We start from the raw sequence: 57240 nt of genomic DNA, 5'->3' as shown, positions 1-57240 counted from the left end.
TGCGTCGTCGCGTCTGGGCCTGGCCGGTCGGCATCGTCGGCAACCTCCTGCTCCTGACGGTCTTCCTCGGCTCCGTCTTCGGTGCCGCGAGTGCGGCCAACCTGCTCGGGCAGGCCGCCCGCCAAGTGATGTTCATCGCCGTCTCGGTGTACGGCTGGCGCCAATGGCAGGCGAGCCGCCACCGCGGCGGCCAGGCCGTGACACCGCAGTGGGCCGGTACCAGGGCCCGCTTCGGCATGGTGGCCTTCCTGGTCGTGGGTACCTTCGCGCTCACTCCGCTCTTCCGCGTCCTGGGGTCCTACGAGCCCGTCTGGGCGGATGCCTGGACCTTCGTCGGATCCTTGCTGGCCACCTACGGCATGGCCAAGGGCTGGGTCGAGTTCTGGCTCGTCTGGGTCGCCGTCGACATCGTCGGCGTTCCCCTGCTCTTCAGCGCCGGCTACTACGCCAGCGCCTTCATGTACGTGTTCTACGGCGCATTCACGCTGGTGGGTTTCTTCGTCTGGGCACGGGCGCAGCGATCGGCCAAGCCGAGCATCGAGACACTCCTGCCGGATCCCACCCTCCGATGAGCACCACGACCGAAGCCACCCCCGCGGAGTCCGCGGCCATGCAGCGCGCCCTCCTGCTCGCAGCTCGGGGCGTCCGGGGCGCGAATCCACTCGTCGGCGCCGTTGTCCTCGGGGTCGATGGGAGAGTCCTCGGTGAGGGCTACCATCGGGGCGCGGGAACGCCGCACGCCGAACCCGCCGCCCTCGCCGATGCCCGTGAGCGCGGGAACGACCCCCGCGGTGCCACCATGGTCGTGACGCTGGAGCCCTGCAACCACACCGGACGCACCGGCCCGTGCAGCGAAGCCCTGATCGAGGCCGGAATGGCCCGCGTGGTCCACGCTGCCGACGACGTCAACGGTGCCGCAGCCGGCGGTGCACAGCGGTTACGCGCCGCTGGTATCGACTGCGTCGGCGGGCTGGGGGCGGCCGCGTCACTCGAACTCAACGAGCGCTGGAGCACGGCCCTCGCCGCCGGGCGTCCCTTCGTCACGCTGAAGTCCGCCCAATCCCTCGACGGGCGAGTGGCGGCGGTGGACGGCACCAGCCAGTGGATCACCGGGCCGGAGGCCCGAGCCGACGGGCACCGGCTCCGCGGCCTCGCCGACGCGGTCCTGGTCGGCAGCGGTACTGTCCGGGCCGACGATCCGCGCCTCACCGCGCGGGATGCCGACGGCGTCGGGGTTACGGCGGCACCGGGCCTGCGCGCAGTCATGGGCCGGACGCCGGTGCCCGACGACGCCGCGGTCCGGGGTGAGGGCTTTCTCCACCTGCCCACGCACGAGGTGGGCGAGGCGCTCGACGAGCTGTACGGCAGGGGAGTGCGCCACCTCCTGGTGGAGGGCGGACCGCGTATCGCCTCCGCTTTCCTCCGAGCCGGCGTCGTCGATGAGCTCTTCAGCTACGTGGCCCCCCTCATGCTCGGCGACGGGGCCCCCGCCTACCCCGACCTCGGTGTCGGATCCCTTGCCGATGCCGCCCGCTGGATGCTCGACGACGCCGGCGGTCCCGGCGTCCGCCAGTTCGGCGCGGACGTGCGCCTGCACCTGCGTCCTCCGAGCGCAGCCCAGACCTGACCGTCCACCCACCCATCGCGCTCCCGCCCCCACCGGGAGCAAGCCCCACCCGAAGGAAGTATCCGTGTTCACAGGAATCGTGTCCGAGCAGGGCAGCGTGGTCTCACTCGACGTCACGCCCGACGGCGAAAGCGCCCTCCTCGTCTTCGAGGCGCCGGAGACGGGCAGGGACCTCGCCCCCGGAGCGTCGATCGCCGTCAACGGTGTCTGCCTGACGGCGGTCACGCTCGACGGCGGGCGCGTCGGCGTCGACGTCATGGGCGAGACGCTCCGCCGCACCACCACGGGCGCCCTGCAGGCCGGCGCGCCCGTCAACCTCGAGCGGTGCGTCCCGGCCGGCGGGCGCCTCGACGGACACGTCGTCCAGGGGCATGTGGACGGGCTAGGCGTGCTGCTCGAGCGCGAGGACCTCGGCGCGTGGCACCGCCTCCGCTTCGGCCTGCCGGCGAAGCTCGGCCGCTATGCCGCGGAGAAGGGCTCCGTCGCGATCGACGGCGTCTCCCTGACGGTCACCGCGGTCAGCGCCCCTGAGGAGAAGGATCAGTGGTTCGAGGTAGGCCTCATCCCGACGACGCTGAAGGAGACCGGACTCGGCGCGAAAGCCCTCGGCGATCCGGTCAACCTCGAGATGGACGTCCTCGCGAAATACGCCGAGCGCCTCCTCGGCTTCGCCGCCGCGGATGCACGACGCCAGGACGCCACCGGAGACACCGGAGTCACCGGAGCCACCACTGGAGGAGCGCAGTGACCGAGATCCCGGGTGCCACCCCGCGCGTTCCCGCCGGGCCAATCCGCCTCGACCCCATCGCCGACGCGGTGTCGGCCATCGCCGCGGGGCGCGCGGTCGTCGTCGTGGATGACGAGGACCGCGAGAACGAGGGGGACATCGTCTTCGCCGCCGAGGACGCGACGAGGGAACTCGTCGGCTGGACCGTGCGCTGGTCCTCCGGCGTGCTGTGCGTGCCGCTGCAGTCCGACGACGCCGACCGGCTCCTCCTCCCGCCCATGACCGCGGTGAACGAGGACTCGAAAGGCACGGCCTACACGGTGTCCTGCGACGCAGCCGTAGGCGTCAGCACGGGTATCAGCGCCGCGGACCGTGCGCGGACGGCCCGCGTCCTGGCTGATGCCTCCAGCGTGCCCGCGGACCTCACACGGCCCGGTCATGTCTTCCCGCTGCGCGCTGCGCCCGGCGGGGTCCGCCAGCGCCCCGGCCACACCGAGGCCGGTGTCGAACTGAGCGTCCTGGCGGGCAAGCGGCCCGCGGCCGTGATCGCGGAACTCGTGCACGACGACGGCGACATGATGCGCCTGCCCGCACTCCGGCGTTTCGCCGACAACCACCGGATTCCCCTCGTCTCCATCGAGGACCTCGTCGTCTTCCTGCGGGCCCGTGACGCGGAATCCGCTGCCACCGACCAGCAGGACCGGCTGGAGGCCTGAGACCGGCAATGAGCACTTCCCACCACCCAGCAGCATCTTCAGAAGGAGAACCATGAGCGGCCACGGAGCACCCACCATCGACATCAGCGGACTCACCACCGAGGCAGGCGCGCCCCTCCGCCTTGCGATCATCGCCGCGAGCTGGCACACGCAGATCATGGACGGCCTGCTGGACGGCGCCCGGCGGGCGGCAGCGGAAGCCGGCGCCGAGGTGACCGAGATCCGTGTTCCCGGCAGCTTCGAACTCCCCGTCGCCGCCGCGCGCGTGGCACCGCGGTTCGACGCCGTCGCGGCCCTCGGCGTCGTCATCCGCGGAGGTACGCCACACTTCGAGTACGTCTGCCAGGCGGCGACATCCGGCCTCACCGACGTGAGTGTCCGCACGGGTGTCCCCGTCGGCTTCGGCGTGCTGACCTGCGACACCGAGCAGCAGGGGCTCGACCGTGCCGGCCTGCCCGGCTCCTCGGAGGACAAGGGGCACGAGGCCGTGTCGGCGGCGCTGGCCACGGCTGCCGTCCTCCGGTCGTGGCAGCAGTGAGCACCGAGCTGGACGCCACAGGGGTCTCCGTGCGTGCCGGGACGACTCCACGAGCCGATAGCCTAGGGAGTGTGAAAACCTTTGATTCCCTCTTCGAGGAACTCAGCGCCAAGGCTGCCGAGCGCCCAGCGGGTTCGCGGACCGTCGCGGAGCTCGACTCAGGAGTGCACGGCATCGGCAAGAAAGTCGTCGAGGAGGCCGCGGAAGTCTGGATGGCCGCAGAGTACGAGTCCACGGAGGAGGCCGCCGAGGAGATCTCGCAGCTGCTCTATCACCTGCAGGTGCTCATGATCGCCAAGGGACTCACCCTGGAGGACGTCTACAGGCATCTGTAGCCGCGCCGGCGCTCCCGCCTGCGGCCCCTGCCCGTTCCAACCCTCCTCCAGCGAAAGTCTCCCTTCCATGCTCCGTGTCGCAGTCCCGAACAAGGGCGCCCTCTCCGAGGCCGCCTCATCCATGCTCGGCGAGGCCGGCTACCGCCAGCGCCGTGACCCCCGCGAACTCGTCCTCGTCGATCCGGAGAACGAGATCGAGTTCTTCTTCCTGCGTCCCCGCGACATCGCCGTGTACGTCGGGTCGGGAACGCTCGACGTCGGCATCACCGGCCGTGATCTCTTCCTCGACGCGCAGGTGAAAGCCGCGGAACTCATGCAGCTCGGCTTCGGCGCCTCCACCTTCCGCTTCGCCGGGCCCGTCGGTGACTTCTCGACCCTGGAGCAGCTCGAGGGCAAGCGCCTCGCCACGAGCTACGAGGGTCTGCTGAACGACTACCTGTCCGAGCGCGGCATCACGGCCGCCGTCGTCAGGCTCGACGGTGCCGTCGAGTCCTCGGTGCGCCTCGGGGTCGCGGATGCGATCGCCGACGTCGTCGAGACCGGCAACACGCTGCGTGCAGCCGGCATGGAGATCTTCGGCGAGCCCATCCTGCAGAGCGAGGCCGTCCTGATCGGACGCGCCGGCGTGGAGGCGCCCGCCGGCCTCGACGTCCTGCTGCGCCGCCTTCAGGGAGTCCTGGTGGCACGCCAGTACGTGATGATGGACTACGACGTCCGCAAGGACCTCATCGACGCCGCTGCAGCCCTGACGCCCGGGCTCGAATCCCCGACCGTGTCACCGCTGCGCGATTCCGACTGGGTCGCCGTCCGGTCCATGGTCAAGCGCAACCAGACCAACCGCATCATGGACGAGCTGTACGAGCTCGGCGCACGCGCCATCCTCGTCAGCACCATCCACGCCTGCCGGATCTAGGGGACTGACAGCCATGACCGTCGCAGTCCGCGTCATCCCCTGCCTCGACGTCGACGCCGGCCGCGTGGTCAAGGGAGTCAACTTCGAGGATCTGCGCGACGCCGGTGACCCGGTGGAGCTCGCGCACCGCTACGACCGCGCAGGTGCCGACGAGCTCACGTTCCTCGACGTCACGGCGTCGTCCGGCAACCGCGAGACCACCTTCGACGTCGTCTCGCGCACGGCGGAGGAAGTCTTCATCCCGCTGACCGTGGGCGGTGGAGTCCGCGAGATCTCCGACGTCGACCGCCTCCTGCGCTTCGGTGCGGACAAGGCCTCGATCAACACGGCGGCCGTAGCGCGCCCATCGGTCATCGACGAGATCACGCGGCACTTCGGCGCCCAGGTGCTCGTGCTGTCCCTCGATGCGCGCCGCACGCGGGACGCCAGTACGCCGTCGGGTTTCGAGGTGACCACCTATGGTGGCCGCAAGGGGACCGGGATCGACGCCGTCGCGTGGGCGAGGGAGGCTGCTGACCGCGGCGTGGGGGAGATCCTGCTGAATTCCATCGACGCGGACGGCACGAAGGAGGGGTTCGACCTCGAGCTCATCCGCGCCGTGCGAGCTGCTGTGGGAGTGCCGCTGATCGCCTCGGGAGGTGCCGGCAAGCCGGAGCACTTCCCTCCCGCGGTCGAGGCCGGAGCGGATGCCGTACTCGCGGCGTCCGTGTTCCACTTCGGACCGGTGGACGCGATCGCCCAGGTGAAGGCCGCGATCCGCGCGGCCGGTTTTCCCGTCCGCTGATACGAGGACCGGGCTCAGAGTCCGACGTCGGCGCTCTCGAGCAGGGCGACGGCGTCCGGCTGGCCCTCGAAGGTCACCAGGGCCTGCCGGCGTCGGCCATGAGCGTGCATGAGCAGTTCGCCGGGATCACCGACGATGGCGACGGAGACCGGCGCCCGTTTGGCGACGTGCCTCGGCCCGTCCGGCCGCACGAGCACGATGCCGAGATCCACCCCGCGGTAGAGGATCGCCGCGCGCTTGACCAGTTCCTTCCACAGGGCGTTCGCGTAGTCCTCGTCGAGCGCACGGGGGGCCCAGCGCGTCGTCGCCCGTCGTACGTCCTCCGTGTGGACGAAGTACTCGATGAGGTTGGCGCTCTTGTCGATGGAGTTGACACGCATCGGGGAGAGTGCGGGAGGTCCCGCCAGGAACCGGTTGACCAGGGCTTCGTATCCAGCGGGCGAGGCTGCGCGTTCCCCGGTCTCCTTCGTCGCCCGTTCGGTCACCTGCGCGAACTTCTTGAACACCATGCCGAGGCCGAGGGCCTGCTTGTGCTCCCGGAGGTAGAGATGCGCGGCGAGGTCGCGGCTCTGCCACCCCTCACACAGGGTGGGGGCGTCAGGGCCGGCTGCCAGGAGCGTCTCGGCCAGGACCTCGCGGGACGGGGTTACGTAGTGCATCACAGCTGAAAGTAGCATGTCGCGCCCGGGCGGAGGCAGGCGCGCCGCGCTACCGGGGGACGCCACTAGAATCAGGGTGATGCCTTCCACCACGTCCTCCCCCCACACAGCCGCGGCCCCAGCTGCGGACAGCCCTGCGAGCGCCGCCGTGGACAGCCCTGCGAGCGCCGCCGCGGACAGCCCTGCGAGCACCGCCGCGGACAGCCCTCTTGCGGCGGTAGGCGAGGGTCGGGCAGCTCCGCACGCCGCCCTCGACCCGGACATCGCCGCGGCCCTCAAGAAGGACGACGCCGGTCTCGTGGCCGCCGTCGTGCAGCAGTACGACACCCTCGAGGTGCTCATGCTCGGCTGGATGGACGAGGAAGCGCTGCGACGCACCCTCAGCACCGGACGCGTCACGTTCTACTCCCGGTCGCGCTCGGAGTACTGGCGCAAGGGCGATACCTCCGGCCACCGGCAGTGGGTCAGGGCCGTGGCCCTCGACTGTGACGGCGACGCCCTGCTCGTCACGGTGGACCAGGAAGGCCCGGCCTGCCATACGGGCACACGCACGTGCTTCGACGGACGCGCCCTGCCCGCCGTGACAGCCGGCCGTTCCGACGCAGAAGGACTCTGACCCCATGCAGCAGCTCGGCACCATCAGCCCCACCCTCGAGGACTTCCGTGAGCTGGCCAAGGCCCGCCGCGTGGTGCCCGTGCACCTGAAAGTCCTCGCCGACGCCCATACGCCGATCGGGATCTACCGCAAGCTCGCGGCCGGTCAGCCCGGGACGTTCCTGATGGAGTCCGCGGCCGTCGGCGGCGTCTGGTCCCGCTACTCCTTCATCGGCTCCCGCTCGCGGGCCACCCTGACCACGCGCAACGGCGAGGCGCACTGGCTCGGTGAGCCTCCCGCCGGCGTCCCCCTCACCGGTAACCCCGTGGAGGCGCTGCGCCTCACCGTCGAGGCGCTGCGCACCGAGAGATTCGCGGAACTGCCGCCCTTCACCTCCGGCATGGTCGGATTCGTGGGCTGGGAAGCGGTGAGGCACTGGGAGCGGCTCACGAGTCCGCCCGAGGACGATCTCCAGCTTCCCGAACTCGCGATGTGCCTCGTTTCGGACCTGGCGATCCACGACAACTCGGAGGGCTCGCTCACGCTCGTAGCCAACGCCATCAATTTCGACGGCACCGACGAGCGGGTCGACGAGGCATGGCACGACGCCGTCGCCCGCGTCAGGGCGATGCTCGCGAAGCTCGTGGCACCGGCTGAACTGGCCGTGTCGGTCATGGCGGACGGCGCACCGACGGCGGACGAGTCGATGGACCGGGTCCGTGAGTCCTGGTTCGAACCCGACTACCTGAGGGCGATCGAGCGCGGCAAGCGGGCGATCGTCGACGGCGACGTCTTCCAGGTCGTCATCAGCCGCCGCTTCGAGATCGAGTGTGACGCCTCCGCCCTCGACGTCTACCGCATCCTGCGGACCACGAACCCGAGCCCCTACATGTACCTGTTCAGCCTCGAGGACGCCGACGGACGCGGCTACTCGATCGTCGGCAGCTCACCCGAAGCCCTCGTGACCGTCACGGGTGACGAGGTCATCACGCACCCGATCGCCGGGTCCCGACCCCGCGGCAGGACGACCGAGGAGGACCGGGACCTCGCCGTCGAGCTCCGGGCGGATACCAAGGAGAAGGCGGAGCACCTCATGCTCGTCGACCTCGCCCGGAACGACCTCTCCAAGGTCTGCGTCCCGGGAAGCGTCGACGTCACCCAGTTCATGGAGGTGGAGAAGTTCAGCCACATCATGCACCTCGTCTCCACCGTCGTCGGACGTCTCGCCGCCTCGAAGAGCGCCTACGACGTCCTCGCCGCCACGTTCCCTGCCGGTACGCTGTCCGGTGCGCCGAAACCCCGGGCGCTGCGCATCATCGACGAGGTGGAACCGCACCGCCGCGGCATCTACGGCGGAGTGGTCGGCTACCTCGACTTCGCGGGAGACATGGACATGGCGATCGCCATCCGGTCCGCGCTGCTCCGTGACGGCAAGGCCTACGTGCAGTCCGGCGGAGGTATCGTCGCGGACTCGGTCCTCGAGACCGAGGCCCTAGAGACCGTCAACAAGGCGGCGGCCCCCCTTCGGGCGGCGCTGACGGCGGCCGGACTCAGGCCGGCGACGGCGGACGCCCTATGAGCCCCGCAGAGCACCCCGCACGGGGCCGCTACACGCGGCGCGGCGTCGTCGTGATGGGCATCGTCATCCTGGCGCTCATCGCGTTCGGAACGACGACGCAGACCTGGCTCACCGTGCGCCTGCCGCAGGAGGCCGTCCAGACACCCGACCTCACGATCGCGGGGAGCGATGCGTCCACTCCGGTGACGGCCTTCGCGCTGGTCGCACTCGCTGCCGCCCTCGCGGTCTCGATCGCCGGACGCGTGGCCCGGTGGATCATCGCGTTCATCCTCGTGCTGTCGGGGGTGGGCATCGCCCTGTCCAGCGCCTCGGTCGCGCTCGATCCCGCCGGTGCCGCCGAACCCGCCATCGGTGAGGCGATCGGCGTCAGCGGCCTCGCCGGCGCGGACGCGACTGCCAGCGCCCTCCCGTGGCTCGCCGTGGTCGCCGGAGTGCTGCTCGTCCTTGCGGCCGCCTGGGTCGTCCTCGCCGGCCGAACCTGGGGCGTGAACCGGCGGTACGACGCCGGAGCGTCCCGAGCGGTGCCCGCCGCCGCCGGTGATCCGCAGCCCGGCGCTCCGTCGCCCTCTACCGGTGATGTCGCTCCCGGTGTCGTGCCGACAGGAGCCGACGAGGACACCGACGCCGCCGCAGAGCCGACCGGAACGGCCGACACGGACACCGGCGCCACGTCGACGCCGCCGTCGGGCTCCGGCAGGAACCGGACGAGCGCGCACGCCGACGAGATCGACAGCTGGGACGAGCTCTCACGCGGCAACGACCCGACGCGCTGAACCATTCAGTCGGGCCGCCCCATCAATGGCAGAATGGAACAAGACCCATTCGAAGGAGATTTCCCATGGCATCCGAGACCCGCGCCTCCGCGACCCGCAACACGCCCGCGACCCACGCCCAGATGGGTGACGAGACGATCGGGCACGGCAACAGCCCCGCGGCGTGGACCTGCGTCCTGATCATGCTGGCCGGTGCCGCCGTCGCCTCCTTCGCCTACGTCTTCGCCAGCACCGAGGGTAATCACGACTTCGGTACCCTGCTCTTCTGGATCGGGATCGCCGTGATGTTCGTCGGGCTGGCTGTCGGGTTCGTCCTCCGGAAGATCGGCTACGGCGTCGGCGGCTCCAAGCTCAAGAACAACGGCCACTAGGTGACCGTCCTCGACGACATCATCGAGGGCGTCCGCGAGGACCTCGCGGAGCGTCGACGTGCACTGCCCCTCGAGAAGGTCCGGACGGCCGCCTCCAGCGCACCTACCCCGAAGGATGCCTTCGCGGCCCTCGGCGGAGGTCGGGGTGGTGACCTCGCCGTCATCGCCGAGGTGAAGAGGAGCAGTCCCTCGAAGGGGGCGCTGGCCGATATCGCCGATCCGGCGGCCCTCGCCGCCGCCTACGAACGCGGGGGCGCTGCGGTCATCTCCGTCCTGACCGAGGAGAGGCGCTTCGGCGGATCGCTCTCCGATCTCGACGCCGTCCGTGCGGCGGTGGCCCTGCCCGTGCTCCGCAAGGACTTCACGGTGGACGAGTACCAGATCTGGGAAGCCCGCGCGCACGGCGCCGACGTCGTCCTGCTGATCGTCGCAGCACTCTCCGACGCGGACCTGACCTCCTTCCTCGCCCTGACCCACGAGCTCGGGATGAAGGCGATCGTCGAGACCCACACTGAGGAGGAAGTGCGGCGCGCGGTAGCAGCCGAGGCCTCCATCATCGGCGTCAATGTGCGGAACCTGAAGACCCTCGACATCGACCGCGATGTCTTCGCCGGCCTTGCCCACCTGATCCCCGCAGGTACGGTCATCATCGCCGAATCGGGCGTGCGTGACGCGGCCGACGTCGCGGACTACGCGGGAAGCGGCGCGCACGCCGTCCTCGTCGGCGAGGCCCTCGTCCGCCACAGCGACCCCGCAGCGACGATCGACGAGTTCAGGCGCGCGGGCCGCACGGCCTGGCAGGAGTCGGGCATGTCGGCGCGCAGCTGACGCGCCGCGACGTCGGCCCCACGGCCGAAGCCTCGAGACCGGCACCGACCCACCTGGTCGGCACCAGAAGCACCAGAAGCAGGACACGGACCGGTCGACCCCGGACCGCCAGGAACCCGGACGGCACGCCCGCCCGGGCAAGGACCAACAGGACAGGAACGCTGAAGTCATGACTGATATGCACCAGGACTCGGGCCTCCAGGGCGCGGACGCAGGAGCAGCCGACGCCATCGACGCCGGAACGGCAGAGGCCTTCCTCAGCCACGACCAGACCCTGCGCCACGCCCCGGGTCCCTACTTCGGCGCATACGGTGGGCGATGGATGCCGGAATCCCTGATCGCAGCGCTGGACGAATTGCAGGACACGTTCGAGAAGGCCAAGGCGGATCCCGAGTTCACGGCGCAGGTCGCCGAGCTGAACAAGAACTATGCCGGTCGGCCGTCCCTCCTCACCGAGGCCCAGCGCTTCGCCGAGCACTGCGGCGGCGTCCGCGTCTTCCTCAAGCGCGAGGACCTGAACCACACGGGGTCCCACAAGATCAACAACGTGCTGGGTCAGGCGCTGATCGCCAAGCGCATGGGCAAGACCCGCGTCATCGCCGAGACGGGTGCCGGGCAGCATGGCGTCGCCAGCGCGACGGCGGCGGCCCTCCTCGGACTCGAGTGCGTCGTCTACATGGGTGCGGAGGACACGCGCCGCCAGGCCCTCAATGTCGCGCGCATGCAGCTCCTCGGTGCCACGGTCATCCCGGTCACCAACGGTTCTCAGACGCTGAAGGACGCCATCAACGACGCCCTGCGGGACTGGGTCGCCAACGTCGAGACCACGCACTACCTCCTCGGGACGGCGGCCGGAGCGCACCCGTTCCCGTCGATGGTGCGCTACTTCCACGAGGTCATCGGTGACGAGGCCCGCGAGCAGATCCTCGAGCAGACGGGCAAGCTCCCCGATGCGGTCTGTGCCTGCGTCGGCGGCGGGTCGAACGCGATCGGTATGTTCCATGGCTTCCTGGACGACCGCGATGTCGCCCTGTACGGTTTCGAAGCCGGCGGCGAGGGAGTCGAGACCGGTCGTCACGCGGCCACCATCACGCTCGGTCGGCCCGGCGTTCTGCACGGTGCCCGGTCCTACCTCATGCAGGACGAGGACGGACAGACGATGGAGTCGCACTCCATCTCCGCCGGTCTGGACTACCCCGGCGTCGGACCGGAGCACGCCTACCTCGCGGACATCGGACGGGCGAAGTACGAGCCCATCACGGATGCGGAGGCCATGGAGGCCTTCAAGATCCTCAGCCGGACCGAGGGGATCATCCCCGCTATCGAGACCGCACACGCCCTCGCGGGAGCCATGAAGGTCGGCCAGCGCCTCGCAGCCGACCTCGCCCCGGGGGAGCAGGCGTCGGACAAGATCATCGTCGTCAACCTGTCCGGGCGCGGCGACAAGGACGTGGCGACCGCCGCGGGCTACTTCGACCTGCTTCCGGACGACAGCGCCGAGCAGGAGATCGCCCAGGAGGGTGAGCAGCTATGACGACACATTCGACCGATCGACAGTCTCCAGGAGCAGGTGCCGCAGGGTCCAAGGCCGCTGCCGCCATCGAGAAGGCCCGGGCCGAGGGTCGCGCAGCGCTCATCGGATACCTGCCGGCAGGCTTCCCCGACGTCCAGACCACTATCGACGCCGGCATTGCCATGGCGGAGAACGGCGTGGACCTCATCGAGATCGGCATCCCCTACTCGGATCCGGTGATGGACGGCCACGTCATCCAGGAAGCCACCGTCGAGGCCCTCGCCAACGGCTTCACCGTGCCCCGCATCTTCGACGTCGTCGAGGGCATCACCCGTGCAACGGATGCCGCAGTCCTCGTGATGACCTACTGGAACCCCGTCATGCGAATGGGCGTGCGAACGTTCTCCGAGCGCCTCGCCGCGGCCGGCGGAGCCGGTCTGATCACCCCGGACCTCATTCCCGACGAGGCAGCCGAATGGCTCGAGGTGTCCGAAGAGCTCGGTCTCGACCGCGTCTTCCTCGTGGCCCCGTCCACCTCACCGCAGCGCATGCAGGCCACAGTCGATGCGAGCAGGGGATTCGTGTACGCGGTGTCCGTCATGGGCGTCACCGGTGCCAGGACATCCGTGGGTGCAGCTGCGCAGGCCGTCGTCGACGCCGCCCACCGCGCCGGCGCCGAGCGCGTCTGCGTCGGCCTCGGCGTCTCCTCGTCCGCCCAGGTGCGGGAGATCGGAGCGTACGCCGACGGCGTGATCGTCGGGACTGCCCTGGTCGCCGCCCTGCGCGACGGCGGAGTCGAAGCGGTCGCCGAACTCACCCGTGAACTCAGCACCGGCACGGCCAAGGTACCCGCAGGAGGGGCGGCGTGATCGGCGGCAGCCTCGCGGCCTCGATCCCGAGCCCACCCGCCGAATGGGCGAGCTTCGGCCTCGGCCCGGTGACCATCCACGCCTATGCCCTCTGCATCCTGGCCGGCATCATCCTGGCGCTCCTCCTCACGCAGAAGCGGTTCGTCTCCTTCGGGGGCCACGCGGACGCCGTGTGGGACATAGCGATCTGGGCCGTTCCCTTCGGCATCATCGGCGGGCGGCTCTACCACGTCATCTCCTCCCCGGACGCCTACTTCGGCCCGCAGGGCGATCTCGCCCGCATCCCCCAGATCTGGCAGGGCGGCCTCGGCATTTGGGGGGCCATCGCCCTCGGCGCCCTCGGGGCCTGGATCGGTGCGCGGCGGGCGGGCGTGAAGCTCTCCGCTTTCGCCGACGCCGCTGCTCCCGGCGTGCTGCTCGCGCAGGCCGTCGGCCGTCTTGGCAACTGGTTCAACCAGGAGCTCTTCGGTGCGCCGACCACGCTGCCGTGGGGCCTCGAGATCGACGCCGACAACGTGAACTTCCCGGTGAACGAGGCACCCGGCACCCTGTTCCACCCCACCTTCCTCTACGAACTCCTGTGGAACCTCGCCGGGGTTGCGATCCTGCTGCTGCTCGCTCGGAAGTTCCGCCTGCGCGGCGGGCGGATGTTCTGGCTCTACGCGGCGTACTACACGCTCGGACGCGTCTGGATCGAGACGCTCCGCATCGACGACGCCGAGATGGTGACGCTCTTCGGGATCACGCAGAGACTGAATGTCTGGACCAGTATCGCGGTCTTCCTGGTGTCGCTGGCTGTCCTCGTCTACCTCGCCGTGAAGCGCCGTCCTGTGGACGCACCGTCCGTGTACCTCCCGGGTCGGGAGCCGAAGGATGCCCTCGAGGGCCCGGACCCGGCGGCTGTAGCCCGGCACGACGGCGACACGGGGATCGATGGGGACGGCAGGGCCGGCTCCGGTGCAGCCGATACGAGCGCACCCAGCACGACGAAGGCTTCGGAGGATGCGCCGGGTAGCGCCGCCTCGGACACCGGTTCGGACGGGACAGGAACCACGACGCGGGGCGGAACCGCGGCCGACGAGCTCACCGAGGCCGGGTCGCGACAGCGTTCCCGTAACGCTTCGGCCACGGGTAGCCACGTGGCGGACACGGAGCCGATCGGCCGGAATGATCGTGGTAACCTTTCCGAAACAAACGGCTCCTGAGGAACGATCTCTGTTCGATGGACCCCGCGAGAGCGGAGCCGCGGGATTCGGTCCCCGACAGCAGTCCCCGGGCCACCGCCCCTAAAGGACGCAACACCACACAGTTGTGGACTCCAGGTGCAACGGCCGGATCACCTTCCTGCCCGCACCGACACCGCCCCGACCGGCGCGCAGGACGACCAGAGTGATTGCCCGCCAAGAGCGCCGGGCAGCGCCGGCGCAGGCGGTGTGCATGAGACCGACAGACGGTGCCCGTTCCCAGAGCGGTGCCCCCGGGGCCAAGGCTGTCCCCTCCCGACGCTCCATCATGGGGGAAGGAACCTTTCTATGACTGCTTTGATGCCAGGAAAGCCGCTACAGACAGAACCGGGGACGACGACCGCGGAGAACGCCGTCGTGTCTCCCTTCAAACGCTTCGCCTCCGTGCCGGAAGCGACCGGACTGTACAACCCGGAGAACGAGAAGGATGCCTGCGGCCTCGCCGTCATCGCGACCCTTCGCGGTGAGCCGGGGCATGACATCGTCGACGCGGCACTGACCGCCCTCCGAAACCTCGAGCACCGCGGTGCCGTCGGAGCGGACGAGGGCACCGGCGACGGTGCCGGCCTGCTGACGCAGGTGCCCGACGAGTTCTTCCGGGCCGTCGTCGACTTCCCGCTGCCCGCAGCCGGTTCATACGTCGTCGGTACGGCATTCCTCCCTGCCGAGGCGAAGGAGGAGGAGACGGCGCGTGCCGGCCTCGAGTCCATCGCCGAGTCCGAGGGTCTGGATGTGCTCGGCTGGCGCGTGGTTCCGGTCGTCGCAGACCTCGTCGGCGCCATGGCGCGGGCCTGCATGCCCCACTTCGTCCAGCTCTTTCTGGCCCCGACGGACGGCAACTCGTCCGACCTCGACGCGAAGGCCTTCCGGGTCCGGAAGCGGGCTCAGAACAAGTACGGGGTGTATTTCCCGTCGCTGTCCTCGAAGACCATCGTCTACAAGGGCATGCTGACCACGGCGCAGCTCGAGCCGTTCTACCCGGACCTCTCGGACGCGCGCTTCAAGACACGCCTCGGCATCGTCCACTCACGCTTCTCCACGAACACCTTCCCGTCCTGGCCTCTGGCGCAGCCGTTCCGCACCATCGCCCACAACGGGGAGATCAACACGGTCAAGGGCAACCGCAACTGGATGCGTGCACGCCAGTCGCAGCTGTCCAACCCGTTGCTGGGGGACGCACCCGAGGAGCTGTACCCGATCTGCACCCCGGGCGCCTCGGACTCGGCGTCCTTCGACGAGGTGGCAGAACTGCTGACCCTGTCCGGTCGCCCCATCACGCATTCGATCATGATGATGATCCCGGAGGCGTGGGAGAACCACGCCACCATGGATCCCGCCCGCCGGGCCTTCTACCAGTACCACTCCATGCTCATGGAGCCCTGGGACGGTCCCGCCGCAGTGTCCTTCACGGACGGCCGACTCGTCGGCGCCGTCCTCGACCGCAACGGCCTGCGTCCGGCGCGCTACTGGGTCACGGAGGACGGCCTCGTCATCCTCGCCTCCGAGGTGGGCGTGGTCGACGTCGAGCCCTCCCGCGTGGTCCGCAAGGGTCGCGTCTCGCCCGGCAAGATGTTCCTCGTCGACACCGAGGAAGGCCGGCTCATCGAGGACCAGGAGATCAAGGCGGAGATCGCCGCCGCCAATCCGTGGGGGGAGTGGGTCAAGGAGAACCTGATCCAGCTCGAGGACCTGCCGGAGCGCGAGCACGTGATCCACACCAAGGCCTCCATCAACCGTCGCCAGCGCACCTTCGGCTACACGCAGGAGGAGCTGCGCATCCTGCTCGGCCCGATGGCCAAGAACGGTGCCGAGCCGCTCGGCGCCATGGGCTCGGATACCCCGATCGCCGTTCTGTCCAAGCGCCCGCGGCTGCTCTTCGACTACTTCGTGCAGTCCTTCGCGCAGGTGACCAACCCCCCGCTGGATTCCATCCGCGAGGAGCTCGTCACTTCGATGGGCGTCACGATCGGTCCCGACGGCAACCTGCTGTCCATGGGACAGGTGCGCTCCAAGCAGATCGCCCTGAAGTTCCCGGTCATCACCAATGACGAGCTGGCGAAGATCGCCAACCTCGAGACCGAGGACGGCGACCGCCTGACGGTGCGCGTCCGCGGACTGTACCGGCACGACGGCGGCGAGCCGGCCCTCAGGGCGCGCCTCGCGGAGATCTGCGAGCAGGTCTCCAGCGCCCTCAACCGGGGTGTCGAGTACGTGGTCCTGTCCGATCGCGACTCGAACGCGCAGTGGGCTCCCATCCCGTCGCTCCTGCTGACGAGCGCCGTGCACCACCACCTCCTCAAGAGCGCCAACCGCACCAAGACGTCCCTCGTCGTCGAGGCCGGTGACGTGCGCGAGGTGCACCACGTTGCCGTGCTCATCGGCTACGGCGCGTCCGCCGTCAACCCGTACCTCGCCATGGAGAGCTGCGAGGAACTGGTGCGCAACGGCGATATCACCGGCGTCACCTCCGAAGCCGCCGTCACCAACCTCATCAAGGGCCTCGGCAAGGGCGTCCTGAAGATCATGTCCAAGATGGGCATCTCGACGGTCAGCTCCTACTGCGGGGCGCAGACCTTCGAAGCACTCGGACTGTCCCAGGAGCTCGTGGACGAATACTTCCACGGTACCCAGACCCAGCTCGGCGGCGTCGGCCTCGACGTCGTCGCGGCAGAGACGGCAGCCCGCCACGACACCGCGTACCCGCAGGACGGCATCGAGGATCCGCATCGCGGGCTCGATAACGGCGGCGAGTACCAGTGGCGCCGCGAAGGCCCCCCGCACCTCTTCAACCCGGAGACCGTGTTCCGGCTGCAGCACGCCACCCGCGAGCGCCGCTACGACATCTTCAAGGCATACACGAAGGGCGTGGACGACCAGTCGCGTGAGCTCATGACCCTTCGCGGGCTGCTCCGGCTCCGCGACGACGCCCGCGAGCCCATCAGCATCGACGAGGTGGAACCCGTCTCGTCCATCGTCAAGCGCTTCTCCACCGGCGCCATGAGCTACGGGTCCATCTCGAAGGAAGCGCACGAGACGCTCGCCATCGCGATGAACCGGCTCGGCGCGAAGTCGAACACGGGCGAGGGCGGTGAGGACGTCGAGCGCCTGCTGGATCCCGAGCGCCGCTCCGCCATCAAGCAGGTGGCCTCCGGGCGTTTCGGCGTCACGAGCCTGTACCTCACCAACGCGGACGACATCCAGATCAAGATGGCCCAGGGGGCCAAGCCCGGCGAGGGCGGCCAGCTCATGAGCCAGAAGGTCTATCCGTGGATCGCCCGCACCCGCCACTCCACACCCGGCGTCGCCCTGATCTCGCCGCCGCCGCACCACGACATCTACTCCATCGAGGACCTCGCGCAGCTCATCTACGACCTCAAACGGTCGAACCCGAGTGCACGTGTCCACGTGAAGCTGGTGTCCGAGGTAGGCATCGGCACAGTGGCCGCCGGCGTCACGAAGGCGAAGGCCGATGTCGTGCTGGTCTCCGGTCACGACGGCGGAACCGGTGCCAGCCCACTGAATTCGCTCAAGCACGCCGGTATCCCGTGGGAGCTCGGCCTCGCCGAGACACAGCAGACGCTCATGCTCAACGGCCTGCGCGACCGCGTGGTCGTCCAGGTGGACGGCCAGCTCAAGACCGGGCGCGACGTCGTCATCGCCGCGCTGCTCGGAGGCGAGGAATTCGGCTTCGCTACGGCGCCGCTGGTGGTGTCAGGCTGCATCATGATGCGGGTCTGCCACCTCGACACCTGCCCCGTGGGCGTTGCGACGCAGAACCCCGAGCTGCGCAGCCGCTTCACGGGCAAGCCGGAGTTCGTCATCAACTTCTTCGAGTTCATCGCCGAGGAGGTTCGCGAGATCCTGGCGGAGCTCGGATTCCGGACGCTCGAGGAGGCTATCGGCCACAGCGAACTGCTCGACGCCCGCAAGGCGATCGAGCACTGGAAGGCCGACGGCCTCGACCTGGATCCGATCCTGCGCGGCAACGAGTTCGACTCGGGGGAGCCGATGCGCAACATGCTGAAGCAGAACCACGAGCTGGACCAGCACTTCGACAACAAGCTCATCGAGATGAGCGCCGACGCGCTGCAGTACCGCTCGCCGGTCCGGATCTCGGTCGACGTCGTGAACACCGACCGCTCGGTCGGCACCATGCTCGGACACGAGGTCACACGGACCTTCGGGCTCGACACGCTCGCCACGAACACCATCGACGTGACCCTGACCGGCCAGGCCGGACAGTCGCTCGGCGCCTTCCTCCCGGCGGGGATCACCCTGCGCCTGCTCGGCGACTCGAACGACTACGTGGGCAAGGGACTCTCCGGTGGACGCATCACCGTGCGGCCGGACCGTGCCAACCTCTTCCGCGCCGATCACAATGTCATCGCGGGCAACGTCATCGGTTACGGGGCCACCAGTGGCGAGATGTTCCTGCGCGGCCAGGTGGGGGAGCGGTTCCTCGTCCGGAACTCCGGCGCTACGGCGGTGGCCGAGGGGATCGGCGATCACGGCTGTGAGTACATGACGGGCGGCCAGGCCCTGATCCTCGGCCGCACGGGCCGGAACTTCGGCGCCGGCATGTCCGGTGGCACAGCCTTCGTGCTGGATCTCGACCGCGCCCGCGTCAACAAGCAGAGTCTCGAGAACGGCGAGCTCCTGCTCGTCGGGCTCGATGCCGAGGACATCGAGATCGTGCGGCGGCTGCTGATCCAGCACGTCGAGGAGACCGAGTCCAACCTCGCAGAAAGCCTGCTCGAGTCCTTCGAGGACACCGTCGAGCGTTTCACGAAGGTCCTGCCGCGGGATTACGCCGCGGTCCTGGACGCCCGCGCCACCGCCGTCGAACAGGGACTCGATCCCGACGGCGAAGAGGCGTGGACCAAGATCCTGGAGGTAACCGGTGGCTGACCCACGCGGATTCATGAAGGTGCGCGAGCGCCAGACGCAGCCCAGACGCCCGGTTCCCGTGCGCATCATGGACTGGAAGGAAGTGTACGAGGCGCAGGAGAAGGGCGTCCTGAAGGCGCAGGCGGGCCGCTGCATGGACTGCGGCATCCCGTTCTGCCACCAGGGGTGTCCCCTCGGCAACCTCATCCCGGAGTGGAACGACCTCATGTTCCGGGACAAGGGCCGCGAGGCGATCGACCGGCTCCACGCGACGAACAACTTCCCGGAGTTCACCGGCCGGCTGTGCCCGGCGCCGTGCGAATCGTCCTGCGTGCTCGGGATCAACCAGCCACCCGTGACCATCAAGCAGGTCGAGGTGTCCATCGCGGACCAGGCCTTCGGCGAGGGCTGGGTGGAGCCGCACCCGCCCGAGCGCCTGACCGATCGCACCATAGCCGTCGTCGGCTCCGGACCGGCAGGTCTCGCCGTGGCCCAGCAACTCACCCGCGCCGGCCACACGGTCGCCGTCTACGAGCGCGACGACCGGATCGGCGGCCTGCTGCGGTACGGCATCCCCGACTTCAAGATGGAGAAGATCCATGTCGAGCGCCGCATCGAGCAGATGACGGCGGAGGGCACTCGTTTCCGCACAGGAGTCGACGTCGGCAAGGACATCAGCTGGGGACAGCTGAAGCGTCGCTACGACGCCGTCGTCGTCGCTACCGGTGCCACCGTCCCCCGGGACCTCCCCATCCCCGGCCGCGAGCTCGCCGGCGTGCATTTCGCCATGGACTACCTCGTGCAGGCAAACCGCGTGGTCGCCGGTGAAGCCATCGAGAACCAGATCCACGCCGAGGGCAAGCATGTCGTCATTCTCGGTGGTGGGGACACCGGTGCAGACTGCCTCGGCACCGCACACCGCCAGAAGGCCGCGTCCGTCACCACGCTCGCCATCGGCCAGCAGCCCTCCACGGAGCGCCGGCCGGACCAGCCGTGGCCGACCTTCCCCACCCTGTTCGACATCGCCAGCGCGCACGAGGAGGGCGGGGAGCGCCGCTACCTGGCGTCCACCGTCGAGTTCGTCGGTGATAACGGCGTGCTCCGGGGCATCAAGGTCGCGGAGACGGAGTTCGTCAACGGCCGCCGTGTCCCGAAGCCCGGCACCGAGCGCGAGATCCCCGCGGATCTCGTCTTCCTCTCACTCGGCTTCACCGGAGCGGAGCCGGCCGGCATCACCGAGCAGGTCGAGGCCGCTTTCGACGACAGGGGCAACGTCGCCCGCGACGGCTACTACATGACCAACACTCCGGGAGTCTTCTCGGCGGGTGACGCGGGTCGCGGTCAGTCGCTCATCGTCTGGGCGATCGCAGAGGGTCGCGCATGCGCGGCGGCGGTCGACAAATGGCTCATGGGTTCGACCAAGCTCCCCGCGCCCGTGGCTCCGACAGACCGTTCCATCGCCGTCCTCTGACCGGCCCCCACACCATCTCCACGCCCCAACACGACTAGGCTAAATCTATGAGACGCGCAAAAATCGTTGCAACATTCGGCCCCGCAATCGCCAGCTATGAGAACACCCTCGCAGTGCTCGAGGCAGGCGTCGACGTAGCCCGCATGAACATGAGCCACGGCGACTACACCGTGCACAGCACCACCTACGAGAACGTCCGCCGTGCATCCCAGGAGCTCGGCAAGCCCGTCGGCATCTTCGCCGACCTGCAGGGCCCCAAGATCCGGCTCGGCAGATTCGCCGACGGTCCGCACGCCCTGGCACCGGGTGATGTCTTCACCATCACCATCGAGGACATCGAGGGCACGCAGGACATCGCATCGACCACGTTCAAGGGCCTGCCGCAGGACGTCCGCGTCGGCGACATGCTCCTCATCGACGACGGCAAGGTCGGACTGCGCGCCACCGCGGTCGACGATGTGAAGGTCACCACGGAGGTCGTCGTCGGCGGCATGGTCTCCAACAACAAGGGCATCAACCTGCCCGGCGTCGCCGTCAACGTCCCCGCCCTCAGCGAGAAGGACGAGGAAGACCTCCGCTGGGCCATCCAGATCGGGGTCGACATGGTCGCGCTGTCCTTCGTGCGCGACGCCGGCGACGTCAAGCGCGTCCACGAGATTATGGACGAGGAGGGCCGTAGGGTCCCCGTCATCGCCAAGATCGAGAAGCCGCAGGCCGTCGACGCCCTCGAGGAGATCATCGACGCGTTCGACGCCATCATGGTGGCTCGCGGGGACCTCGGCGTCGAGATGCCGCTGCAGGACGTCCCCATCGTGCAGAAGCGCGCCGTCGAATTGGCACGTCGGTGGGCCAAGCCCGTCATCGTGGCCACGCAGGTCCTCGAGTCCATGATCGACAACCCCCGGCCTACGCGCGCCGAAGCTTCGGACTGCGCCAACGCCGTGCTCGACGGCGCGGATGCCGTCATGCTCTCCGGTGAGACGAGCGTAGGCAAGTATCCGATCGAGACGGTGCGCACGATGGCCGACATCATCGAGTCCACCGAGCGCCACGGCCTCGAGCGCGTCCCGCCGCTGGGCAGCAAGCCAAGGACCCGCGGCGGTGCCATCACGCGTGCCGCCGTCGAGATCTCCGATCAGCTCGACGCCAAGTACATCTGTACCTTCACCCAGTCCGGCGACTCCGCCCGCCGTCTGTCACGCCTCCGCCCGAAGAAGCCGGTCTTCGCCTTCACCCCCGTGCAGTCGACGCTCAACGCCATGTCGCTCATCTGGGGCATCCAGCCGAAGCTCGTCGAGTTCGTGGAGCACACGGACCAGATGACTGCCCAGGTGGACCGCGTGCTCTTCGAGCAGGGCCTCGTCGAGGTCGGCGACCTCGTGGTCATCGCCGCCGGTTCCCCTCCAGGACAGGCAGGTTCCACCAACTCCATCAAGGTGCACCGCGTCGGCGACATCACGGACGCGGGACAGTTGCCGGACGGCCACACGTCCTACGTCAAGGAGGACGTCGGTCCCTGGCCGCTCAAGAAGAAGTAGCCTGACCGCCCGGACAGACACGAAGACCCCCACCCTGATCGGGTGGGGGTCTTCGTGCGTGCGGCGACGGTGCGCCGCTGAGGACGGTCGAGGTCAGTTGACCTGGTTGATGATCGTCTCGGCAACCTCGCGCATGCTGAGGCGGCGGTCCATGGACGTCTTCTGGATCCACCGGAAGGCCTCCGGTTCGGTAAGGCCCATCTTGGTGGTCAGCAGGCTCTTCGCGCGCTCCACGAGCTTGCGGGTAGCGAACTGCTCCTGGAGGTCGGACACCTCGGCCTCGAGTGCCTTGATCTCCTCATGGCGGGACATGGCGATCTCGATGGCCGGAATGAGGTCTGCGGGGGTGAAGGGCTTGACGACATACGCCATGGCACCGGCGTCGCGTGCGCGCTCGATGAGCTCCTTCTGGCTGAACGCGGTGAGCAGGACGACCGGGGCGATACGCGCCTTCACGATCTGCTCTGCGGCGGTGATGCCGTCCATGACGGGCATCTTGACGTCCATGAGGACCAGGTCCGGCTTGTGCTCCATGGCAAGTGCGACAGCCTTCTCACCGTTGTCCGCCTCCGCCACGACGTCGTAGCCCTCACCACGCAGGATCTCGATGATGTCGAGCCGGATGAGCGTCTCGTCCTCGGCCACGATGACCCGGCGAGCGGGTCCGGCGGGCGTTGATTCGGTGGATTCAGACACTGTTGCTCCTTGATGATGACGGCGTTCCGATGGGTCCGCGAAGGGTATGCTCCCGTTCCCGGAAACAGCCTAGCGGCATGTAGAGTGGATTCGCGCACCGGCGGTGAAGTGAGTCATCCCCTCACCCGGCCGGAGCGGGTAGGGCCCGAATGGCGGAATTGGCAGACGCGCTGCACTCAAAATGCAGTATCGAGAGGTGTGTGGGTTCGAGTCCCACTTCGGGCACTCATGGGATCGGACGGGAGTCTTCCGACTTGAGCCGGGCTGCGTACGCGGCCTGCAAAGTCGAGTGACGTTGCACTGCCCGACGGTGAAGTCCTCCGGATGTCCAGCCTCCTGGCGATGTTCGACGAACTAGGTGTACCCGATGGGTTGCCATTTGTTACGGGACGATGACGGCTTTTCCTAGGGTTGCCAGTCCATCCGCTGGTGCATCTTCAAGTCATTCCATGGAATGGCCCTACAGTTCGAACATACGGGCACTCGGAGCCGACTCTGGTGGAGCCGAGAGCAGAACCGGCCGAGGCAACGCGACGGCCTGACGCCGTATCGCGATAGCCGTCCGAACGTCGAGGGAACTACCCTGTACTCCGTCCGGACGAGCGACTGGTTGTTGTGTCGACTACCGGACAGAGAACGTGGGCAAGGAAAGACCGGCTCAGGTTCGAGCGCAGGGGGCGCTTGAGCCCGATGCTCCCGGGCTGCATGCCACCAGGGGTAGGAGCGACAGGGCGTGCCGACAGGGGCGACGTGATCCCGGGCCCGCGTTCGAGCACTGGGGGAGTGGGACAATCTTGTATGGTCCAGATCTCCGGTTCCCCCCGCCCCGAATCGGCCAGGCGACCTTGGTACACGGCTAGTCGGAAGGTGGTCGTGCGGGCGCTGCTCGATGCGCACGTGATACTTGCCGCGAAGGCCGCGCTGGCCGCCGGTATTGCGTGGGCGCTAGCGCTCCTGATACCCGGTGTTGCTGCGGAGTATCCGTACTACGCGCCGTTGGGTGCCCTGTTAGCGATGTACCCGACCGTCGTGGGGACCGTGAAGCTGGGTTTGCAGACAATGACCGGTCTGGCAATCGGTATTGTGCTGGCCTACGCGGCTATGTGGGTGGGGGACCCGGGTTCATTCACCATATCTTTCGTCGTCGGGATGGGCGTGCTGTTGGCAGGTTTGCTACCCCGAACGGCTGGCGGCGGTTCGGGGATTGCCTCGGCGGGGTTGTTCGTCTTGATCCTTGGGAACAACGATCTGAGTTTTTCCTTCGGATACTTCGTTCAGATGATCGTCGGAGTTCTCGTCGGTCTTGGAGTCAGTACCCTTATCGCTCCGCCCTTGAACACTGACAATGCGCTGGGGCAAATGAGTGCACTGCGTCGGACCGCAGCAGAGCAATTGCAGGACATCGGTCAGGCATTGGAGGAGAACTGGGTTGCAGGCGATCCACGGTGGGTCGAGCGTAGAGAGGATCTTTTCCACACCATGCAGGGGGCTCGGGAAGCCGTCCAGTATGCCGAGGAGAGTCGGAAAGGGAACGTCCGTCGTCGGTTCCACCCCAGGGATCTCGCGAAGGACTACGAGCACGTTGGGGCGCTGGAGACTGTTGCATTTCACACGCTGAACATCACCAACATGCTTGAGGATGCGGTGGAAGGGACGACGGATGAGGAACCTATTCCACCCGGACTCAAAAGACCCCTGCAGGACGCTTTCTCCGCGGTAGGGGACGTCCTGGAGTTATGGACCGTCGAGGAAGATGACGACCAGACGCTCGTGGGAGCACGACAAGCGTTACGGGTATTGGAGTTGAGTGCCTTCGAGGCAGCTACCCGAGAGCGACCGTTCGGCGCCGCCTCGTCGATCGCCATGAGTCTGCACCGGATACTTCACGCGGTTACTCCTCCATCGAAATACGGCAGTCCATGACCAACAAGTGGTAGCGGGAGTTCCGCACGTGCCCGTCCCGGACCTCACCTCGGTGGAATGCGTAGCGATGTCCCCCGTAGGCAATTGCGGGCAAAGAGCGGGAGCACGATCTGATCGATTCCGTCCAGGCGCCACATCCGCTTCGGAATGATCACCGGCTCGAAGGAACCATCCAGTCTCTTGGAACCTTGATCTCGACCGGACCGACCTCGGTCAGTACCGTCGTCGCAGGATCAAATACACGCCGTTACGGAGACAGTCCCACTAGTTGAGTCAGGTTGACGTGGCGAGTGGTCTTTCTCCGGTGGCCGGCTGCTTGACTCCCGGAGAAACTCCCACTCCCGTGCACGAGGCTCGTCGGTGTATCCGGCCGAGTCCGCGACACGAAGCCGGGACATCGTTAGGGTCCTTCAAGTATGCACACACGGACTTCAACGTTTCAGGACGATGGACCTCACGATTACCAGTGGTTTGTCAGTAGATCCGAGTATGTATCTACGCATCGATGCGACGATCGACGTCGTCTTCAGCGAAATCACCCTTCCCCTCGCGGGCGTGAACTGGAACACCGTGATGCGGGACCGGGCTCTTTTACTGCGCGACGTCCTGGCACGACACCGTTGGACGATCGGCCTCCTGAAGTCGCCGCGGCATCCGATCCTGCCGTGATGCCAGAGGCCGGTAGCTCCATGCGGGCCCGATGGCCTCAACGTCCTTTTCCCAAGCGGTTCCTGTGGTCCTTCGCCAGGACCGCATCCCGAGCCACCCGCTGGAACGATCGCGTGTGGTGCCGTTGTTCGGCAACCTCCTGCCGCCGGTGCAGGCTCGCAAGCTCCCGCTCCATCTTCCGGTAGCTCAACCAGCGCCGCTCCTCCAATCTGCCTAACTCGACAGCGGCCTGTACCGCGCACCCCGGCTCAGGGTCATGCGCGCAGTCGCGGAAGCGGCACTCGTCGAACAGGTCCTCGATGTCTCCGAAGACCTCGGACAGGCCGGTCTCGGCGTCCCAGAGGGCGAAGCCGCGCAGCCCCGGGGTATCCATCACCACGGAACCGTCGCCGAGCGGCACTAGCTCGCGGGCCGTCGTCGTATGTTTCCCCTTTCCGTCCCCGGCCCGGACCGTGCCGGTGTGCTGTCGGCGATCGCCCACGAGGGCGTTGATGAGGCTCGACTTGCCGGCACCGGAGGGGCCGAGCAGGGCCAGGGTCTGCGCGGCGCCGATCCTCCCGCGCAGGTTCTCGAGGCCATCGAGGTCCTCGGCCGACGTCGTGTACACCTCGACGCCACGGGCACGCTGCACGGTCTCGGCGACCACGTCGTCGAACCGGGTACTGAGATCGGCCTTCGTCAGGATGACGAGTGGAACGGCTCCCGAGTCCCATGCCGCGACGAGGGTCCGTTCGAGCCGGTTGGCCGACAGCGGCCGGTCGAGGGGGACGACGACGCCCAGCAGGTCGATGTTGGCACCGAGGACCTGTGCCTCGGACAGCGGGTCGTACGCCCGCTTGCGCTGGAGCAGGGACGATCGGGGCAGGCATCCGAGCACCGAGCCGGCGGGCTTGATCGCAACCCAGTCACCGGTGACGAGAGAGGTACCGCCGTCGATGTGGACGATGCCCCGCCGGGACGCGGCGAGTACGCGGCCTCGGTCCGCGCGGACGATTCGGGCTGGTTCCGCGACGGTCGGGGCAGGGAAGTGGAAGGAGAAAAGACCGCCGATGCGGTCGGTAAAACCGTACTGGTCAAGAGTGTTCAACGTGGTTCCTCCGGGGGAGGCCTCCCCCCGGCGCGCTACGGTGCGGAAGAAGGGGAGGCGGGGTTCATGGGGGTGGCAGCGCACAGCGCAACGACACTGACCTTCATGACTCCACCTCCTCGTCCCTCATCCGGTTCGGGCGGCCGGAGGACACACATACTAATTGCGTCCGGGACTACGTGACTAGACCCAGCGCAACCGGATGGTGCCCACCGCTCCCGGATTGGAGCGTGGTGCCCGCCGCAGCTCCGGGGTCACCCTCGGCATGACCGCACTGCTTATTCTCTTCATCGTCAGTACTACGCGCTGAGTCCCTGGGATCACCAGGCCCGGCTAGACAGATTGGCACGGAATGAACCAGGTCCGCGTTGTTGGTGGGCACTGGATACTGTCGAACCCGTTGGGGCGGATGGCTCTGGCCATGGTCGGATCAACCTGCGCCAGCTCGGTCGCGTGCCTGATCAGGTGCCACCAGTCAGTTGAGACCGATTTGGAGGGACCCAGCGCGAGATCTCGTCCTGGCCTTCTTCGAGCGAGGGGAGAGCCTGGCCTGCATCGAGAAGACCCGAACCAGCGTCACGGACGCCGCGACCGCCATGGTCTCACTGATCCTGACGACTTCGCGTACTGCTGGTTGGTTCTCCTGCTATGCCCTCCAACGAGTCAAGGAGTCTGCCGGCGACGAGCAGTACAGCCATTTGAGGCCGGGTGTCCAGCCCATGCTCACGCATTATCGCGGACGACGCAGAGGGTCTGGAAACTGAATATGGTACGAGAACGATGGCCTGTGGCGCGGTCGTGAGCGAAGTGTGCGGAAGAATCTTCGGAGGTACAGGTGTGCTGAGCGAGTATGTGCAGCAATGGAGCGCGATCCAGACCGTGCGGGCAGCGGACCTGCGGCCTGACGACGTCCTCCAGTCGTACTTCGCACTGGGAGGCGACGCCGACGAGCTCGAGGTCAAGGGATACCTCGCTGGTGTCGTGATGCTTTCCGTGCCGGACCGCGACCTGCTCGCGCATGCCATCAACGAATTGCTGGACAGCACCGGTTCGATGGTTGATGGGGCTCACTACAGCGACCGCGACGCGACATCCTCCTCCGGGTATGGCGACTATCTGCGCACCCTGGTTATTTCTCCCGACGAATTCGATTTCACGGCCCCGTCCGTCGGTGACGACACCGCCACCGCCTCAGTCGGCACTGGTGCCCCTGCCTTGCTCGAAGCTGCTGCAGTAGCCGAAATTCCTGATCTGGACGAGGCCGAGTTCCGACGCCTTCAGGCGTTGCACGAGTCGGGGTTGCTCGACACCGGGGCTGAGGAGCGCTTCGACAGGCTCACCCGGCTTGCGCGGGACCACTTCGGGGTCAGCTCGTCCTCCATCGCCCTGATCACCGATGACGCCCAGGTCATCAAGTCCGTCACCGGACCCCTGGGCGAGGACATGCCCCGGGATCTTTCCCTCTGCGCGGTCACGATCGAGTTCGACCGCACCCTCGTCATCAATGACGCCAGCACGCATCCGGCATGGCGTCACCACCCGCTCGTCACCGGAGGCCCTCAGGTCCGCTTCTATGCCGGGCATCCTGTGTGCACGGCCGGCGGGTGGCGTATCGGTACGATCTGCCTCATGGACGACCAGCCCCGCGCCTTCACCGAAGACGACGTGCAGATCCTCCGGCGGCTCGCCGCGCAGGTACAGATGGAGATCTGGGTCTGAACCGTAAGCACGCTGAGTTTGTATTCCAACGCTCCCTCGGTACTATTCAGCAGACACCGGGGTCCAGCCAAAGGCCATGGTTCGGACAAGCACAGGAGTGATAATGATGAACCTCTTGCACCCAACCCAGACTGCCCCACTTCCCGCTTTGGTGCCCGACGTTTCTGACGCCCTGCCCCAGGACGCCCTGCCCCAGGACGCTCTCTCCCTGGCTGCTGGCAACGCAGCCCCAGCGCGGGAGCCGGACAGCGCGGTGCTCGATGAGGCACTCTCCGCCGATGACCTCGAAGCACTGTCGACCAGGCAGTTGCGGATCATGGCGAACCAGGCTTACAGGCTCATGGATACCAATTACCCGCCCTACGGTGCCGCGGACCGCTACGAGATGCTCGTAGAAGAACTCGAGCACCGGGCGCACCAGGCCACCGAACGCGGCACAGCGACGCAAACCCGAAACCGGACCCGGGAGGCGTTCCGCAACAACGCCCTGTACTGCCGGTTCGAATTATTCATCGACGGCAGCCTCGCCGCGTTTCTGAAGTACACGATAGAAGGCGGTCAGGTCGTCCTCCTCGACGGTGCGGAGCAACCAGGATTCCGGGACCAGGGCGTCGACGCAATCCTCATGCGCCACGCGGTGCTCAACATCCACAAGCGGCGCCTGAACCTGGTCCCGCAGTGCCCGATGGCCTTCTCGTTCCTCGCCGACAATCCCGAATATCGGACTCTCATCGCTCAGCCACGGCAATAGCGCCGCCGAAAGAAAACTGAATCGGCGGCTCAAGCTCGAACGCTTGCTCTCAGCCCTAACGCCCATGAGGGCGTAACGGGCCTTTGAGTCGGAAGCCGCACGCGTCGGCTCTCGCACCGACGGCTCTGACTCCACCGTGGCAACGTGTCGTGTGATCAGGTGAGTGTCGATGCGTTCGGTACCGCTCGTGCGACCGCTGCAGAAGTCATCGCCGAGAGCCCTTTGAGCGCCGAAGATGATCGCCAGACGAAGACGTTGTCCACGGCGAGGGACTTCTCGATGAGGTAACGGGCAAAGTACTGCTGTCCGAACTCGGACCCCCAGACGCCAGGCAAGTGCCCCGAATGCGACTTCGGAGATGACCCACACGGCGGACCAGGCAGCTGCCTCGCGGACACTGATCACGTGGGCTGTGCGGTGCGCAATCACAGCAGAAGCCCAGTATCGTGCCCTCCGCCCGGCGTCAGTCAGGTGCAGGGGAGTCACAGCGGAACGTGCGGGCCTGTTATTTCCAGCGGTCAGCCGCGGTGCCCGACGGCGCTCGGCACTCGGGGGGCTGTGTTCCCGCCACCCCTCAGGGCAAGTACGATCGCCACGGCTGCAGGGACGAGGACCAGCAGTACAGCCAGGAGTGCGGTCGGTCCGTCTGGATCGATGACGGACTGTCCCCGCTGTGCTTGCACGAACAGGGTGATCATGAGCCCGAGGTACGAGACGGCCATCAGGGCGACGACCTGGCGCTGGCCGCGCTCGGTCAGCTCCAGTAGGCCTCGCCCCACGAGCCAGGAGAGCACGAGGGCAAGAAGCGGTAGTACCTGGAGGGCGTGGAGACCGACGAAGTGAGTGACCCGGTCATCGCCGAATTCGGTCGACCAGCCCAGAAGCGCGAGCCCGGGACCTCCGTCGTCTCCGCCGACGGTATGACCACCTACTGCCGCACCTCCCTCCACTTGCCCGGGGCGAGGAGGCGGCATGACATACGCGCTGAACGCGCCGATGGCCATCATCACGACAGCGAGTTGAACGGCCAGTCCGAGGCCGCCCTTCATGCGTCGCCTGGCCAGGACCACGCCGGCCACGACGATGCCGGTCGAGAAGACGCCGATGCCGGCGCCCATGATGGTCCAGATACCCGAGTCGAAGGGAGTCGAGGTGTTGAAGTGCGAGGGCTGGCTGCGTGCCGCCTGCAGGACGATCAGGACGAGTTCGACGAGAAGCGACCATCCGACCGCCTCCAGCGCCACGCGTGTGAACTGCCCACGGTCGACTTGCGCGTAGATCCAGAGCATCACGGGGGCGAATGCGACGAAGGACAGCGCGAACTTGAGCGGCTTGTTCCAGGCGGGCACGCCGAGAACCTGAGCGGGTTCGAAGAGGCTCATGATGATCGAGACCGGCAGCACGGCGGACGCGGCCAGCAGGAGCACCACCAGGGCCGGGCTGACCCGCCATGACGAGCGAAGCAGCGTCGAAGGACTCACCGGACTGACCGAATTGACCGGACTCACGGCGCCACCGGCTGACGTCCGGTCGCGGCCGTGTCCGTTGCAATCTTCAGAAGGTGGTGCTCGCGCCATGCCAGGAAGAGCGGGAAGGTGAAGGCGATCGCGACGGCGAAACTGAGGGGGACGAGCAGCCACACCGCCCTTGACATCCCGCGCCGGTGGCCCTCGACCACCATGAACACGCACGCCACCACGGCGACGACGATGACGTCGACGGCGGCCGATGAGGCGGCGGCGTTGGCGAACCATCCCGCGAGGTAGTTCTCGCCGGCTGCCATGGACCGCAGATTGAAGAACCACGTCCCGACAAGTCCGATCAGCCCGAGGATCAGGTACACAAGTCGCACGGGACGTCCTTCCAGCGCAGGTGAACGGTGTTCACTGACCGTAGGCTTAACACTGTTCACTCTGCAAGACTTGGCGGCGGGATCTTGCCGGCCGATTCTCCCGAAAGGCCCTTTTCCGTGGCGTCTGCACCTCTGACAACCGAAGTTCTGGTCGCAACGAGCCGCGCACTGCTTGTCGAAGGCGGCGCCGACGCGGTGGTCGTCCGTGAGGTCGCGAGGCGCCTCGGTGTTACGGCCCCCGCCCTATACCGTTACGTGAGCGGTCGGGACGACCTGCTGACCCTGCTCATCGCGGCCTGCACGGAGGAGGCGACGTCGGTCTGCATGGAGGCGCTGGAGGGCTGCGGGATCGACGACGTCGAGGCTCGACTGCGGGCCGCTACGCTGGCCTTCCGCGCGTGGGCCCTGGCGCATCCATCGGAGTTCGGTCTCGTGTACGGCACGCCGATCCTGCATTACGCAGCGCCCGAGGAAGGTCCAACGGTCGAGGCTGGCCGGCGGTTCGGGCGGTTGTTCGGTTCGCTGTTCGTCGATCTGCTCGAGACGCGGCGACTCCGCGCAATCGACGATGCCCTTCTGCCGCCTGCCGTACGTCAGGCTCTCGTGGACACCGCGGCACGCCTCGGCCTGCCGATGCGTCCGGGTGAGGTCTACCCGTTCGTCGTCGGGTGGCACCGCATGCTCGGCATCGTTTCCGTCGAGGTGACGGGCCATCTCCACTGGGCGTTCGGCGGTGACACGACCGCGTTCATCCATCTGCAGTTCGAGGAGCTCTTCGATGACCTTCTCCTGCCGGTTGTCCGGTAGCACCGAAAGACCGTACCCATACCTGCATCACATGCGATGTAGGTGGTAGCTGTCAGCCTGCCAGATTCCGCAGCCCGTCGTTGTTGACAGAGCTGACTTGTGGGGGCAGGCTCAGATGCGTTGAGGGGCCGACGAGGGTCCCGCGTCTATCTTGAGGACTATTACTGTGGCTTTTCCTTCAATTGCGCACGTTGCTCTGACGGTGAGTGATCTTGCTTCCAGTGCGGCGTGGTACGAGCTCCTGCTCGGTGTCTCCCCGGTGCTCGACGAAGATGCGGGAGGCTTCTGGCATACGGTTTATCCTTTGGCCGGAGGGGCGCTCCTCGGTCTGCACGCGCATCCGCAGACTGACTCCGATGACCGTTTCGACGCGAGGCGAGTGGGGTTGGACCACGTCGGTTTCGGGTGTGCCAACCGTGAAGAACTGCAGGCCTGGCAGTCCCGACTCGACGAACTGGGCATTGCTCACGGCGGCATCGTCGACGCGGGGTATGGGTCCGGGCTGTCTTTCAAGGACCCCGACGGGAACGCCCTCGAGTTCTTTGCTCCGCCGTCGTAGTACCCGTTGGGCGTGCTGAGCGCCAGGATCCGGAGGGGCAGGCTTCCCGCTTTGGCAGGCTGCCGGAGCGGATGGATAGAGCGATACAGCACCTGGGAACATGCTTTCATCGTCGAATTGCTGCCACTGGCTGTCGCGACACTGCTCCCGGGCCCTGCGGTTGACCACCTGTCGGCGCGAACGTGGGGGAGCGAGCCGACTGTGACAGGTTTGGGTGGCCACAGGCCGGTGACTCTGAGCTGGAAAACCTCTCGGTCCCTCGACGCGTGCCCATCAATGAGCACGTCGACATAGGTGATGACGTCCAAGGTCGGCCCGCCACACGATCGAGTGTGGCGGGCCGACCCAGCAGTTGCTGCATCTCAGCCGCATGAGTGCGTTAAAACGCCTTATGCATCCTTACCCTTGAGGTGACGGAACGTCATGGCTTTCAGCCACCGAGGATTCGACGCAGCCACTTCACGCGAGCCTCTCGCGCTTGTGCGGACAGTTGCGCTTTGGGCGCCAACGTGGCGAATCCATGAAACCCGCCTGGCCATACATGCAGTTCCGCGATCCCGCCGTGCTCCCAGATCCTCGTTGCGTAGGCGACGTCCTCGTCCCGAAAAACTTCCGCCGACCCACAGTCGATGAAGGTTGGCGGCAGGCGGGAAAGGTCGGTCGCTCGCGAGGGAGCCGCATAGATCGAAACGCCATCAGTCGTGCGCCGATCACCGAGCAGAGCATCCCATCCTGTGTCGTTGCTTCCCCTGTCCCAAACTCCCATCCCGGATATCTGGTGGCTTGATGACGTTTCATTGCGATCATCGATCATCGGATTGATCAGCAATGAACCCGCTATGACCGGGCCGCTTTCGTCCCGCGCTTTCAAACTGATGCCTGCGGCGAGTCCACCACCAGCGTTTGCACCAGCAACCACCAACCGATCGCGGTCGAATCCAAGCTCCTCAGCACGTTCAGACATCCACACCAAACCCGCATAACAGTCGTTGACGGGAGTGGGATCAGGAAATTCGGGGGCAAGGCGATACTCGATCGAGACAACGACCGCGTCGAAACGCTCTACCCAGTCCAGGTATTCGTCCGCGCCGGTGAATCGATCACCAAAAATCATGCCGCCGCCGTGCACATGAAAGATACCCGGTCCTTCCGCCACGTGCCCGTACCTGGTGAAGATCGACACGACCATCTCCCCGTCCTGGACGGGAATCGATTTCTGCTCGTGCTTGATCGCGCGTCCGTTCAGAAGCGACGTGATCGTCGGCACTGGAAGACCTATACGCATAGTGGGAATCCGGTTCGCTGTGATGGTCGATGGCATCACATCCTTCAGAACTGTGAGGGCTGTTCCGAGTTCCACATCAAAGGGCGGAGCAACACGTGGTGTTACAGGCATTTCGACCTCCATTGGTCATACTTTAATTTGCTAGTTCATTGAGTCAGCGCGGTCGTAAGCGGAACCAATACCGCCACAATCGCGCAAACACTACTCAGCTCACCGCTGGCTGTGTCAACCAAGCGGGAGGGTAGGTGATGTCAGAGAGCGTTGACGCCTGCCTCGGCGACGGACTGGTCCTGTTCTCCGGTGCCGCCGCTGACACCGAGGGCGCCGACCACTTCGCCGTCACGGGTGATGGGGATACCGCCGGCGAAGATCATGATCCGGTTGCGGTTGCTGGCGACGATGCCGTAGTACTGCTGGCCGGGCTGGGAGTTCTCGCCCAACTCCTTGGTTTCGATGTCGAAGGCTCGGGCGGTGAAGGCCTTGTTGATGGAGATGTCGATACCGCCGAGCCAGGCGCCGTCCATCCGGGCGTGGGAAATCACGTTGCCGCCGACGTCGACGACGGCGATGTTCATGGGCTGCCCGACCTCCGAGGCCTTGGCCTCGGCTGCATCGATGATGGTGCGGGCATCCGCGAGGGTCAATGTCGAAATAGTCATGCCCTCCGTTCTATCCCTATTCCCGCACGGGCACAATCACCCGCTACCGTCTGCCCTGCTTTACCGACGCAGGGCAGGATGGCGGGCAGCCAGGAATCCCTTCTGGTAGGAACAAGTCGGAGTAGTCATTAGAAGGTTCAAGAGCCTGACACTGATTCTGGCTTAGGTCACACCTGTGAGTGCCTGTGATCTCATTGGGCACTCCAGATGGGGAACAAAATGCCATCAATGAGATGACTAAGTGAGACAGCACCCCAAATGTTCAACCCTAGAACGGGGACGGTCGGCTGAAGTCCTTCCGGCTGTCGAGGGGGCCTGCGACTCACTCCACCATCGGGTGATGAGAACGCGCACCGCTGCCCCGGAGGCCACCCGGTCCTGATGATCGACTGGCCCGCCAGCGAGGTCGGTCGTGCGGTGGTTTGGGCTGCTCGGGGCGCCGCTATTGGTCGAGTGGGGTGTCGACGAATTCGGCTTTGGGGCGCCGGGGTAGGTCATCGATGAGTTCGTTGAGGGCCAGGGCGACCATGTTCCGGTCACCGAGCGGAAGTGGGTACATACCGTGGAGGTAGGCGTCGAGCTCGAAGGACTCCAGGGTCCCTCCGACACTGTAGTAGTGGGCCCAGAGGTCGTTGGCAGAGAGGTCTGCTGCGCGGGCTGCCAGCCAGGTGCTGTGTTGTTGGGTGTGCTGGGTCATGGTGATGCCTGCTTAGGCCTGTGACCGGGAAACGATTCATGTCCGTGCTCTTGGAAACACCACTGGAGAACCGGAATAGCCCCAGGAGGACACTTAGTATGGGCAACTTTACCTTCTGCACACGGCGTCGTGCGGTGATAGACGTCCCAGCATCGCGCACCGGTGTCTTGGACCTCGGCTGTGCCTTGGCGCTTGTAGCTCTGAGGGGAGGGGGGGTCAGAGCGCTCTGAAGAGGTCCAGGAGTGCTTCGGTGCGGGGTTGGTGTTTGTCCTGATGGGTGAGCGTCAGGGCGCGGTCGATGATTTCCTGCGAGATGACGACGACTTTGCGGTTGGTTCGCTGGCTGTAGGAGCTGATCCGGTCGAAGGCTTCGGTGGCGCTGAGGCCTGCGCGCCCCATGAGGATGCCCTTGGCTTTTTCGATGACGGCCCGGCTGAGTGCGGATGCGGCGACGGCTTCGTTGGCTAGCTGGTGGCGGTCCGCGTGGATGGACTGGGTGAGGTCAACGACCAACCCCCATACCCCGGTGGGCTCGGTGTCCTGAACGATGAGATCGGCGCTCAGGAGGACTTTGTGCACACGTCCGTTGAGGTCGCGGATGGATGCGTAGATCGATGAGGGCCCACCGCTTGTTGTCACGCTGGTCCAGAAGGCCTGGACGGCGTCCCGGTCGGCGGGTTCGATGTGGGACATGCCGAGCTCGAGGGTGGGGACGACGTCGCCGCGTTCGTAGCCGTGAATCCGGTACAGCTCATCGGACCAGTGGAAGACGCCGTCGGCGAAGTAGTGTTCGACGGTGCCGGTGGGGCAGTCAACAAAGTATTCGATGCTCGAGACAACGCCGGACAGGGATACAGCGGGTTCTGTGGTGGAAGTCATGGTAAGGCCGTTCGACGTGCTCGATCCGGGCTGATGTCTTAACCCGCATGCAAAAACAACAGAGTAGCAAGAACACCCAAATGACTTGGCCGTTGAGGCCGTCGGCGATGTAGGCGTCGTGATTGGTGAACCAGAACTCAGGCAGGTTCCATCGCAGCACTCGTACCGGAGAATCAAACCCGGATAGGCAAGTGCGCAAGGCGGTCTCGACCTGAGGACACGACACATCAGATACTTCGGGCACCAGACTGGCAGTTGAGCCTCGTCGGGCCGGACGAGCACTCCCGGGCAGGTGTTCCCGCAGGTACATTGGGGCCATGGCCAGCGAAGCGATGATCCTCGATGTCGACGGACCGGAAGGCGTTCGGCACGTCCGCCTGTCGAGTCCGTCCCGGGTGCTCTGGCCTCAGGCAGGTCTGACCAAGCTCGATCTCGCCCGGTACCTCATCGACGTCGCACCGGCATTCCTTCGAGCGAACGGCAGCCGGCCCGTTTCCCTGCAGCGATTCGGCGGCGACGTGGACGGCGATTTCTTCTTCAGCAAGAACCCGCCGAAGGGTGCCCCCGACTACGTGCGCAGTGTGACGGTCACCTACCCGAGCGGACGGGCGCACCCACAACTGGTGCTCGACGAACCCGCCTCCGTCATCTGGGCGGCGCAGATGAACACTGTCGTCTTCCATCCCTGGGCATCCCGCGCGGAGGCATCGGACCTCCCGGACGAATTCCGGATCGACCTCGATCCGCAACCCGGCACGAGCTTCGACGACGTCGTCGCTGCTGCTCTCGAACTGCGGACCGTCCTCGGCGAGGCGGGCCTCACCTGCTTCGTGAAGACCTCCGGCAACCGGGGGCTCCACGTCTTCGCACCCATCGAACCGATGCACGAGTTCCTCGACGTACGTCGTGCCGTCATCGCTGCCTCGAGGGAACTCGAGCGCCGTATGCCGGATCGCGTGACGACGGCGTGGTGGAAGGAGGAGCGCGGCGAGCGCATCTTCGTGGACTACAACCAGGCGAACCGCGACCGCACGATGGCGGGCGCCTACAGTCCAAGGGCCCTGCCGCACGCTCCCGTGTCCTGCCCGGTCACCTGGACGGAACTGACCGACGTGGATCCGGCGTCGTTCACCGTCGTGACCGTGCCCGAGCGCCTGCAGACGGTCGGCGATCCCTGGGAACACATGCACGCGAAGCCAGGACGGATCGATGTCCTGCTCGCCTGGTGGGACCGCGACGTCGAGTGTGGGCTCGGCGAGCTGCCGTTCCCTCCGGATTTCCCGAAGATGCCCGGCGAGCCCATGCGGGTGCAGCCGAGCCGCGCACGTACCCGCGACTGATCCGCGCTGTCAACGGTTCGGCCCGTCCGGCGTCGCCGCCCGCACCGGCTCGCGGCGCTGGTACAACAGGAAGGTACTCTTCCGTGCCCCGGCTGAGCCGGGCCTGACCCCGTGCCGGTCCACACCCGGCCCCTGGGAGAACCATGAAGAAGACCGTGTTGTCATCGACCCTCCTGCTGCTGCTCGTCACCGGGTGCGGTGGTAATCCCGCCACTGGACCGGAGCCGGCAGGGCCGACCCCGAACCCGGCGCAGACTGCGACGGAGCAGGCTGCGGCGCCGTCGGACGCCCCTTCCGTCGAGGGGCTCGTGGACGCCGGCAGCGGCACATTCGCCTTCCTGATCGACCAGGCAAAGGGCGAGGTCGTGCTGCCGGCCGAGGCGCCGGAGGACGTCGAGGGTCTTCGCTCGGAACTGGGGGAGGACGCCGTGACCTATGCACTGGTGACGGTGCAGAACCCGGAGGGCGGCCTGCCCCTCGACCTGGAGGCCGTGACCGTTTCCACCCCGGAGGGCCAGGACCTGGAATTCCGTCCTGCCACGGCCGTGATCGAGGAGTGGGGGGCGGCGGCGAACGGCGGGGAGTCCAATCCGGACGTCGTCGGGCTGGTGGAGAAGTACAGCGGGGGAGCCGTGCCCGGAGATACGAGCGAGCTCCTCATGATCGGTACATTCCCCGAGCTTCCCGACACCGTCACGACGGTCCTGGTGCAACCTGCAGGTGGCGGCGAACCGGTGGAGGCGACGGTGCGGCCGGAGTCGTGACCGACGCCCCCCGTCACGGCGACCCGCCGGAGTAAACTTGCCGCATGCCGAGTTCCGAGCGCGCCCGCACCGCGGTAGTCATCGAGGACGACGACGACGTCAGAGATCTGCTGCACACCGTGCTGACCGGCTCGGGTTTCCGCGTTCACACCGCGCCGGCCGGACTGGCCGGGGTGGAAATGGTCCGTCGCCTCATGCCGGACGTCGTCACGCTCGACGTCGGCCTCCCGGATATCGACGGTTTCGAGGTGGCCCAGCGCATCCGACGGTTCTCGAAGACCTTCATCGTCATGCTCACGGCACGTACCGATCCATCGGACGAGAAGCGGGGCTTCGAAGCGGGCGCGGATCGTTACCTCCGCAAGCCTTTCCGGCCCGCCGAGTTACGCCGCCACATACAGGAAGGTATGGCGACGGCGGACGGGACCTAGTGGGAGCGGGCGCCCGCCCGGCTCACGAGGACCGGCCTGTTCATCGCATCCGACGCCAGCCCGGTGACGACGGCGAAGACACCCTTGTGAAGATAGTCGATGGCTTTCTCGCCCGCCGGCCACAGGGATGGTGCTGCGCCCGCTCCCGTCGCGTTCTCCAGCGTCTGGTCGAACGCCAGGCGCACGACTGCGTGGGCGGTTGTTGCCGAGGGTCCGCGGATGCCCGTCACGGACCAGACACCCCGGAGGGCGCCGAGGGCGGCGCCGGTGAGCCAGTGCATCGCGTGGTTCCACGCCGGGTAGTCGTCGGAATCGCTGGTAGGCCTGCCGGCTAGGATCCGCAGCGTACGCGCGGGGATGTGCGAGTCCTGGCGGCCTGTCATGCGCTGCTCGACGAGTTCACCCGCCGTCATGGCCGCCGTTCCGACGAGGCCTGCCGCAACGCCGAGCAGCGCAGCCCGCCCGATAGCCCTGAGGCGTGCCGCCACTAGTTGTCCTTCCCGCGCGCATCGTCCCCGAGGTCGGTGTCGATGCCGTTGTTGTCGTCGTAGTTCCCGGTGTCGGTGCCGGTATTGTCGCTGTCCTTGTTGCCGAGGTCGCAGCCGCCGAGGAAGATCGTGCTGGCTGCAAGGAGGGCTGCGATGGACTTGAGTTTCTTGTCGGCCATGGTGGGCTCCGTCCTGCATGCGGGGTGATGGGACGGCACTGCGCCCTCCCAACTCAACGGTAGGGAGGTGGACGAAGCGGCGGCAACGGCAAGACTGTGCCGGGTCCAGCTTGCAATATCCGGCCGTCGGTCCTTAGCCGGACAGGACACCGTGGCGCCGCATCAGCTGCGGGCGTCGCGGATCATGTTCGTGATGCGCGCCGTCGAGAGCCGGCGCCCCTGCTCATCCGTCATCACGACCTCGTGTGTGGTGAGGGTCCGCCCGAGGTGGATCGCCGTCGCCGTGCCCGTCACGATCCCGGTATCGACGCTGCGGTGGTGTGTGGCTCCCACCTCGATACCGACGGCCTGCCTGCCCGGACCAGCATGAAGACCGGCTGCGAACGAGCCGAGGGTCTCCGCCAGGACCACGTGCGCGCCGCCATGCAGGATCCCTGCGACCTGCTGATTGCCCTCGACCGGCATCGTCGCCACCATGCGCTCCGCACTCATCTCCTGGAAGACGATCCCCATCTTCGCGGTCAGGGCGCCCACGCCGTACCGGCCCAGCCAGCCATGCATCTCCACCGGTACGCCCGCGGCGACCAGCTCGGCCAACCGCTCCTCCGAGGGTCCCTGGGCGGCGTCGGATCGGGTGCGCTTGTCTGTCATGGCAACTAGGCTGGCACCTGTGAGTGAAACAACCAAACCTGCTGCCACCCTGACCATGGCCCCTCCTGTCGACGGTGAGCCGGACGGGTCACCGGCCGAGGCGGCCGCGGCGGCGGGGACGTCACCGGCCGCGCCGGTGAGGCGCGCTGACGGCTCGCGCAACAGGCTCCTCGTCATCGACGGCCACTCCATGGCCTTCCGTGCCTTCTACGCGCTCCCGCCCGAGAACTTCTCGACGGACACCGGACAGCACACCAACGCGGTGTACGGCTTCACGGCCATGCTCATCAACCTCATCAAGGACCAGACGCCGAGCCACGTGGTGGTGGCCTTCGACCTCGACACCCCCACCTTCCGCTCGGAGGAGTACACCGAGTACAAGGGCGGGCGCTCGAAGACGCCCGAGGAGTTCCACGGGCAGGTGGACCTCATCATCAAGGTCATGGAGGCCATGCGCATCCCGACCATCTCGATGGACGGGTACGAGGCCGATGACATCCTGGCCACGCTGGCGACCCAGGCCGCCGCCGCGGACTGGGACGTGCAGGTCGTCAGTGGTGATCGCGACGCCTTTCAGCTCGTCAATGATCGCGTCACCGTGCTGTACCCCAAGCAGGGCGTGACCAACATCCCGCAGATGGACGCTCAGGCCATCGAGGAGAAGTACTTCGTCCCCCCGCACCAGTACTCCGATCTGGCCGCGCTGGTGGGGGAGAGCGCCGACAACCTGCCCGGCGTGCCGGGCGTCGGTCCGAAGACGGCGGCGAAGTGGATCAGGCTGTACGGCGGACTCGAGGGCATCCTCGAGAACCTCGACAAGATCGGCGGCAAGGTCGGCGACTCCCTGCGCGCGAACATCGAGGACGTGAAGCGGAACCGCCGCCTGAACCGGCTCCTCACCGACCTCGAGCTCCCCGTCGACCTCGACGCGATGGTGTCGCAGCACCCGGATCGCTCGGCCGTCGAGGACCTCTTCGATTCCCTGCAGTTCAATACCCTGCGCAAGCGCCTGTTCGATCTCTTTGGCGAGGAGGAGTCCGAGGAGGAGGGGGACGAGCAGAGCGCACCTGCCCACGTGCTCCTCGAGAACGCCGACGGGCTCACCCGATGGTTCAGGACCACGAACCAGGCGCAGGCCTCGGTGGCTCTGGCGACCGAGACGACCGCGGGAGCCACCGACGTCGTCGGGATCGCCGTCGTGACCGGCCTGCATGCGGCGTTCATCCCGCTTGAACCGCTCGATGCAGCTGCGGAGAAGGTCCTCGGTGACTGGCTGTCCGCGACGGATGCGCCGAAGATCGTCCACGACTTCAAGACCGTGTTCAAGCTGTTGGCCGCCCGGGGGTTCGTGCTCGCGGGCGAGGTGGACGACACCGCGATATCCGGGTACCTCATCCAGCCCGACCGCCGCAGCTACGACCTGGCGGACCTCGCCCAGTACCACCTTCGCCTGTCCATCACCGCGTCCGCGAACGATTCGTCCGGGCAGCAGGCTCTCGACCTCGGCGGCAACGACGTCGCCTCTCCCGCCGTCGTGGCGGCCTATGCGGCTCTGCGCCTGAGTGAGCACTTTGCCGGCCAGCTCGTGGAGCGGGGCGCGAACCAGCTGCTCGGCGGGCTCGAACTGCCGTTGGCCGAAGTGCTCGCCCGCATGGAACTCACCGGGGTGGCTGTCTCGGTCGAGGGCCTGGATCGACTCCTCGATGATTTCTCGAAGACCATCAGCGCGGCCGGGTCCGAGGCCTACCGGATCATCGGCAAGGAGATCAACCTCGGTTCGCCCAAGCAACTGCAGATCGTCCTCTTCGACGAACTCGAACTACCGAAGACCAAGAAGATCAAGACCGGCTACTCCACGGATGCCGACGCCCTGACCGATCTGATCACGAAGACCGGTCACCCCTTCCTCGAGCAGCTCCTTGCCTACCGCGACGCCACCAAGCTCCGTCAGACGGTGGAGGGCCTGCGGAAGGCGGTGGGCGACGACGGCCGTGTCCACACGACCTACCTGCAGACGGTCGCCGCGACGGGCCGCCTCTCCTCGACCAATCCGAACCTGCAGAACATCCCGGTGCGCTCGGACGAGGGACGCCGTATCCGGGAGGTGTTCGTCGTCGGGCAGGGCCGGAACGGCGAGAAGTACGAGAGCCTGATGACGGCCGACTACTCCCAGATCGAGATGCGCATCATGGCGCACCTGTCCGGTGACGAAGGGCTCATCTCCGCCTTCCAGGAGGGTGAGGACCTCCACCGGTTCGTGGGATCGCACATCTTCGGGGTGGCTCCCGAGGAGGTCACCAACGCGATGCGGTCCAAGGTGAAGGCCATGTCCTACGGACTCGTCTACGGCCTCAGCTCGTTCGGGCTCTCGAAGCAGCTCAACATCTCCGTGGATGAGGCACGCACCCTGATGCGTGATTACTTCGAGCGCTTCGGAGCGGTGCGGGACTACCTGCGCGGCATCGTGGAGCAGGCCCGCAAGGACGGCTTCACCTCCACCATCGAGGGGCGACGACGTTACCTGCCGGATCTCTCGAGCGACAATCGGCAGCTCCGCGAGATGGCGGAGCGCGCGGCGTTGAATGCTCCCATCCAAGGCTCGGCGGCGGACATCATCAAGAAGGCCATGCTCGGGGTCGACGAGGCGTTGACCCGCCGGGGGCTCTCCTCGCGGATGCTTCTGCAGGTCCATGACGAACTCGTCCTCGAGATAGCCGAGGGTGAGTCCGAGGAGGTCGAGGCGCTCGTCCGCGAGCAGATGGGCAGCGCGGCGGACCTCTCCGTTCCACTCGACGTCTCCGTGGGCACGGGGGCCAGCTGGCACGAGGCCGCGCACTAGGGCTTCCGAAGGGAAGCCCGGCTAGGGTGGTGCGGGTGAGTGAGACGACGACACCAGACCTGCAGACCCGCATCTTCACGCTCGGCCCGGACGAGGACCCATCGGCCGACGGGCGCTTCGCCAAGTGGCTGAACGCCGAGGGGATCGGTTTCCACGAAGGTACCTTCGATCCGGAGGACATCCCGCTCTACCTGCAGGCCTACCGGGCGGACGAGCGTGTGCTGTGGGGCGTCCACGACACCGCCCAGCCGGCCGAAGCCCTCGATGCAGATTTCCCGGTGGCCACCTACGGCACGATGGTGCACACCCTGAACGTCGGCGCGGCGCTCATCGACGTGCATCAGATCACCGCGGTGACCGTCCGGGCCAGCCACCGGCGCCAGGGAATCCTGCGGTCGATGATGACGAGGGACCTGCGCGAGGCCAGGGACCGGGGGCTTCCCGTCGCCATCCTGACGGCATCGGAGGCCACGATCTACGGCCGATTCGGGTTCGGCTGCGCCACGCTCACGCACTCGATCGAGGTGGATGTCCGGGAACGCTTCGAGGTGACCGCCCGCGCGACCGGCACGACGACGCTCGTGGCGCGGGAGCATGCGGTGCGCCTTGCGGAGCAGGTCTTCACCGCTTTCGACGCTTCGACCTTCGGATCCGTGGGGCGGCAGTACGCCTACGCGCGCCGGGCCTCGGGCGAGTGGGGCCGGGAGCGCCCGGTCGAGGACAGGGCCGTCCGCCTGGCCGTGCACTACGACGCAGCCGGCACGCCTGCGGGATACGTGACCTACCGATTCGCGGGCTGGGAGACCACGCCCTATACCGTGAAGGTCGTGGACCTAGTAGCGAGTACCCCCTCGGCCTACCTCGAACTGTGGCGCTATCTCGGTTCCCTCGACCTGGTGCAGGTGGTCACCTGGGACGAGGCCCGTCGGGACGATGCCCTTCCATGGGCCCTGCGGGACCGGCGCTGTTACGGTGTCAAGGGCACGGACGACGTCCTCTGGGTCCGCATGCTCGACGTGCCTGCCGCGCTGGGGCAGCGGTCGTACCGGGGCAGCGGGAAGATCGTCCTCGAGGTCCTGGACGATCTCGGGCTGGCGAACGGGTCCTTCTCCCTGGCTGTCGCCGACGGGGTCGCGGTGGTCGAGCCGCTCGAGGGCGCGCAGACCGCCGATGTCACACTCACCGTCAATGCCCTCGGCTCGCTGTACCTCGGCGGAGTGCAGGCCTCCACCCTCGCGGCTGCCGGCGGTCTCACCGCCCACACCGACGACGCGGTGGCGCTGCTGGATGCACTGTTCGGACTCGCGCAGGAGCCCTACTGCATCACCCACTTCTAGTTCCGACGACGACGCTCCCGGCTGCGGCGCCGGAAGGGACATCTGCTTTGACGGTCTTGGGGGCCGCGGATAGACTAGACAGGCGCGTAGTGCGCCCTGGCGGGTTCCGGCAACAGCCGACGTCCTCCCGGGAGCACCACCACTCCTGAATCTTCCGAGGTTCATTCCATTTCGTCCACATCCGGACATCGGAACCCGCTCCAGCCCGGCTGGAACTGCGGTGTCTCCCATGACCGGAGCACGTCATCATCCACAACGGAGTCCCAACTACATGACCATCACCACCACCGAGAAGCAAGGTGCCCCCGTCGTCGCCATCAACGACATCGGCACCGCTGAGGACTTTCTCGCAGCGATCGACGCAACCATCAAGTACTTCAACGACGGAGATCTCGTCGAGGGTACGGTCGTCAAGGTTGACCGCGACGAGGTCCTGCTCGACATCGGTTACAAGACCGAGGGTGTCATTCCTTCCCGTGAGCTGTCCATCAAGCACGACGTCGATCCCGGAGACGTCGTCTCCGTGGGCGATCAGGTCGAGGCTCTGGTTCTCACCAAGGAAGACAAAGAAGGCCGACTGATCCTGTCCAAGAAGCGTGCTCAGTACGAGCGCGCCTGGGGCGACATCGAGAAGGTCAAGGAAGAAGACGGCGTCGTCACCGGTACCGTCATCGAGGTCGTCAAGGGTGGCCTCATCCTGGACATCGGCCTGCGCGGCTTCCTGCCCGCGTCCCTCGTCGAGATGCGTCGTGTTCGCGACCTGGCTCCGTACATCGGCCAGCAGATCGAAGCGAAGATCATCGAGCTCGACAAGAACCGCAACAACGTCGTGCTGTCGCGTCGTGCGTGGCTCGAGCAGACCCAGTCCGAGGTCCGCTCGACGTTCCTCAACAAGCTCGAGAAGGGCCAGGTCCGTCCGGGCGTCGTCTCCTCGATCGTCAACTTCGGTGCATTCGTGGACCTCGGCGGCGTCGACGGCCTCGTCCACGTCTCCGAGCTGTCCTGGAAGCACATCGACCACCCGTCCGAGGTCGTCGAGGTCGGTCAGGAAGTCACCGTGGAGGTACTCGAGGTCGATCTCGATCGCGAGCGCGTCTCGCTGTCGCTGAAGGCCACCCAGGAAGATCCATGGCAGACCTTCGCACGCACGCACGCCCTGGGCCAGGTTGTCCCGGGTAAGGTCACGAAGCTCGTTCCGTTCGGCGCGTTCGTTCGCGTCGAAGACGGCATCGAAGGCCTCGTGCACATCTCCGAGCTCGCGGTCCGCCACGTCGAACTGGCCGAGCAGGTCGTCTCCGTGGGCGACGAGCTCTTCGTCAAGGTCATCGACATCGACCTCGAACGCCGCCGGATCTCCCTCAGCCTCAAGCAGGCCAACGAGGGTGTCGACGCCGACAGCACCGAGTTCGATCCGGCGCTGTACGGTATGGCTGCCGAGTACGACGAAGAGGGCAACTACAAGTACCCGGAGGGCTTCGACCCCGAGTCGAACGAATGGCTCGAGGGCTACGAGACCCAGCGCGCTGCCTGGGAGGCTCAGTACGCCGAGGCCCAGTCACGCTGGGAGTCCCACAAGAAGCAGGTTGTGCAGCACGCGTCCGATGACGCCGCTGCAGCGAACGAGCCTGTGGAGTCGAACTCGACGAGCTACTCCTCGGAGCCCGTCGTCGCCGACACCGGATCGGGCACGCTCGCCTCGGACGAGGCGCTCGCGGCTCTCCGTGAGAAGCTGACCGGAGCGTAAGCTACCTCATAGCTGAACCGAAGAAGGCCCCCGTCCACTGGACGGGGGCCTTTTTCATCTGTGTGCGTAGGCCTGTCTCCTACCGCCTGGTCGAGACCGTCACGGTGAACCGCGGAGAGCGTTCCAGCTGGCGCGTAGGTCCGATGACGCGTTCGAGCACGGGCCGGTAGCGGAGGTGACTGTTCCAGACGGTCCACAGCTCACCACCTGGCGAGAGGACGCGGGCGCACGCGTCGAAGAGCCGGTGGGCGATACCCGCGTGCACCGTACTGCCGATGTGGAAGGGTGGATTGAGGACGATCACGCGGGCGGATGCGTCCGGGACGAGCGACAGTGCGTCATCCCGGGTGACCTCGATGCGGCCGGCGACGCCGTTCGCTATGGCAGTCGCCGTCGTCGATGCGGCAGCCGACGCAGACTGGTCCGTCGCAAGGATGCTGAGGCCGGGAGTGCACAGCGCGAGGTAGGACGAGATGGCACCGTTCCCGCTGCCGAGGTCGATGATCGCTCCGGGCCGATCCCGCTTGGTGGAAGCGGCTGCCGCCGGGGGGAGTGCTCGGCCGATTCCGCGCAGGTGGGGGAGCAGGAGGCGCGTCCCGGGGTCGAGCGACGCACCACCGAAGGTGGCACCGAAGGCGCGCAGCTCCAGTGGCCGGTCAAGGCCGACGTCGTATGTGGCCCGCCGTGGAAACGTGGTGGGAGGGACTGGACGGGGCCCGGCCGCGATGAGGACACGCGACTTCTGCCGGGCGAGACTTGCGGTGACTGAGCCGAAGTACCGTCCGAGGATCGCATTCATGGAGACGGACATGTGCTTGATCCGCCCCGCGGCCAGCACCTGGACGTCCGGTCGGGCGTGGGCGGCGATGGTCCATGCGAGCTCATCGAGTTCATCGAGCGAGCGCGGCAGTCGCAGCAGCACGGTCGAGACGTCGTCGAGCAGGGCCGGAGTCAGGGGGAGGGATCGGTACGCATCCCGCAGGCCCTGGTCCTCGGCGTTGAGTGCGAGAGCCCGTTCGTGCACGATACCGTCCTGGAACGCGCGGATACCGCTGCCGCCCGTCAGATCCGCAGCTCCGAGGGTGAGTGCGCCGTAGGAGTCATTGATCGTCGCGATCATGCCCGGCGATCGGAGTCTGTCGGCGGCGAGACCGAGGAGGAGTCGGTCGGCTGCGTCGACGGCGACCAGTTCCGGTGCCTCGATATCGGGACGACGGCGCAGCAGGTCGAGGTTCAACGGGGTCACCCGCTCCATCCTAGGTGCCGCGACGGTTCCGCGGACCTGCACGCCCGGTCAGGGAGGGATGGTACCGGCATCAGGGTCACGGCTGCCGGGATCACTGTCATCAGGCGCGGCGTCGAAGAGCCAGTCGAGGGAGGGACCAGCCGATCGGACGACATCCGCCTCGGCCGGTTCGGTGTCGGGTCCGGGCCCGGCGTCGCCGGCTGAGTCGGTACTGTAGGGGGCTCTCGGTGGCGGGGGCAGACCGTCGATCAATTCGTTCGCCGCGTGCGCGAGGAGGTCGCGCTGAAGGGGCGGGAGGGTGAAGGAGCCGTGCAGGTAGGCTTCCACCTCGTACTCGCCGGCGTCTCCGCCGAGGCCGAAGTAGTGCAGCCAGAGTTGGCTCGCTTCGATCTGTGCATGACGAACCGCCCGGAGGAGGTTGACCCGCTGGAATTCGTGATCTGGATGGTTCTCCACGGGCTGCGCCTTCAGTGGGAGCTGCCGGCGGTGCCGTTGATGACGGAGAGGGCTACGGCTTTCAGGTCGGTCTTCGTGGAGGCCGCCTCGGTCAGCATGCGTCGCATGGCGGTGTCTGCATCGAGGCCGTGTCGTTCCATGAGGACGCCCCGCGCCGTATGGATGAGGTCCCTGGTGGCCAGGGCGTGCTGAAGGGCCTTGCTCGCCGCGGCGGGAGCAGTGTCCGGTTGGGCGGTACCGAGCAGCGTCGCGGCCGGGGAGGCGAGAAGGACCAGCTGCTTGCGATCCTGGGCGGAGAAGGCGGAGGGAAGGGGTGAGTACACCTTGAGGGCGCCGATGCTCCTCCTGTCATGGACGAGCGCGATGCTCAGGGTGGAGCGCAGCGGAAGATCGGCGACGGCTTCTCTCCACAGCGGCCATCGGTCGTCGGTCCGGACGTCGTCGATCTGCACTGTCGACTCAGCAGCCCAGGCCGTGAGGCACGGGCCCTGGCCGAGCTCGTACTGCAGCTCGTCGGCTGCCGCCACGACATCGTCGGTGTAGCCCGTGCTCCGCTTCCGGCCCTGATCGTCGATGAGGGACACGCCGGCTCCGAGGGACCCGGGTACCGACTTTTTCACGGCCTCCGCAAGGTCCTCAACCGCCTCGCTGGCCTTCGAATCCGTCAGCAGGAGGCCCTTGAGCCTGGCGAAGACGAAAGTCAGTTCTTCCATCGGTGAAGTCACAGTTCCAGCCTCGGCAACAGGGTCGTCTTGATCGAGTACGAAGTTACAGGATACACAGCGGACACCCCTCACCATCGGCCACACGCGGCCTCGCGCGGGTGCCATTGAGGGGCTACCGCTACACGGCTTCCGGTGCGCTGGTCCATCCGGCGACGGGAGAGAAGGTGCTTGCCCCTCGCCGCCGGCGATCCCTAGGGTGGAATCACTCAGCATGCTTCTGAATTGAACTAGGAGTTGACGTGACCGGATCACCAGGCCGTGACGAACTGCCCCTGCCCGACTACGACCACATCCCCCTCGGGACGTTACCGACACGCATCACGGGGCTCGATGAGGGGGGCCTGCAAGCGTTGCTCGACTACGAGGAAGCCCATGGCGATCGCCTGCCCGTGAAGCTGGTGCTGCAGCAGCGGCTCCGCGCGGTGCAGGGCGGTGCGGACCTGTCCGAGGGCGCGGGAACCTCGCTGCCGGAAGTCGGGAGCACCGCCGGCGGATCACCGGTGAGCCCTGCGACGTCCGGTCCGCCGATCAACCCGCCGTCTCAAGGGGACCCGACCAACCCGGCCCAGCCGCGGTAGTCGTGGATCGGCATGCCGCCCGCCCTATGCGGCGGGCGGCACTTCTGCGAGGAGGTTCTTGTCCTCCACGAGCGCCAGCGAGAGGGTCTTGTAGCCGACCGAGTCGAACAGGACCGTGATGATGCCCTCCTCGTAGCCCATGACGGTGCCGGGTCCCCACTCCGGATGTTCTACCGTCGCGTCGACCTCGAAGGGCACATCATCCTCTCCGGCGGGCGTCGCTCCTGCCGGCTCGGGAGCCCGGACCGCGGATGCCTCCCGTGCGCAGTTGCCGCAGTTACCGCAGGGCTCCGGGAGTTCCTCCCCGAAGTAGGCAAGCAGGAACTGTCGGCGGCACCCCTTCGTCTCGGCGTAGCGGCGGGCCATCTCGACACGTGACTGATCGATCCGCTCCCGGTTCTCCGCCTGCTCCACCACTCTCTCGACGGCCTCGTCCGCGGTGATCTTCCTGGCCCGGTAGCCCTTCACCCCGTCACCGATGCTCTCCGACGCCGCGAGCAGGTTGAGGAGCCCGGTCAGTTTACGCGGGGAAAGGCCCGACAGCTCCTTCAGTTTTTTCATCTTCACCGGCTTGTCCTGGGCGGCGATGAGCAGAAACAGTTCGCGGACCTGCGTACGGTTGACTGACTTCGCAGCGAAGAATCGTCGCAGGGACAGATCCTCAGGGCGGTAGTGCAGAACGGCCTGTGTGTCGAGCCCGTCACGGCCACCACGGCCGATCTCCTGGTAGTAGCTGTCCAGGGAGTCCGAGATGTCCGCATGCACGACAAAGCGCACGTCCGGCTTGTCGATGCCCATGCCGAAGGCCGTCGTCGCGACGACGATATCGATCGAGCCGTCGAGGAAGCCCTCGTGGACAGCTTCGCGTTCGCTCTTCAGCCGCCCGGCGTGATAAACGTCCGCACTCCGCCCATGTTCCTGCAGCTCGGAGGCGAGCCTGTCGGCCGCCTTCTTCGTCGCGGCATAGACGAGCCCCGGCCCGGCGAGTCCGAGAACGTGGTCGCGGACGGCTCGCTGCTTCTCGTCCCCCTCGACATGCTGCATGACGTCGAGGAAGATATTCGGGCGGTCGAAGCCCTCGGCCATGACGACCGGGTCCTTCAGGTGGAGCCTCTCGACGATCTCTTTCTGCACGGGGCGGGAGGCCGTCGCCGTGAGGGCGATCACCGGCACCTGGAGTTCGCGCACGAGGTGGCCCAGCTGCAGGTAGTCCGGCCGGAAATCGTGTCCCCACGACGAGACGCAGTGCGCCTCGTCGACGACGACCAGTGAGACGTCGAGGGCGCGCAGGCGTGCCGCGACGTCGTCCCGCGCGACCTGCTCGGGGGCCAGGAACAGGAACTTCGCGCGCGTGGACTCGTCGTCGTCGTCCGCCGCCTCCCACGCCGCAGCGACCTCGCTCTTCCTCATGCTCGAATTGATGGCAAGGGCCCGGGTGGCGCCTGCGTGTTCGTTGATCGACTCCGCCTGGTCGTGCTGTAGGGCGATCAAGGGGGAGATGACGACGGCGACGCCGGGAAGCGCCATCGCAGGCACCTGGTAGATCGCCGACTTCCCGGACCCGGTGGGCATGACGCACAGGACGCTGTGACCTTCGAGCACCGCCTCCATGGCCCGCTCCTGGCCGGGGCGCAGATCGTCCCAGCCGAAGGTGGAGGCGGCGGTGTCCTGAAGGTCCTGGAGGGTGATCGTCACGGTTCTCCTCGATAAGAAGTAAGTGCACTGAGCGTATTCATGGGTCCCGCCATTTCCCGAGTTGCCCTCTGCGCCCGACGGTCCCTTGACAGCCGGAGGGACCTTCGGAAAGCACGGGCGAGGACGGGCTAGGGTGTGCTCATGCTGCGCATCGGACTGACTGGAGGGATTGCGGCCGGAAAATCCGCCGTTGCCGCCGAACTCGGGCGCCTCGGGGCCGTCATCGTGGATGCCGACCTCCTGGCGCGGGCCGTGGTCGAGCCGGGGACCGAGGGCCTCGACGAGGTCGTGGCCGCCTTCGGGCCAGGAGTCCTTGGAGCGGACGGCGCGCTGGACCGACCTGCGCTGGGTCGCCTCGTTTTCCGCGACCGCTCCGAGCGGGAGCGGCTCAACGCTATCGTCCATCCCCGCGTCCGCGCAGAAGCCGCCCGGTTGATCGCGCGGGCCCCCGGCGACGCAGTGGTGGTCGAGGACATCCCCCTGCTGGTCGAGACGCGCCAGGCCGCCCGGTTCCACCTGGTGATCGTCGTCGATGCGCCGGACGAACAGCGGATCGCGCGGATGGTCGAGCGGCGGGGTATCGATCCGGGCGACGCCCGGCAGCGCATCACCGCGCAGGCCTCCCGCGCGGATCGCCTCGCCGCCGCGGACGCCGTCCTCGTGAACGACCGTGCGCTCAATGACCTCCTCACCGCGACGACCGTCCTGTGGGAACGCCGGATCGTGCCGTTCCGCGACAATCTTGCGGCCGGCAGGCCGGCTCCACGGTCCGACGGTCCGGAGGTGTCCCCAACCCTTGCTGGCGCTGGCGCTGGTGCTGGTGCTGGTGCTGGTGCTGTGGACACCGCGGTGTCTTCCGCCGACGTCGTAGCCGGCGGGGACGCTGCGGCGTGGGGCCTTCCGGGAACCAGCGGACTCGAGAGGCGTATGACGGGCAAACTGGTGGCAGCACTGCCGGCCGGGATGCGCGTCGGGTCGGCTGCGCCGGGATCGGCCACCCAGGGGTTGGATCGAACGGACGACGTCGTTCGGGCGCACCTGCAGGTTCGCCTCGGTCAGGAGGACGATCGAGCGGAGGCTTCGACGGTCGTGACGGCAGCCGGTTTTCCGCGCGACGCCGAGCGGGGCGGGTCCCCATCGACTGGTGCGCTCGTCCTGCATCGCTCGGCCGATCCGGCGATCGATGTCACGGTCACCATTTCCTCCCCACCGCGACCGGACTGAAGGGCTCGGCCGAGCAGCGCGGCCTTTCAGCCGCGAGCAAATCCGGGGGGAAGTGTCACCGGCAGGGACTACCGTTAAGGCATGAGTCTTGCGCAGGATATCAAGCGTGTCGTGGCGCCTTTCGAGGTCATCAGCGAGTTCCAGCCGGCCGGTGACCAGCCCACCGCCATCAAGGAACTGGCCGAGCGGATCAACGCCGGGGAGAAGGATGTCGTCCTGCTCGGGGCCACCGGGACGGGCAAGAGCGCGACCACCGCCTGGCTGATCGAACAGGTGCAGCGGCCCACGCTCGTCATGGTGCAGAACAAGACCCTCGCGGCGCAGCTCGCCAACGAGTTCAGGGAGCTGCTGCCCAACAACGCGGTCGAGTACTTCGTCTCCTACTACGACTACTACCAGCCCGAGGCGTACGTCCCGCAGACGGACACGTTCATCGAGAAGGACTCCTCGATCAACGAGGAGGTGGAGCGGCTGCGTCACTCCGCGACCAATGCGCTGCTGACTCGCAGGGACGTCATCGTCGTTGCCACGGTGTCATGCATCTACGGCCTCGGTACGCCCGAGGAGTACATCAACAAGATGGTCACGCTGCGCCGCGGGGACCAGATGAACAGGGATGAGCTGCTGCGGCAGTTCGTCGGCATGCAGTACACGCGCAATGACATCGACTTCCACCGCGGCACCTTCCGCGTGCGCGGCGACACCGTCGAGATCATCCCCATGTACGAGGAGCACGCCCTCCGCATCGAGTTCTTCGGCGACGAGGTCGAGAACATCTACACCCTCGACCCCCTGACGGGCAACGTCATCCGCGAGGAGGAGGAGATGTACGTCTTCCCTGCGTCGCACTACGTGGCCGGCGAGGACCGCATGACGCGTGCCATCAAGGACATCGAGGATGAACTGCAGCAGCGGCTCGCCGAGTTCGAATCGCAGAACAAGCTCGTCGAGGCGCAGCGGCTGCGTATGCGGGTGACCTACGACCTCGAGATGATGCAGCAGATGGGCTTTTGCAACGGCATCGAGAACTACTCCCGGCACATCGACGGTCGCGGGCCGGCGTCGGCGCCGCACTGCCTGATCGACTACTTCCCCGACGACTTCCTGCTCGTCGTCGACGAGTCGCACGTGACCATCCCCCAGATCGGCGCGATGTACGAGGGCGACTCCTCGCGCAAGCGGACCCTCGTGGATCACGGTTTCCGCCTGCCCTCCGCGATGGACAACCGCCCGCTGAAGTGGGACGAGTTCCTCGAGCGCATCGGCCAGACGGTCTACCTCTCGGCGACGCCGGGCAAGTACGAGCTGGGCAAGGCCGATGGTTTCGTGCAGCAGATCATCCGCCCCACGGGCCTCATCGATCCGGAGATCGTCGTGAAGCCGACCAAGGGTCAGATCGACGACCTCCTGGGGGAGATCCGGAAGCGCGTGGAGATCAACGAGCGCGTGCTCGTCACCACCCTCACCAAGCGCATGGCGGAGGACCTCACCGGCTACCTGCTCGAGCACGGCGTGAAGGTCGAGTACCTGCACTCGGACGTGGACACCCTGCGGCGCGTGGAACTCCTGCGCGAGCTCCGCATGGGGACGTTCGACGTCCTGGTCGGCATCAACCTGCTCCGCGAAGGACTCGACCTGCCCGAGGTGTCGCTCGTCAGTATCCTCGACGCCGACAAGGAGGGTTTCCTCCGGAGTGCCACCTCCCTCATCCAGACCATCGGCCGCGCAGCCCGTAACGTGTCCGGCGAGGTCCACATGTACGCGGACCGCATCACCGACTCCATGGCACGGGCGATCGACGAGACGAACAGGCGCCGTGAGATCCAGGTCGCCCACAACCTCGAGCACGGCATCGATCCCACCCCCCTGCGCAAGCGGATCGCTGACATCACCGACACGATCAATCGCGAGGACGCGGACACGCGCGCGCTCCTGGAGGAAGCGGGGAAGGGCAGGAAGCCGAAGAAGGGCGTAGCGCGCCACACCGGGCTCGCCTCGGTGCCGGCCGAAGATCTCACCGATCTCATCCAGCAGCTCACGGACCAGATGCACGCCGCCGCCGGCGAGCTGCAGTTCGAGCTCGCCGGCCGCCTCCGGGACGAGGTCGGCGACCTGAAGAAGGAACTCCGGCAGATGCAGTCCGCCGGGCATGCCTAGCTCCACCGCTGCGGAACCGGGCGCGCCGGCCGGAGCCGCTATCGTCCTGGTCTGCGAGGTGAGGGAGCTGCAGTGGCGTGGGCGGCACCCTGACAAGCCGTTCCTTGTCCAGCGATGAACCTCGTTGGGTAGCTTCCAGCTGTCCGGGTACCATTGTTGGAACGTAGGGGAGTATCCCAAGCGCTACGAACGTCAACACGCAGGGCACCGTCGCCCAGCCGGACGTAGCGGTCAGCCGGCTGAAGGCCGCGGCGGAGAGACTTACGGACATTCATTGCATCCTCCGGAAGGTACTCCATGCCCGAATTGCCCCTGATATTCGAGATCGGCACGTTCGTCGTGCTCGGTATCATCCTGCTGTTCGATCTGCTGCTCGTCCTGAAACGCCCGCATGAGCCCTCCATGAAGGAGGCCGGTCTCTGGGTCACCTTTTACGTGGGACTCGCGCTCGTGTTCGCGGCGTTGATGTTCGTGTTCACCGGGCCGGAGTACGGCGGCCAGTTCGTCGCAGGTTGGATCACCGAATACAGCCTGAGCATCGACAACCTCTTCGTGTTCATCATCATCATGGCCCGCTTCTCGGTACCGAGGAAGTACCAGCAGGAAGTGCTCATGGTGGGCATCATCATCGCGCTGATCCTCCGCGGGATCTTCATCGCCCTGGGCGCCGCGGTGATCGAGAACTTCAGCTGGATCTTCTACATCTTCGGTGCCTTCCTCCTGTACACGGCCTACAAGCAGGCCACCGACTCGGGGGAGGACGAGGAGCACGCGGGCGACAACAAGCTGATCTCCAAGCTCAAGTCGGTCCTGCCGATGTCCGAGTCCTACGACGGCAACAAGGTGCGGACCGTCGTCGACGGCAAGAAGGTCTTCACCCCGATGCTGATCGTCTTCGTGACGATCGGCCTCACGGACCTGCTCTTCGCGGTCGATTCCATCCCCGCGATCTTCGGTCTGACGCAGAGCGCCTTCATCGTCTTCACGGCGAACATCTTCGCCCTCATGGGCTTGCGCCAGCTCTACTTCCTGCTCGGCGGCCTCATGACGCGCCTGATCTACCTCAAGCACGCCCTCTCCGTGATCCTCGCGTTCATCGGTGTGAAACTGATTCTGCACGCGATGCACGTCAATGAACTGCCGTTCATCAACGGCGGAGAGCACATCGAGTGGGCGCCCGAGATCCCGACCTTCGTCTCGTTGGCCGTCATCGTGGCTACGATCGTCGTCGCCGTCATCGCCAGCCTGATCCGCTCGCGCGTAACCGACAACAGTGCCGCCCGGTCCGATGCAGCCGGTGAGGTCGCCGACGCTCCCGTCGTCGATGGGGAACTCGACGAGGCTGCGGGTGAGGCCGGGGTCAAGGACCGCCGCCGTTAGTATCTCGGCGTACGGGGTATGACCCACGCCTGCCCTACAGAAGGACCCCGCACGCCGTGCGGGGTCCTTCTGTATGCGCGGCCAATGCCGATGGCTGATGGGGCGACGGGTGCTCACCGAGCGGCAAACCCGTGGGATGGGGCGGCCAGACGTGTTCGCGCCAGGCGCGGCTAGGCGCGAGTCATTGCGAGCAGCCGCTCGAAGATCGCTTCACCGTCGTCGGCGATGCCGTCGTGGTGGAACTCGTCCGTCTCCCAGACCTCGAGGTTGCGGACGGTTGCAGCGGTCCGCAGCGACAGGTCACGGTCGACGTAGATGTCGTGCCGGTAGACCGCTGCGGCCGCCGGGACAGTATTGGTGGCCAGCACGTCCGTGTCATACAGCCGACCCCAGTCCTCCTTCGCAGCGAGGATCTCGGCGACCGGCTGCAGGGGCCTGAGGGCGGGGTCCTCCGTGAAGTACCAGGGGTAGATCATCTCCCCGGTGAGAAGCGTCTCCTTCGCGTCGGCACGGAACTGCGGGTATTCCTCCAGCACGCGCTGCGCGGCCCACGCTGATGCAGCGCCCTGGCAGTAGATCGACTCGTGCAGGACGGCGTAGAGCGGCTGCGCAGCCCGGCTCACCATGCCGTGCACCTGTTCGAGGAAGGTCGCAGAAAGACGTGGGCGGCCGCCGACTGATATGAAGGCGTCCTCGAGCAGGTAGTGGAGCGCGTGAACCCTCGTATTACCGCCGAGGAGCGAACCGACCATCTGGAAGCGCTGCGCTGTCAGGCGTTCGCCGCTGGGAAGGTGCTCCACGACGTCGTCGAGGTGACGAGCTATGCGGGTGACCGTACCGCGGTCCTCGGGGTACCAGGAGAAGTATTGACGGTTGCGTTCTTCCACGCGGGCGAAGGTCGCCCGGTACACGTCGTCCGCAACTCCGGACAGGGGAGCGAGACCACCGGTAATCAGTGCGCGATCGATGCCTTCAGGCGCTGTGGACAGGTAGGTGAGGGTGCAGAAGCCGCCGTAGCTCTGCCCGAACACGGTCCACGGATTGCTGCCGAGCCGCCTGCGGATCAGCTCGGCATCCGCAACGATCGAGTCCGCCCGAAAGTGTGTCAGGTAGTCGGCCTGCTCCTGCGGGCTCCGCAGCGAGGCCAGGGTCGCGGCGTCCGCCGGTGTGGACAAGCCGGTACCCCGCTGGTCGAGCATCAGGATCCGGAACTGTTTCGCCGCAGCCTTCATCCACCCCGTGAGTTGGGTGGACCGGACGCCGCGCCCTCCCGGGCCACCCTGCAGGAAGAGCAGCCAGGGAAGACGGGCGGCGTCGTCGTCGCTGTGGTCCAGGGATGAGTACTCGCGGGCGAACACCTCGATGAGCGGAGAGGCCGGACGGCTGTGGTCCAGGGGAACCTGGAAGAAGTGTGGGGTGGCGCGAAGGCCCCGCATGACGGCGGTCGTGCCGATCACGTGGTCAGCTGTCGGGAGGGCTGCATCCCTTGGATCGGTGGACGAGCGGTTCATCGGAGAGCGGCCACCTCGGCGAGGGCATCGCCCGTCAGCCGGAACGTGCTCCAGCCGGACTGCGGACGCGCACCGAGGCTCTCGTAGAAGCGGATGGACGGCCCGTTCCAGTCCAATACCGACCACTCGACCCGGGCATAGCCGCGGTCCGCGGCGATTCGCGCGAGATTGGCGAGCAGTGCCTTGCCGTGCCCGGCCCCGCGTGCCTCAGGACGTACGTACAGGTCCTCGAGGTAGATGCCGTTGACTCCCTCCCAGGTCGAGTAGTTGAGGAACCACAGGGCGAAGCCCTGCACCTGGTGGTGATCTTCCGCGACGTGGGCGAAGATGGAGGGCCGCTCGCCGAACAGCGCGTTCCGGAGGGACTCGGCGGTGTTCTTCACAGCATCCGGCTCCCGCTCGTAGAGGGCGAGGTCATGAATCAGCTGGAGGATGACCGGGACGTCTGCCGGCCGTGCTTCCCGAATGGTAGTCATACCCCAAGCCTAGCCACGCCGGCTCCCCGAATTATCCCCGCCGGTGGACGCTCCGTCAGGAGGCAGGCGCTCCGACGCCGAGGATCCGTACGACGGCGGTGCCAGCCTCGTCCGACGCCGCCAGGTCCACTTCGGCGTTGATGCCCCAGTCGCCGTTGCCCTCCGGGTCCTTGAGGATCTGCCGGACCTTCCAGGCACCCGGCGTCTTCGTGATGAGCAGGAGATCCGGACCCCGGGCCTCGGGCCCGTCGTCGATGTCCTCGTAATCTCCGAAATAGCCGTCGAGGGCCTCGGCCCACCGGTCCGCGGTCCACCCCGAGTCGGCATCGAGCGCGCCGAGGGCCTCGTCCTGCTCGTCCGCGAACAGTTTCACGCGCTGGAACATCTCGTTGCGCACCATGACGCGGAAAGCCCGCTCGTTCGACGTCACCGACGGCGGTTCCTCGGGCAGGTCCACGGCGTTCACCGC

54 protein-coding genes, 1 tRNA gene and 2 pseudogenes (2 of these 57 only partly in view) are annotated in these 57240 nt (G+C 66.8%); 36 read left to right on the top strand and 21 right to left on the bottom strand.

Annotated elements, in window-relative coordinates; translation table 11 throughout:
- From pnuC to hisF, 8 genes are all read left to right on the top strand, one after another.
- Positions 1-572, top strand: partial view of a nicotinamide riboside transporter PnuC gene (gene pnuC / locus D6T63_RS10790; RefSeq protein ID WP_120149055.1) — the 3' portion only. Its footprint begins 112 nt before the window's first position; the window shows 572 of its 684 coding nt (coding positions 113-684); its start codon lies beyond the left edge, outside the window; the stop codon is at positions 570-572.
- A complete protein-coding gene (gene ribD / locus D6T63_RS10785) occupies positions 569-1627 on the top strand; it encodes a bifunctional diaminohydroxyphosphoribosylaminopyrimidine deaminase/5-amino-6-(5-phosphoribosylamino)uracil reductase RibD (protein WP_120149054.1) in 1059 nt (352 codons plus the stop codon). Before pnuC ends, ribD begins: the two co-directional genes overlap by 4 nt.
- A 64-nt stretch (positions 1628-1691) precedes the next feature.
- Entirely contained in the window at positions 1692-2375 is a 684-nt protein-coding gene (locus D6T63_RS10780; RefSeq protein WP_120149053.1) for a riboflavin synthase, read from the top strand.
- Complete coding sequence (gene ribB, locus D6T63_RS10775) at positions 2372-3070, top strand: 3,4-dihydroxy-2-butanone-4-phosphate synthase (RefSeq protein WP_235830685.1); 699 nt, start codon at positions 2372-2374, stop codon at positions 3068-3070. Before D6T63_RS10780 ends, ribB begins: the two co-directional genes overlap by 4 nt.
- A 52-nt stretch (positions 3071-3122) precedes the next feature.
- Positions 3123-3608 (top strand): 6,7-dimethyl-8-ribityllumazine synthase, encoded by a 486-nt coding sequence (ribH, locus tag D6T63_RS10770; RefSeq protein ID WP_120149052.1) that lies wholly within the window; start codon positions 3123-3125, stop codon positions 3606-3608.
- Positions 3609-3679: 71 nt separating this feature from the next.
- Entirely contained in the window at positions 3680-3943 is a 264-nt protein-coding gene (locus D6T63_RS10765; protein ID WP_120149051.1) for a phosphoribosyl-ATP diphosphatase, read from the top strand.
- Positions 3944-4010: 67 nt separating this feature from the next.
- Positions 4011-4856: an ATP phosphoribosyltransferase gene (gene hisG, locus D6T63_RS10760; protein WP_120149050.1), complete on the top strand. Its 846-nt coding sequence runs from the start codon at positions 4011-4013 to the stop codon at positions 4854-4856.
- A gap of 13 nt (positions 4857-4869) precedes the next feature.
- Entirely contained in the window at positions 4870-5640 is a 771-nt protein-coding gene (hisF, locus tag D6T63_RS10755) for an imidazole glycerol phosphate synthase subunit HisF (RefSeq protein ID WP_120149049.1), read from the top strand.
- A gap of 14 nt (positions 5641-5654) precedes the next feature.
- Here the strand turns inward: hisF and D6T63_RS10750 are convergent, their stop codons facing one another.
- Positions 5655-6299, bottom strand: coding sequence for a TIGR03085 family metal-binding protein (locus tag D6T63_RS10750; RefSeq protein ID WP_120149268.1), 645 nt, complete (start codon positions 6297-6299; stop codon positions 5655-5657).
- A 148-nt stretch (positions 6300-6447) separates the two neighbouring features.
- Here D6T63_RS10750 and hisI point away from each other — a divergent pair, with 148 nt between their 5' ends.
- From hisI to pyk, 11 genes are all read left to right on the top strand, one after another.
- Complete coding sequence (gene hisI / locus D6T63_RS10745; RefSeq protein WP_407923739.1) at positions 6448-6915, top strand: phosphoribosyl-AMP cyclohydrolase; 468 nt, start codon at positions 6448-6450, stop codon at positions 6913-6915.
- Positions 6916-6919: 4 nt separating this feature from the next.
- A complete protein-coding gene (locus tag D6T63_RS10740; protein ID WP_120149047.1) occupies positions 6920-8473 on the top strand; it encodes an anthranilate synthase component I in 1554 nt (517 codons plus the stop codon).
- A complete protein-coding gene (locus D6T63_RS10735; protein WP_120149046.1) occupies positions 8470-9246 on the top strand; it encodes a Trp biosynthesis-associated membrane protein in 777 nt (258 codons plus the stop codon). The genes D6T63_RS10740 and D6T63_RS10735 overlap by 4 nt, the downstream gene beginning before the upstream one ends.
- A 122-nt stretch (positions 9247-9368) precedes the next feature.
- Complete coding sequence (locus tag D6T63_RS10730) at positions 9369-9617, top strand: HGxxPAAW family protein (protein ID WP_235830708.1); 249 nt, start codon at positions 9369-9371, stop codon at positions 9615-9617.
- The gene (gene trpC, locus D6T63_RS10725; protein ID WP_120149044.1) at positions 9618-10445 is read left to right on the top strand and encodes an indole-3-glycerol phosphate synthase TrpC; all 828 of its coding nucleotides are present in this window, start codon (positions 9618-9620) and stop codon (positions 10443-10445) included.
- A 178-nt stretch (positions 10446-10623) separates the two neighbouring features.
- On the top strand, positions 10624-11979 hold the full coding sequence (trpB, locus tag D6T63_RS10720; RefSeq protein WP_120149267.1) for a tryptophan synthase subunit beta: 1356 nt from the start codon (positions 10624-10626) through the stop codon (positions 11977-11979).
- Positions 11976-12827, top strand: a complete 852-nt coding sequence (trpA, locus tag D6T63_RS10715) for a tryptophan synthase subunit alpha (RefSeq protein ID WP_120149043.1) — start codon at positions 11976-11978, stop codon at positions 12825-12827. The genes trpB and trpA overlap by 4 nt, the downstream gene beginning before the upstream one ends.
- Positions 12824-14032, top strand: coding sequence for a prolipoprotein diacylglyceryl transferase (lgt, locus tag D6T63_RS10710; RefSeq protein WP_120149042.1), 1209 nt, complete (start codon positions 12824-12826; stop codon positions 14030-14032). Before trpA ends, lgt begins: the two co-directional genes overlap by 4 nt.
- 339 nt (positions 14033-14371) lie before the next feature.
- A complete protein-coding gene (gltB, locus tag D6T63_RS10705) occupies positions 14372-18979 on the top strand; it encodes a glutamate synthase large subunit (protein ID WP_120149041.1) in 4608 nt (1535 codons plus the stop codon).
- Entirely contained in the window at positions 18972-20429 is a 1458-nt protein-coding gene (locus D6T63_RS10700) for a glutamate synthase subunit beta (protein WP_120149040.1), read from the top strand. The genes gltB and D6T63_RS10700 overlap by 8 nt, the downstream gene beginning before the upstream one ends.
- Positions 20430-20476: 47 nt before the next feature.
- Positions 20477-21967 (top strand): pyruvate kinase, encoded by a 1491-nt coding sequence (pyk, locus tag D6T63_RS10695; protein WP_120149039.1) that lies wholly within the window; start codon positions 20477-20479, stop codon positions 21965-21967.
- A gap of 93 nt (positions 21968-22060) precedes the next feature.
- Here the strand turns inward: pyk and D6T63_RS10690 are convergent, their stop codons facing one another.
- Positions 22061-22663, bottom strand: a complete 603-nt coding sequence (locus D6T63_RS10690) for an ANTAR domain-containing response regulator (protein ID WP_120149038.1) — start codon at positions 22661-22663, stop codon at positions 22061-22063.
- Between the two features lie 143 nt (positions 22664-22806).
- Between D6T63_RS10690 and D6T63_RS10685 the strand changes: the two genes are divergently transcribed.
- Positions 22807-22888 (top strand) — tRNA-Leu (locus D6T63_RS10685).
- A 648-nt stretch (positions 22889-23536) separates the two neighbouring features.
- Positions 23537-24586, top strand: a complete 1050-nt coding sequence (locus tag D6T63_RS18915) for an FUSC family protein (RefSeq protein WP_147394344.1) — start codon at positions 23537-23539, stop codon at positions 24584-24586.
- Positions 24587-24631: 45 nt separating this feature from the next.
- On the opposite strand, the pseudogene D6T63_RS20310 reads toward D6T63_RS18915, so the two are convergent.
- Positions 24632-24809, bottom strand: a pseudogene (locus D6T63_RS20310) (transposase); the annotation flags it as partial.
- A gap of 266 nt (positions 24810-25075) precedes the next feature.
- Between D6T63_RS20310 and D6T63_RS10675 the strand changes: the two are divergent.
- On the top strand, positions 25076-25255 hold the full coding sequence (locus D6T63_RS10675; protein WP_120149037.1) for a hypothetical protein: 180 nt from the start codon (positions 25076-25078) through the stop codon (positions 25253-25255).
- A 37-nt stretch (positions 25256-25292) separates the two neighbouring features.
- Here the strand turns inward: D6T63_RS10675 and rsgA are convergent, their stop codons facing one another.
- Positions 25293-26342, bottom strand: coding sequence for a ribosome small subunit-dependent GTPase A (rsgA, locus tag D6T63_RS10670; protein WP_120149036.1), 1050 nt, complete (start codon positions 26340-26342; stop codon positions 25293-25295).
- A gap of 837 nt (positions 26343-27179) precedes the next feature.
- Between rsgA and D6T63_RS10665 the strand changes: the two genes are divergently transcribed.
- Together D6T63_RS10665 and D6T63_RS10660 are read left to right on the top strand one after the other, a co-directional pair.
- The gene (locus tag D6T63_RS10665; RefSeq protein ID WP_182976956.1) at positions 27180-28061 is read left to right on the top strand and encodes a GAF domain-containing protein; all 882 of its coding nucleotides are present in this window, start codon (positions 27180-27182) and stop codon (positions 28059-28061) included.
- A 103-nt stretch (positions 28062-28164) separates the two neighbouring features.
- On the top strand, positions 28165-28812 hold the full coding sequence (locus D6T63_RS10660) for a GNAT family N-acetyltransferase (RefSeq protein WP_182976955.1): 648 nt from the start codon (positions 28165-28167) through the stop codon (positions 28810-28812).
- Positions 28813-29054: 242 nt separating this feature from the next.
- Here the strand turns inward: D6T63_RS10660 and D6T63_RS10655 are convergent.
- The 3 genes and pseudogenes from D6T63_RS10655 to D6T63_RS10645 all read right to left on the bottom strand — a co-directional run.
- Positions 29055-29241, bottom strand: a pseudogene (locus tag D6T63_RS10655) (tellurium resistance protein TerC); the annotation flags it as partial.
- 89 nt (positions 29242-29330) lie between these two features.
- Positions 29331-30293, bottom strand: coding sequence for a hypothetical protein (locus D6T63_RS10650; protein WP_147394343.1), 963 nt, complete (start codon positions 30291-30293; stop codon positions 29331-29333).
- A 23-nt stretch (positions 30294-30316) separates the two neighbouring features.
- A complete protein-coding gene (locus D6T63_RS10645; protein ID WP_235830684.1) occupies positions 30317-30664 on the bottom strand; it encodes a DUF2834 domain-containing protein in 348 nt (115 codons plus the stop codon).
- Between the two features lie 117 nt (positions 30665-30781).
- On the opposite strand from D6T63_RS10645, the gene D6T63_RS10640 reads away from it, so the two are divergent.
- Positions 30782-31471, top strand: a complete 690-nt coding sequence (locus tag D6T63_RS10640; protein WP_182976954.1) for a TetR/AcrR family transcriptional regulator — start codon at positions 30782-30784, stop codon at positions 31469-31471.
- Between the two features lie 166 nt (positions 31472-31637).
- Positions 31638-32030, top strand: a complete 393-nt coding sequence (locus tag D6T63_RS10635) for a VOC family protein (protein ID WP_120149032.1) — start codon at positions 31638-31640, stop codon at positions 32028-32030.
- A gap of 430 nt (positions 32031-32460) precedes the next feature.
- Here D6T63_RS10635 and D6T63_RS10630 read toward each other — a convergent pair whose 3' ends face one another.
- From D6T63_RS10630 to D6T63_RS10615, 4 genes are all read right to left on the bottom strand, one after another.
- The gene (locus tag D6T63_RS10630) at positions 32461-33438 is read right to left on the bottom strand and encodes an alpha/beta hydrolase (RefSeq protein WP_235830683.1); all 978 of its coding nucleotides are present in this window, start codon (positions 33436-33438) and stop codon (positions 32461-32463) included.
- A 128-nt stretch (positions 33439-33566) separates the two neighbouring features.
- Positions 33567-33974, bottom strand: coding sequence for a GlcG/HbpS family heme-binding protein (locus D6T63_RS10625; RefSeq protein ID WP_120149031.1), 408 nt, complete (start codon positions 33972-33974; stop codon positions 33567-33569).
- Positions 33975-34416: 442 nt separating this feature from the next.
- The gene (locus D6T63_RS10620) at positions 34417-34671 is read right to left on the bottom strand and encodes a hypothetical protein (RefSeq protein WP_120149030.1); all 255 of its coding nucleotides are present in this window, start codon (positions 34669-34671) and stop codon (positions 34417-34419) included.
- Between the two features lie 216 nt (positions 34672-34887).
- Entirely contained in the window at positions 34888-35550 is a 663-nt protein-coding gene (locus D6T63_RS10615) for a PAS and ANTAR domain-containing protein (protein WP_120149029.1), read from the bottom strand.
- A 317-nt stretch (positions 35551-35867) separates the two neighbouring features.
- Between D6T63_RS10615 and ligD the strand changes: the two genes are divergently transcribed.
- From ligD to D6T63_RS10600, 3 genes are all read left to right on the top strand, one after another.
- Entirely contained in the window at positions 35868-36890 is a 1023-nt protein-coding gene (gene ligD, locus D6T63_RS10610) for a non-homologous end-joining DNA ligase (RefSeq protein ID WP_120149028.1), read from the top strand.
- Positions 36891-37033: 143 nt separating this feature from the next.
- Positions 37034-37654, top strand: a complete 621-nt coding sequence (locus tag D6T63_RS10605; RefSeq protein WP_120149027.1) for a hypothetical protein — start codon at positions 37034-37036, stop codon at positions 37652-37654.
- Positions 37655-37698: 44 nt separating this feature from the next.
- On the top strand, positions 37699-38085 hold the full coding sequence (locus D6T63_RS10600; protein ID WP_120149026.1) for a response regulator transcription factor: 387 nt from the start codon (positions 37699-37701) through the stop codon (positions 38083-38085).
- Here D6T63_RS10600 and D6T63_RS10595 read toward each other — a convergent pair.
- The 3 genes from D6T63_RS10595 to D6T63_RS10585 form a co-directional block, all read right to left on the bottom strand.
- Positions 38082-38573: a hypothetical protein gene (locus D6T63_RS10595; RefSeq protein ID WP_120149025.1), complete on the bottom strand. Its 492-nt coding sequence runs from the start codon at positions 38571-38573 to the stop codon at positions 38082-38084. The genes D6T63_RS10600 and D6T63_RS10595 overlap by 4 nt on opposite strands.
- Positions 38573-38752: a hypothetical protein gene (locus D6T63_RS10590; protein WP_120149024.1), complete on the bottom strand. Its 180-nt coding sequence runs from the start codon at positions 38750-38752 to the stop codon at positions 38573-38575. Before D6T63_RS10590 ends, D6T63_RS10595 begins: the two co-directional genes overlap by 1 nt.
- Before the next feature lie 162 nt (positions 38753-38914).
- Positions 38915-39403 carry a hotdog fold thioesterase gene (locus D6T63_RS10585; protein ID WP_120149023.1) on the bottom strand — a complete coding sequence of 163 codons (489 nt, stop codon included), beginning with the start codon at positions 39401-39403 and terminating at the stop codon, positions 38915-38917.
- Positions 39404-39593: 190 nt separating this feature from the next.
- Between D6T63_RS10585 and polA the strand changes: the two genes are divergently transcribed.
- The 3 genes from polA to rpsA all read left to right on the top strand — a co-directional run bounded on the left by polA (position 39594) and on the right by rpsA (position 45323).
- Positions 39594-42242: a DNA polymerase I gene (gene polA / locus D6T63_RS10580; RefSeq protein ID WP_235830707.1), complete on the top strand. Its 2649-nt coding sequence runs from the start codon at positions 39594-39596 to the stop codon at positions 42240-42242.
- Between the two features lie 35 nt (positions 42243-42277).
- Positions 42278-43579, top strand: a complete 1302-nt coding sequence (locus tag D6T63_RS10575) for a GNAT family N-acetyltransferase (RefSeq protein ID WP_235830682.1) — start codon at positions 42278-42280, stop codon at positions 43577-43579.
- A 271-nt stretch (positions 43580-43850) separates the two neighbouring features.
- Complete coding sequence (gene rpsA, locus D6T63_RS10570) at positions 43851-45323, top strand: 30S ribosomal protein S1 (RefSeq protein ID WP_120149020.1); 1473 nt, start codon at positions 43851-43853, stop codon at positions 45321-45323.
- Positions 45324-45402: 79 nt separating this feature from the next.
- Here the strand turns inward: rpsA and D6T63_RS10565 are convergent, their stop codons facing one another.
- The 3 genes from D6T63_RS10565 to D6T63_RS10555 are packed head-to-tail and all read right to left on the bottom strand — an operon-like array spanning position 45403 to position 47738.
- Positions 45403-46578, bottom strand: coding sequence for a class I SAM-dependent methyltransferase (locus tag D6T63_RS10565; RefSeq protein ID WP_120149019.1), 1176 nt, complete (start codon positions 46576-46578; stop codon positions 45403-45405).
- A gap of 39 nt (positions 46579-46617) precedes the next feature.
- A complete protein-coding gene (locus D6T63_RS19795) occupies positions 46618-47025 on the bottom strand; it encodes a hypothetical protein (protein ID WP_235830681.1) in 408 nt (135 codons plus the stop codon).
- An 11-nt stretch (positions 47026-47036) separates the two neighbouring features.
- Complete coding sequence (locus D6T63_RS10555; protein ID WP_182976953.1) at positions 47037-47738, bottom strand: GAF and ANTAR domain-containing protein; 702 nt, start codon at positions 47736-47738, stop codon at positions 47037-47039.
- Between the two features lie 251 nt (positions 47739-47989).
- On the opposite strand from D6T63_RS10555, the gene D6T63_RS10550 reads away from it, so the two are divergent.
- Positions 47990-48328: a hypothetical protein gene (locus D6T63_RS10550; RefSeq protein WP_120149017.1), complete on the top strand. Its 339-nt coding sequence runs from the start codon at positions 47990-47992 to the stop codon at positions 48326-48328.
- Between the two features lie 24 nt (positions 48329-48352).
- On the opposite strand, the gene D6T63_RS10545 is transcribed toward D6T63_RS10550, so the two are convergent.
- Positions 48353-50023: a RecQ family ATP-dependent DNA helicase gene (locus D6T63_RS10545; protein ID WP_235830680.1), complete on the bottom strand. Its 1671-nt coding sequence runs from the start codon at positions 50021-50023 to the stop codon at positions 48353-48355.
- A gap of 141 nt (positions 50024-50164) precedes the next feature.
- Here D6T63_RS10545 and coaE point away from each other — a divergent pair, with 141 nt between their 5' ends.
- The 3 genes from coaE to D6T63_RS10530 all read left to right on the top strand — a co-directional run bounded on the left by coaE (position 50165) and on the right by D6T63_RS10530 (position 54784).
- Entirely contained in the window at positions 50165-51247 is a 1083-nt protein-coding gene (coaE, locus tag D6T63_RS10540; RefSeq protein ID WP_120149262.1) for a dephospho-CoA kinase, read from the top strand.
- Positions 51248-51328: 81 nt separating this feature from the next.
- Positions 51329-53404: an excinuclease ABC subunit UvrB gene (uvrB, locus tag D6T63_RS10535; RefSeq protein WP_120149016.1), complete on the top strand. Its 2076-nt coding sequence runs from the start codon at positions 51329-51331 to the stop codon at positions 53402-53404.
- Between the two features lie 297 nt (positions 53405-53701).
- On the top strand, positions 53702-54784 hold the full coding sequence (locus tag D6T63_RS10530) for a TerC family protein (protein ID WP_120149015.1): 1083 nt from the start codon (positions 53702-53704) through the stop codon (positions 54782-54784).
- Between the two features lie 170 nt (positions 54785-54954).
- On the opposite strand, the gene D6T63_RS10525 is transcribed toward D6T63_RS10530, so the two are convergent.
- The 3 genes in view from D6T63_RS10525 to D6T63_RS10515 are tightly spaced (at most 55 nt apart) and all read right to left on the bottom strand, a layout consistent with a single transcriptional unit that may run on beyond the window.
- Entirely contained in the window at positions 54955-56295 is a 1341-nt protein-coding gene (locus tag D6T63_RS10525) for an alpha/beta fold hydrolase (RefSeq protein WP_120149014.1), read from the bottom strand.
- On the bottom strand, positions 56292-56771 hold the full coding sequence (locus D6T63_RS10520) for a GNAT family N-acetyltransferase (protein WP_120149013.1): 480 nt from the start codon (positions 56769-56771) through the stop codon (positions 56292-56294). Before D6T63_RS10520 ends, D6T63_RS10525 begins: the two co-directional genes overlap by 4 nt.
- Before the next feature lie 55 nt (positions 56772-56826).
- Positions 56827-57240, bottom strand: partial view of a DEAD/DEAH box helicase gene (locus D6T63_RS10515; protein WP_120149012.1) — the 3' portion only. It continues 2127 nt past the right edge of the window; the window shows 414 of its 2541 coding nt (coding positions 2128-2541); the start codon falls outside the window, past its right edge; its stop codon occupies positions 56827-56829.

The organism is Arthrobacter cheniae (assembly GCF_003602275.1).
Classification (GTDB): Bacteria; Actinomycetota; Actinomycetes; order Actinomycetales; family Micrococcaceae; genus Arthrobacter_D; species Arthrobacter_D cheniae.
Note: the sequence above shows the minus strand (reverse complement) of the source record. Positions and strands in the feature narration are given on the sequence as shown.

Coding starts and splice junctions, on each gene's coding strand:
- ribD (WP_120149054.1), top strand. CDS start 569: ATGAGCACCACGACCGAAGCCACCCCCGCGGAGTCCGCGGCCATGCAG.
- ribH (WP_120149052.1), top strand. CDS start 3,123: ATGAGCGGCCACGGAGCACCCACCATCGACATCAGCGGACTCACCACC.
- hisG (WP_120149050.1), top strand. CDS start 4,011: ATGCTCCGTGTCGCAGTCCCGAACAAGGGCGCCCTCTCCGAGGCCGCC.
- hisF (WP_120149049.1), top strand. CDS start 4,870: ATGACCGTCGCAGTCCGCGTCATCCCCTGCCTCGACGTCGACGCCGGC.
- D6T63_RS10750 (WP_120149268.1), bottom strand. CDS start 6,299: ATGCACTACGTAACCCCGTCCCGCGAGGTCCTGGCCGAGACGCTCCTG.
- D6T63_RS10740 (WP_120149047.1), top strand. CDS start 6,920: ATGCAGCAGCTCGGCACCATCAGCCCCACCCTCGAGGACTTCCGTGAG.
- D6T63_RS10735 (WP_120149046.1), top strand. CDS start 8,470: ATGAGCCCCGCAGAGCACCCCGCACGGGGCCGCTACACGCGGCGCGGC.
- D6T63_RS10730 (WP_235830708.1), top strand. CDS start 9,369: ATGGGTGACGAGACGATCGGGCACGGCAACAGCCCCGCGGCGTGGACC.
- trpB (WP_120149267.1), top strand. CDS start 10,624: ATGCACCAGGACTCGGGCCTCCAGGGCGCGGACGCAGGAGCAGCCGAC.
- trpA (WP_120149043.1), top strand. CDS start 11,976: ATGACGACACATTCGACCGATCGACAGTCTCCAGGAGCAGGTGCCGCA.
- gltB (WP_120149041.1), top strand. CDS start 14,372: ATGCCAGGAAAGCCGCTACAGACAGAACCGGGGACGACGACCGCGGAG.
- pyk (WP_120149039.1), top strand. CDS start 20,477: ATGAGACGCGCAAAAATCGTTGCAACATTCGGCCCCGCAATCGCCAGC.
- D6T63_RS10675 (WP_120149037.1), top strand. CDS start 25,076: ATGTATCTACGCATCGATGCGACGATCGACGTCGTCTTCAGCGAAATC.
- D6T63_RS10660 (WP_182976955.1), top strand. CDS start 28,165: ATGATGAACCTCTTGCACCCAACCCAGACTGCCCCACTTCCCGCTTTG.
- D6T63_RS10630 (WP_235830683.1), bottom strand. CDS start 33,438: ATGGAGGTCGAAATGCCTGTAACACCACGTGTTGCTCCGCCCTTTGAT.
- D6T63_RS10625 (WP_120149031.1), bottom strand. CDS start 33,974: ATGACTATTTCGACATTGACCCTCGCGGATGCCCGCACCATCATCGAT.
- D6T63_RS10620 (WP_120149030.1), bottom strand. CDS start 34,671: ATGACCCAGCACACCCAACAACACAGCACCTGGCTGGCAGCCCGCGCA.
- D6T63_RS10615 (WP_120149029.1), bottom strand. CDS start 35,550: ATGACTTCCACCACAGAACCCGCTGTATCCCTGTCCGGCGTTGTCTCG.
- ligD (WP_120149028.1), top strand. CDS start 35,868: ATGGCCAGCGAAGCGATGATCCTCGATGTCGACGGACCGGAAGGCGTT.
- D6T63_RS10605 (WP_120149027.1), top strand. CDS start 37,034: ATGAAGAAGACCGTGTTGTCATCGACCCTCCTGCTGCTGCTCGTCACC.
- D6T63_RS10600 (WP_120149026.1), top strand. CDS start 37,699: ATGCCGAGTTCCGAGCGCGCCCGCACCGCGGTAGTCATCGAGGACGAC.
- D6T63_RS10590 (WP_120149024.1), bottom strand. CDS start 38,752: ATGGCCGACAAGAAACTCAAGTCCATCGCAGCCCTCCTTGCAGCCAGC.
- D6T63_RS10585 (WP_120149023.1), bottom strand. CDS start 39,403: ATGACAGACAAGCGCACCCGATCCGACGCCGCCCAGGGACCCTCGGAG.
- polA (WP_235830707.1), top strand. CDS start 39,594: ATGGCCTTCCGTGCCTTCTACGCGCTCCCGCCCGAGAACTTCTCGACG.
- rpsA (WP_120149020.1), top strand. CDS start 43,851: ATGACCATCACCACCACCGAGAAGCAAGGTGCCCCCGTCGTCGCCATC.
- D6T63_RS10565 (WP_120149019.1), bottom strand. CDS start 46,578: ATGGAGCGGGTGACCCCGTTGAACCTCGACCTGCTGCGCCGTCGTCCC.
- D6T63_RS10555 (WP_182976953.1), bottom strand. CDS start 47,738: ATGGAAGAACTGACTTTCGTCTTCGCCAGGCTCAAGGGCCTCCTGCTG.
- coaE (WP_120149262.1), top strand. CDS start 50,165: ATGCTGCGCATCGGACTGACTGGAGGGATTGCGGCCGGAAAATCCGCC.
- uvrB (WP_120149016.1), top strand. CDS start 51,329: ATGAGTCTTGCGCAGGATATCAAGCGTGTCGTGGCGCCTTTCGAGGTC.
- D6T63_RS10530 (WP_120149015.1), top strand. CDS start 53,702: ATGCCCGAATTGCCCCTGATATTCGAGATCGGCACGTTCGTCGTGCTC.
- D6T63_RS10525 (WP_120149014.1), bottom strand. CDS start 56,295: ATGAACCGCTCGTCCACCGATCCAAGGGATGCAGCCCTCCCGACAGCT.
- D6T63_RS10520 (WP_120149013.1), bottom strand. CDS start 56,771: ATGACTACCATTCGGGAAGCACGGCCGGCAGACGTCCCGGTCATCCTC.